43 protein-coding genes, 1 tRNA gene and 1 pseudogene (1 of these 45 running past the window's edge) are annotated in these 57,671 nt (G+C 74.0%); 31 read left to right on the top strand and 14 right to left on the bottom strand.

Annotation, left to right across the window (positions count from 1 at the left end; genetic code table 11):
- Both ABD774_RS18710 and ABD774_RS18705 read left to right on the top strand, forming a co-directional pair.
- Positions 1–321: the final stretch of a metal ABC transporter permease gene (locus ABD774_RS18710; protein ID WP_486327342.1), read on the top strand. Its footprint begins 492 nt before the window's first position; 321 of the gene's 813 nt are visible here — the last part of the coding sequence; its start codon lies beyond the left edge, outside the window; its stop codon occupies positions 319–321.
- On the top strand, positions 318–998 hold the full coding sequence (locus ABD774_RS18705) for a metal-dependent transcriptional regulator (RefSeq protein WP_486327343.1): 681 nt from the start codon (positions 318–320) through the stop codon (positions 996–998). Before ABD774_RS18710 ends, ABD774_RS18705 begins: the two co-directional genes overlap by 4 nt.
- Positions 999–1,086: 88 nt before the next feature.
- On the opposite strand, the gene ABD774_RS18700 is transcribed toward ABD774_RS18705, so the two are convergent.
- Together ABD774_RS18700 and ABD774_RS18695 are read right to left on the bottom strand one after the other, a co-directional pair.
- Entirely contained in the window at positions 1,087–1,914 is an 828-nt protein-coding gene (locus ABD774_RS18700; RefSeq protein ID WP_345044617.1) for an SDR family NAD(P)-dependent oxidoreductase, read from the bottom strand.
- Between the two features lie 28 nt (positions 1,915–1,942).
- Positions 1,943–4,036: a dolichyl-phosphate-mannose--protein mannosyltransferase gene (locus ABD774_RS18695; RefSeq protein ID WP_345044614.1), complete on the bottom strand. Its 2,094-nt coding sequence runs from the start codon at positions 4,034–4,036 to the stop codon at positions 1,943–1,945.
- Positions 4,037–4,236: 200 nt separating this feature from the next.
- Between ABD774_RS18695 and rsmI the strand changes: the two genes are divergently transcribed.
- Together rsmI and ABD774_RS18685 are read left to right on the top strand one after the other, a co-directional pair.
- Positions 4,237–5,070: a 16S rRNA (cytidine(1402)-2'-O)-methyltransferase gene (gene rsmI / locus ABD774_RS18690; protein ID WP_425554602.1), complete on the top strand. Its 834-nt coding sequence runs from the start codon at positions 4,237–4,239 to the stop codon at positions 5,068–5,070.
- Between the two features lie 332 nt (positions 5,071–5,402).
- Positions 5,403–6,965, top strand: coding sequence for an HNH endonuclease signature motif containing protein (locus ABD774_RS18685; RefSeq protein ID WP_345044612.1), 1,563 nt, complete (start codon positions 5,403–5,405; stop codon positions 6,963–6,965).
- Between the two features lie 145 nt (positions 6,966–7,110).
- On the opposite strand, the gene ABD774_RS18680 is transcribed toward ABD774_RS18685, so the two are convergent.
- On the bottom strand, positions 7,111–7,713 hold the full coding sequence (locus ABD774_RS18680) for an isochorismatase family protein (protein ID WP_345044609.1): 603 nt from the start codon (positions 7,711–7,713) through the stop codon (positions 7,111–7,113).
- 325 nt (positions 7,714–8,038) lie between these two features.
- On the opposite strand from ABD774_RS18680, the gene ABD774_RS18675 reads away from it, so the two are divergent.
- Both ABD774_RS18675 and ABD774_RS18670 read left to right on the top strand, forming a co-directional pair.
- Positions 8,039–9,532, top strand: coding sequence for a DHA2 family efflux MFS transporter permease subunit (locus ABD774_RS18675; RefSeq protein ID WP_345044607.1), 1,494 nt, complete (start codon positions 8,039–8,041; stop codon positions 9,530–9,532).
- 33 nt (positions 9,533–9,565) lie between these two features.
- Entirely contained in the window at positions 9,566–11,239 is a 1,674-nt protein-coding gene (locus tag ABD774_RS18670; protein ID WP_345044604.1) for an alpha/beta fold hydrolase, read from the top strand.
- Here the strand turns inward: ABD774_RS18670 and ABD774_RS18665 are convergent, their stop codons facing one another.
- On the bottom strand, positions 11,240–12,034 hold the full coding sequence (locus ABD774_RS18665; RefSeq protein WP_345044601.1) for a deoxyribonuclease IV: 795 nt from the start codon (positions 12,032–12,034) through the stop codon (positions 11,240–11,242).
- A gap of 144 nt (positions 12,035–12,178) precedes the next feature.
- On the opposite strand from ABD774_RS18665, the gene metG reads away from it, so the two are divergent.
- The 8 genes from metG (at position 12,179) to ABD774_RS18625 (ending at position 23,173) form a co-directional block, all read left to right on the top strand.
- A complete protein-coding gene (gene metG / locus ABD774_RS18660; protein WP_345044599.1) occupies positions 12,179–13,987 on the top strand; it encodes a methionine--tRNA ligase in 1,809 nt (602 codons plus the stop codon).
- Between the two features lie 23 nt (positions 13,988–14,010).
- A complete protein-coding gene (locus tag ABD774_RS18655; RefSeq protein WP_345044596.1) occupies positions 14,011–14,958 on the top strand; it encodes a TatD family hydrolase in 948 nt (315 codons plus the stop codon).
- Positions 14,959–15,231: 273 nt separating this feature from the next.
- Positions 15,232–16,350, top strand: a complete 1,119-nt coding sequence (locus ABD774_RS18650; RefSeq protein ID WP_345044594.1) for a resuscitation-promoting factor — start codon at positions 15,232–15,234, stop codon at positions 16,348–16,350.
- Between the two features lie 299 nt (positions 16,351–16,649).
- On the top strand, positions 16,650–17,891 hold the full coding sequence (locus ABD774_RS18645; RefSeq protein WP_345044591.1) for a resuscitation-promoting factor: 1,242 nt from the start codon (positions 16,650–16,652) through the stop codon (positions 17,889–17,891).
- A gap of 193 nt (positions 17,892–18,084) precedes the next feature.
- The gene (gene rsmA / locus ABD774_RS18640) at positions 18,085–19,041 is read left to right on the top strand and encodes a 16S rRNA (adenine(1518)-N(6)/adenine(1519)-N(6))-dimethyltransferase RsmA (RefSeq protein ID WP_345044588.1); all 957 of its coding nucleotides are present in this window, start codon (positions 18,085–18,087) and stop codon (positions 19,039–19,041) included.
- Positions 19,038–20,081, top strand: coding sequence for a 4-(cytidine 5'-diphospho)-2-C-methyl-D-erythritol kinase (gene ispE, locus ABD774_RS18635; RefSeq protein WP_345044586.1), 1,044 nt, complete (start codon positions 19,038–19,040; stop codon positions 20,079–20,081). Before rsmA ends, ispE begins: the two co-directional genes overlap by 4 nt.
- A gap of 135 nt (positions 20,082–20,216) precedes the next feature.
- Complete coding sequence (locus ABD774_RS18630; protein ID WP_345044583.1) at positions 20,217–22,136, top strand: ABC-F family ATP-binding cassette domain-containing protein; 1,920 nt, start codon at positions 20,217–20,219, stop codon at positions 22,134–22,136.
- Positions 22,137–22,225: 89 nt separating this feature from the next.
- Positions 22,226–23,173 (top strand): alpha/beta hydrolase, encoded by a 948-nt coding sequence (locus tag ABD774_RS18625; RefSeq protein ID WP_345044580.1) that lies wholly within the window; start codon positions 22,226–22,228, stop codon positions 23,171–23,173.
- Positions 23,174–23,200: 27 nt separating this feature from the next.
- On the opposite strand, the gene ABD774_RS18620 is transcribed toward ABD774_RS18625, so the two are convergent.
- Entirely contained in the window at positions 23,201–23,740 is a 540-nt protein-coding gene (locus ABD774_RS18620) for a MarR family winged helix-turn-helix transcriptional regulator (RefSeq protein WP_345044577.1), read from the bottom strand.
- Between the two features lie 177 nt (positions 23,741–23,917).
- Between ABD774_RS18620 and ABD774_RS18615 the strand changes: the two genes are divergently transcribed.
- Positions 23,918–24,265 (top strand): hypothetical protein, encoded by a 348-nt coding sequence (locus ABD774_RS18615; protein WP_345044575.1) that lies wholly within the window; start codon positions 23,918–23,920, stop codon positions 24,263–24,265.
- A 2-nt stretch (positions 24,266–24,267) separates the two neighbouring features.
- Here ABD774_RS18615 and ABD774_RS18610 read toward each other — a convergent pair whose 3' ends face one another.
- Positions 24,268–24,873 carry a TetR/AcrR family transcriptional regulator gene (locus tag ABD774_RS18610; RefSeq protein ID WP_345044627.1) on the bottom strand — a complete coding sequence of 202 codons (606 nt, stop codon included), beginning with the start codon at positions 24,871–24,873 and terminating at the stop codon, positions 24,268–24,270.
- Positions 24,874–25,014: 141 nt separating this feature from the next.
- Here ABD774_RS18610 and ABD774_RS18605 point away from each other — a divergent pair.
- From ABD774_RS18605 to ABD774_RS21750, 4 genes and pseudogenes are all read left to right on the top strand, one after another.
- Positions 25,015–25,086, top strand: a tRNA-Gln gene (locus tag ABD774_RS18605).
- A gap of 144 nt (positions 25,087–25,230) precedes the next feature.
- On the top strand, positions 25,231–26,844 hold the full coding sequence (gene glmU, locus ABD774_RS18600) for a bifunctional UDP-N-acetylglucosamine diphosphorylase/glucosamine-1-phosphate N-acetyltransferase GlmU (protein ID WP_345044572.1): 1,614 nt from the start codon (positions 25,231–25,233) through the stop codon (positions 26,842–26,844).
- Positions 26,841–27,821: a ribose-phosphate diphosphokinase gene (locus ABD774_RS18595; RefSeq protein ID WP_345044569.1), complete on the top strand. Its 981-nt coding sequence runs from the start codon at positions 26,841–26,843 to the stop codon at positions 27,819–27,821. Before glmU ends, ABD774_RS18595 begins: the two co-directional genes overlap by 4 nt.
- 320 nt (positions 27,822–28,141) lie before the next feature.
- Positions 28,142–28,219, top strand: a pseudogene (locus ABD774_RS21750) (hypothetical protein); the annotation flags it as partial.
- Positions 28,220–28,263: 44 nt separating this feature from the next.
- On the opposite strand, the gene ABD774_RS18590 reads toward ABD774_RS21750, so the two are convergent.
- Positions 28,264–28,386 (bottom strand): hypothetical protein, encoded by a 123-nt coding sequence (locus tag ABD774_RS18590; protein WP_345044567.1) that lies wholly within the window; start codon positions 28,384–28,386, stop codon positions 28,264–28,266.
- Positions 28,387–28,495: 109 nt separating this feature from the next.
- Here ABD774_RS18590 and ABD774_RS18585 point away from each other — a divergent pair, with 109 nt between their 5' ends.
- Positions 28,496–29,068, top strand: a complete 573-nt coding sequence (locus tag ABD774_RS18585) for a hypothetical protein (RefSeq protein WP_345044564.1) — start codon at positions 28,496–28,498, stop codon at positions 29,066–29,068.
- 243 nt (positions 29,069–29,311) lie between these two features.
- Here the strand turns inward: ABD774_RS18585 and ABD774_RS18580 are convergent, their stop codons facing one another.
- The 3 genes from ABD774_RS18580 to ABD774_RS18570 all read right to left on the bottom strand — a co-directional run bounded on the left by ABD774_RS18580 (position 29,312) and on the right by ABD774_RS18570 (position 32,389).
- Positions 29,312–30,013, bottom strand: a complete 702-nt coding sequence (locus ABD774_RS18580; protein WP_345044562.1) for a dienelactone hydrolase family protein — start codon at positions 30,011–30,013, stop codon at positions 29,312–29,314.
- Between the two features lie 161 nt (positions 30,014–30,174).
- A complete protein-coding gene (locus ABD774_RS18575; protein ID WP_345044560.1) occupies positions 30,175–31,563 on the bottom strand; it encodes an O-antigen ligase family protein in 1,389 nt (462 codons plus the stop codon).
- Positions 31,541–32,389: a hypothetical protein gene (locus tag ABD774_RS18570; RefSeq protein WP_345044557.1), complete on the bottom strand. Its 849-nt coding sequence runs from the start codon at positions 32,387–32,389 to the stop codon at positions 31,541–31,543. Before ABD774_RS18570 ends, ABD774_RS18575 begins: the two co-directional genes overlap by 23 nt.
- A gap of 177 nt (positions 32,390–32,566) precedes the next feature.
- Here ABD774_RS18570 and ABD774_RS18565 point away from each other — a divergent pair, with 177 nt between their 5' ends.
- On the top strand, positions 32,567–33,412 hold the full coding sequence (locus ABD774_RS18565) for a glycosyltransferase family A protein (protein ID WP_345044554.1): 846 nt from the start codon (positions 32,567–32,569) through the stop codon (positions 33,410–33,412).
- 47 nt (positions 33,413–33,459) lie between these two features.
- Here ABD774_RS18565 and ABD774_RS18560 read toward each other — a convergent pair whose 3' ends face one another.
- Positions 33,460–35,280, bottom strand: a complete 1,821-nt coding sequence (locus ABD774_RS18560) for an ABC transporter ATP-binding protein (RefSeq protein WP_345044551.1) — start codon at positions 35,278–35,280, stop codon at positions 33,460–33,462.
- Positions 35,281–35,488: 208 nt separating this feature from the next.
- On the opposite strand from ABD774_RS18560, the gene ABD774_RS18555 reads away from it, so the two are divergent.
- Together ABD774_RS18555 and ABD774_RS18550 are read left to right on the top strand one after the other, a co-directional pair.
- A complete protein-coding gene (locus ABD774_RS18555; protein ID WP_345044549.1) occupies positions 35,489–37,765 on the top strand; it encodes a BUD32 family EKC/KEOPS complex subunit in 2,277 nt (758 codons plus the stop codon).
- Positions 37,762–39,621 carry a glycosyltransferase family 2 protein gene (locus tag ABD774_RS18550; protein WP_345044546.1) on the top strand — a complete coding sequence of 620 codons (1,860 nt, stop codon included), beginning with the start codon at positions 37,762–37,764 and terminating at the stop codon, positions 39,619–39,621. The genes ABD774_RS18555 and ABD774_RS18550 overlap by 4 nt, the downstream gene beginning before the upstream one ends.
- A 12-nt stretch (positions 39,622–39,633) precedes the next feature.
- Here the strand turns inward: ABD774_RS18550 and ABD774_RS18545 are convergent, their stop codons facing one another.
- Complete coding sequence (locus ABD774_RS18545) at positions 39,634–40,497, bottom strand: glycosyltransferase family 2 protein (protein WP_345044543.1); 864 nt, start codon at positions 40,495–40,497, stop codon at positions 39,634–39,636.
- Between the two features lie 157 nt (positions 40,498–40,654).
- Here ABD774_RS18545 and ABD774_RS18540 point away from each other — a divergent pair, with 157 nt between their 5' ends.
- Entirely contained in the window at positions 40,655–41,578 is a 924-nt protein-coding gene (locus ABD774_RS18540; protein WP_345044541.1) for a right-handed parallel beta-helix repeat-containing protein, read from the top strand.
- Positions 41,579–41,667: 89 nt separating this feature from the next.
- A complete protein-coding gene (locus ABD774_RS18535; RefSeq protein WP_345044539.1) occupies positions 41,668–43,512 on the top strand; it encodes a methyltransferase domain-containing protein in 1,845 nt (614 codons plus the stop codon).
- Positions 43,513–43,516: 4 nt separating this feature from the next.
- On the opposite strand, the gene ABD774_RS18530 is transcribed toward ABD774_RS18535, so the two are convergent.
- Both ABD774_RS18530 and ABD774_RS18525 read right to left on the bottom strand, forming a co-directional pair.
- Complete coding sequence (locus ABD774_RS18530) at positions 43,517–44,809, bottom strand: glycosyltransferase family 4 protein (protein WP_345044536.1); 1,293 nt, start codon at positions 44,807–44,809, stop codon at positions 43,517–43,519.
- A gap of 89 nt (positions 44,810–44,898) precedes the next feature.
- The gene (locus ABD774_RS18525; RefSeq protein WP_345044533.1) at positions 44,899–46,212 is read right to left on the bottom strand and encodes a nucleotide sugar dehydrogenase; all 1,314 of its coding nucleotides are present in this window, start codon (positions 46,210–46,212) and stop codon (positions 44,899–44,901) included.
- 461 nt (positions 46,213–46,673) lie between these two features.
- On the opposite strand from ABD774_RS18525, the gene ABD774_RS18520 reads away from it, so the two are divergent.
- The 6 genes from ABD774_RS18520 to mfd all read left to right on the top strand — a co-directional run bounded on the left by ABD774_RS18520 (position 46,674) and on the right by mfd (position 57,580).
- Positions 46,674–47,318 carry a 50S ribosomal protein L25/general stress protein Ctc gene (locus ABD774_RS18520; RefSeq protein ID WP_345044531.1) on the top strand — a complete coding sequence of 215 codons (645 nt, stop codon included), beginning with the start codon at positions 46,674–46,676 and terminating at the stop codon, positions 47,316–47,318.
- Between the two features lie 104 nt (positions 47,319–47,422).
- Positions 47,423–48,016 carry an aminoacyl-tRNA hydrolase gene (pth, locus tag ABD774_RS18515; protein WP_345044528.1) on the top strand — a complete coding sequence of 198 codons (594 nt, stop codon included), beginning with the start codon at positions 47,423–47,425 and terminating at the stop codon, positions 48,014–48,016.
- 258 nt (positions 48,017–48,274) lie between these two features.
- Positions 48,275–50,854: a LamG-like jellyroll fold domain-containing protein gene (locus ABD774_RS18510; protein WP_345044525.1), complete on the top strand. Its 2,580-nt coding sequence runs from the start codon at positions 48,275–48,277 to the stop codon at positions 50,852–50,854.
- Positions 50,855–50,962: 108 nt separating this feature from the next.
- On the top strand, positions 50,963–53,047 hold the full coding sequence (locus ABD774_RS18505; protein ID WP_345044523.1) for an ABC transporter ATP-binding protein: 2,085 nt from the start codon (positions 50,963–50,965) through the stop codon (positions 53,045–53,047).
- A 64-nt stretch (positions 53,048–53,111) separates the two neighbouring features.
- The gene (locus ABD774_RS18500; protein ID WP_345044520.1) at positions 53,112–53,669 is read left to right on the top strand and encodes a DUF2231 domain-containing protein; all 558 of its coding nucleotides are present in this window, start codon (positions 53,112–53,114) and stop codon (positions 53,667–53,669) included.
- A gap of 227 nt (positions 53,670–53,896) precedes the next feature.
- Positions 53,897–57,580 carry a transcription-repair coupling factor gene (mfd, locus tag ABD774_RS18495; protein WP_345044517.1) on the top strand — a complete coding sequence of 1,228 codons (3,684 nt, stop codon included), beginning with the start codon at positions 53,897–53,899 and terminating at the stop codon, positions 57,578–57,580.
- The last annotated feature ends 91 nt before the right edge of the window (positions 57,581–57,671 follow it).

Here is a 57,671-nt window from a genome sequence, read left to right as displayed (position 1 = left end):
GCGATGCTCCTGGCCCTGCTCGCCCTGACCGTCGTCGTCGCCCTGCAGGCCGTCGGCGTGGTGCTCGTGGTGGCGATGCTCATCGTCCCCGGCGCCACTGCTCGCCTGCTGACCGACCGGATCTCGCGCATGCTCGTGATCGCCCCGGCGCTCGCGGCGGCGTGCGCCGTCGCCGGCATCTACGCCAGCTACTACCTCGACACCGCCTCCGGGCCGATGGTTGTGCTGGCGCAGGGGACGGCGTTCGCCGTGGCCTACCTCCTCGCCCCGCGCGCCGGCCTGCTCCGCAGACGGCCGCCCGCCCCGGCTCGCGTAGCCTGAGCGCCGTGATCGAGGAGCTGACCGCCGCCAACCAGGACTATCTCAAGGTCATCTGGTCGGTGCAGGAGTGGTCGGACGACCCGGTCACCACCACGCTGCTCGCCCGGCGGATGGGGTTCTCGCCGTCGACCGTCTCCGAGGCGGTCAAGAAGCTCACGGCGCAGGGCCTGCTCCGGCACGCCCGCTACGGCGCGATCGAGCTCACCGAGCAGGGGCGGCGCGCGGCGCTCGCCGTCGTCCGCCGGCACCGGATCCTCGAGACGTTCCTCGTGGCCGAGCTGGGCTACGGCTGGGACGAGGTCCACGACGAGGCCGAGGTGCTCGAGCACGCCGTGTCCGACCGGCTGGTCGACGCCCTGGACGCCCGGCTGGGGCACCCGGACCGGGACCCGCACGGTGACCCGATCCCGGGCCCCGACGGCGCGGTGCCCAGCCCGCCGGCCGGCCAGCTCCACCTCGTGCCGGGGGGCGCGCGGGTGCGCGTCGCCCGGATCTCGGACAACGACCCGCAGGTGCTGCGCTACTTCGACGACCTGGGTGTCGCCCTGGACACCGAGCTGCACGTGGTGGACCGGCGGGACTTCGCCGGCACGCTGACCCTCCGGATCGCCGGACGCCCGGGCCCCGTCGAGGTGGGGCTGACGGCGGCCGAGTCGGTGTGGGTCGTGCGGGACTGAGCCCCGGCGCTCGACACCGGGCCGCCGCCCGGCTCCCCGGGGTCGCCGCCCGGCTCCCCGGGGTCGCGCACGGCGCCCGGGAGGGCGCTCAGCTCTCGCGGCCGTTGAAGGTCTCCATCGAGCGGTGGACCCCGAACGCCGAGGCCATCGCGTCCCAGGCGCGCGAGGGGAGCAGGCCGCGGGCCGCGCGGGCGACGAGGACCGTGGGCGGGGTGATGATGTGCGCGCGTCCGGCGAGCATGGCCCGCCACGCCTGGTCCACGGCCCGCTCCGGGGTGAGCACGGGCGTCAGCGCCACCGCCCGGGTGCCCGTGAACATCTCGGTCGCCACGTAGGACGGGCTGAACGTGGTGACCGCCACGTGGTGGTGACCTGCCTGGGCGAGCTCGAGGCGGAGGGTGTCGGACCAGCTGAGCAGCGCCGCCTTCGACGCGGCGTAGACGGACATGCGCGGGTTCGGCACGATACCGGCGGCCGAGGCGACGTTGAGGACCCGCTTGGGGCGCCCGCCGTCGGCGATCATCGCCGGCAGCAGGTGGCCGACCAGGCGCATCGGCGCGAGGGTGTTGACCCGCAGCGTGCGGACGGTGTCGTCGGGCGTGAGCTCCCAGAAGAAGGCGTTGCCGGTGATCACACCGGCGTTGTTGACGAGCACGTCCGGCACGACGCCGTCCGCGAGGAGCCCTGCGGCGGCGTCGTCGACCTGCGTCGGTTCGGTGAGGTCGACGACGTCGGTGCGGATCCGCAGGCCCGGCCGGGCGAGGGCCTCCGACGTCCGCGCGAGGGCGTCCGGGTCCCTGCCCCACAGGATCAGCTCGGCGGCGCCCTCGTCGGCGGCGCGCTCGGCGAAGAGACGGCCCATGCCGCGGGTGGCGCCGGTGATCAGGACTCGGGCGTGACGGACGGAACGGCTCACTGATGCTCCTCGAGGTCGGGCGGGAAAGTCAGATCCAGCTCGGCAGCCACATGTGCCAGCGCCAGAAGTCGTAGGAGACCGTCGCGCCGGTCCAGATCGGCCACCAGAAGACCGCAGCTGCCACCGCCAGGCCGACGACGACGCCCAGCACCGCCCAGGAGCGTGCGGTCAGCCGGACGGTGCCGTCGTCGGTGAGCAGCAGCGCGAGGCGCGAGGGCCGGGCCGGCGGCTCCGCCGTCGTCGCGGGGCCCGCGTCGGCCGTCGTTCCGGGGAGCGCGTCGGCCGTCGTTCCGGGGAGCGCGTCGGCCGTCGTTCCGGGGACCGCGTTCGCCGTCGTGCCGGGGAGCGCGTCCGCCGTCGTGCTGACCCCTGGGTCGCGGCGGGGCGGGCGAAGGAGGCCCGTGACCCAGCCGAGCACGAAGGTTAGGCACAGCACCACGTAGGGCACGAAGGCCACGGCGTAGAACGTGAAGATCGTGCGGTGCGCGTAGGCGAACCACGGCAGGTACATGGCCGCGTAGCCGGCGAGGATCGCCCAGGCGCGCCAGTCGCGGCGCCGCACGGCCGCGTGGACGAGGACCACCAGCGCGAGCGCGCCGAGCCACCACACCACGGGGTTGCCGAGCGAGGTGATCGCCTGCACGCACCGCTCCGCGCCGCAGGCCTCCGGCGGCGGAGCGGGGTCGGGCCAGAAGAACGAGGTCGGCCGCCACTGGATGATCCAGCCCGCCGGGTGCGCGGCGTAGGAGTGCTCGGGGGTGAGGTTGTTGTGGAAGTCCCACATCACGAGGTGGTACTCCCACCAGGAGTTGAGCGTGTCCGGCAGCCAGGAGCGGGGCACCGGCTCGCCGCCGGCGCGCAGGTCCGCGGCCCACTGCCGGCGGTAGGAGTCGGCGTGCGTGAACCAGGAGAACCAGGTCGCCACGTAGGTCAGCGCCGCCGTCGGGACGAGGGCGAGGAAGGCCGGGACGCCCCCGCGCAGCACACCCCCGGCCAGCCAGGAGCGGGCCCCGACGGCCCGGCGTGCGCACGTGTCCCAGACGAACACCATGACACCGAACACCGCGACGGCGTAGATGCCGGACCACTTGACCCCGCAGGCCAGGCCGAGCGCGACGCCGGCCCCCACGAGCCACCACCGCGGCCCCACCCGCGGGGCGAACCGCTCCGGCAGCGCCGCCCGGCCGCCGGCCCTTTCCTCCTCGACGGCGAGCACCGCCGCGGTCCGGCGGGCGAGGACCGCGCGGGTGGCCTCTCGGTCCTTCAGGACGAACCAGAATCCGACAAGTACCCAGAACATGAGGAAGATGTCGAGCAGGGAGGTGCGCGACTCCGTCAGGTGCATCCCGTCGATCGCGAGCAGCAGCCCGGCGACCGTCCCGAGCAGCGCCGAGCCGAACATCCGGGTGGCGAGGCGGGCGAGGAGCAGCACCGAGACCGTTCCGACGACCGCGGCCCCGAAGCGCCAGCCCGCCCCGTTGTCGGCGCCGAAGAGCCGCAGGCCGACGGCGATCATCCACTTCCCGACCGACGGATGGACGACGTAGTCGGCCTTGGTGGACAGGTCGGAGAAGTCCCCCTGGACGAAGCGGTCGTTGGCGTCGTCGGCGGGCCAGTCACCCTCGTAGCCGAGGGTCAGCATCGAGTACGCCTGCTTGACGTAGTACGTCTCGTCGAAGATCAGGCGCGTCGGATGGTTGAGGTTGACCAGGCGCATCACCGCGGCCAGGGCTGTGACCACGAGAGGGCCGAGCCAGCCCCAGAGGCGGGCGGTGGGGTCGAGCCGGTCACCCAGCGATCGCAGTCCCAGGCGACCCCGGAGGTCGTCCTCGATCTCGACGGCGGACCTGGGGTGTGCGGCGACGGCGGGCTCCGCGGTGCCCGAGCGGCGCTCGCGGAAGCCGCGGCGCATGACCGTGCGGGCGAGGCGCTGGCGGTCGTCGTCGGTGAGGTGCTCGCCCTCGCGCCGGGAGGGGAACGGTGCCGGCCCGGCGAAGATCGGGGGGTGCGGCGCTGGTTCGCCGCGGTCGTGCGCCGCATCGGGGCTGCCCAGCGCCACGCGCGTCGACTCGTCCGACTCGGTGCTCCCGCCCAGGTGGGGCGTCCGGTCAGGCGTGGTCACCCGGCGAGTGTAGGGCGATGGGGGAGACTGGGAGCGTGAGTGAAGCCGCCGTCCCCGACCGCGCCGCGGCGACCCCCGACGAGGCGCGCGGGGCGACGCCCGCCGTGGAGCCGGGCGCGATGTCCGCCGTCGAGCAGGGTCAGGCGTCCGCCCTGGAGCCTTGGGCGGTGTCCGCCATGGACTCCGGCACGGCGTCCGCCATGGAGCCGGGCGTCATCGTTCTCGCCGCCACGCCCATCGGTGACGCGGCGGACGCCCCTCCCCGGCTCCGGCGTGCCCTGTCCGAGGCTGACGTCGTCGCCGCGGAGGACACGCGACGGCTGCGTGCGCTTGCGGGCCGGCTCGGGGTGCAGGTGACGGGGCGCGTGCTGAGCTACCAGGAGCACAACGAGAGCCAGCGGGCCCCGGAGCTCGTCCGTGCGGCGCAGGAGGGTGCGCGCGTGCTCGTCGTCTCCGACGCCGGGATGCCCTCCGTCTCCGACCCCGGTTACCGGCTCGTGAAGGTCGCCGCGGACGCCGGGGTGCGGGTCCGCGTCGCGCCCGGGCCGTCCGCGGTCCTGACGGCGCTCGCGATCTCCGGGTTGGCGACGGACCGGTTCTGCTTCGAGGGCTTCGTGCCGCGCAAGGCGGGGGATCGATCCCGGGCGCTGCGTGCGCTCGCGACGGAGCCGCGCACGATGGTGTTCTTCGAGTCCCCGCACCGCCTCGCCGGCACGCTCGCGGACATGGCGGCGATCTTCGGCGCCGACCGGCCGGCCGCGGTGTGCCGGGAGCTGACGAAGACCTATGAAGAGGTCCGCCGGGAGCCACTGGGCAGCCTCGCCACCTGGGCAGAGGGCGGTGTCCGGGGGGAGATCACCCTCGTGGTGGCAGGGGCGGAGCCCGCTGTACCCGAGGTGGCCGACCACGTCGGACGTGTCCTGGCGCTCAGCGACGCCGGAGCGCGGCTCAAGGACGCCGCGGCGACCGTGGCGCAGGAGACCGGGCTCGGCAAGCGCGAGCTGTACGAGGCCGCCCTGGAGGCGCGGCGCTGAGGAGGTCCGACGCTGGCCCGGCCGAGGCTCTCTCGCCGCATCGGCCTCGCCGAGGCTGTCTCTCCCGCGCCGACCTCACTGTGACCAGCCTGTATCCACAGACGTGCGCTGTGTCGGTCTCTCCCCAGTCCGCGCCACGCCGCAGGTCGATGTCGGCGCCGTGTCCTACGTTCGAACACATGGACGAAGATGTCGGAGGGTTCGATGACGAGTTCGAGGATCCAGGAGCGGAGGGGGTGGCCGTCGGACCGCCGCCCGACCGATGCCTGTGGTGCCGCCTGGGTGCGGGCTGTGCCCGGCATGGCCGCGTCGCCGCAATGCCGGAGGGGCCGGTGGGTGCAGCGCTGAGCCGGGAGGAGGAGACTGCCGGGCTGCTCGCAGAAGCGATGCCGGACGGGGAGCTGCTCGACCTGCTGCTGGCCGTGGAACCCGACGAGGTCGACGACTATGCGGCGGTGGAGGTCGTCGCCGCGTTCAAGCGGCTCGAGGCCGCCGCCGCGGCAGGTGCCGCTCGAGCAGCCGCGGCACTGGCGGGGCGGGACTCGATGCACGGGCAGCTGCCGACGCGTCGGGCCGTGCGCGAGCTTGACTTCGCCGCGGACGAGCTGGCGATGCGGCTGGGAATGACCCGGAGCGAGGCGCGCAAGGTGGTGGACCTGGGCGAGGCGTTCACGGGGGTGCTGGCGGAGACTGGAGAGGCGTTGGCGCGCGGAGAGATCGACGCGCGCAAGGCAGGCATCATCGTCTCCGCGCTCTCCGGCCGGGCGGGTCCGGTCGCGTGGGGCGTGCAGGCCGCGGTGCTGCCCGGGGCCGGTCGCCGGACCCATCCCCAGCTCCAGCGTGACATCAACAAGGCGCTGGTCCAGTCCGGACCCGAGGACGCCCACGACCGTGGGCAGCGGGCTGCGAGGGAGCGGCACGTCACGCACCTGGAGCCCGGGCTGGACGGAATGGCGTCGCTGCGGGTTGTGGCCCCTGCGCACGAGCTGGTCGTGGTCGACGCCGCCCTGCAGGCCGCGGCGATCGGGGCACGGGCGGCGGGGGATGCCCGGTCCACGGACCAGCTGCGCGCGGACGCGCTGGTCGCCATGTCAGCCGCTGCCCTGGCCGCCGGGCGCATCGGCCCCGCCCCGGGGCCCTCGGGCCCCACCGGCGCGTTCGACCTGTCTGACCGGATCAAGATCACGGTGACCGTGCCGCTGTCGGTGGCCCTGCCCGCGGACCTCGACCACACCGGGCTCAAGACCACCTGTTGCGGCGCCACCACGGGCGCCATGGCTCTCGCGGGCGCCACCACGCAGGCCCGCGCCGTCGGTGACGAGACCCGGGGAGCTGGTGCGGAACCGAGCGGGTCAGGAGCGGGTCCGGGAGCGGGGCCCTCCCGGGCGCGGGTGCCGAGCCCGATGGACACCTACGGGGACGAGCCGGACGGGCCAGTCGCCATGATGGACGGTGTTGGCGCGATCACCCCGGAGGTCGCGCGCGCTCTGGCGGCGGGCGGCACCTGGCGGCGGGTCGTGCTCGATCCGTTCTCCGGGACCGTCCTGGATGTCGGTCGCACCTCGTACCGTCCACCGGCGGACCTGGCTCGCCTGGTCCGCGAGCGCGACGGCACCTGCGTCGCCCCGGGCTGCGCCGTCCCGGCCACGTCCTGCCAGCTCGACCACACGCTGTCCTGGGCCAACGGCGGACCGACCGCCGAGTGGAACCTCGGACCGCTGTGCGAGCGCGACCACCCGCTGAAGTCGTGCGGCGCCTTCGCAGTCGAGCAACCCGTGCCCGGGGAGTTCCTCTGGACCACACCCAGTGGTCACCGGTACCGCCGCACCCCCGACGGGCGCGTCACCACCCTGCCGCGCGAAGGATGGGAGGCAGACCCCGAACCACCGTTCTGAAGGGGAACGGACTGCCGCGGACGGGACTGTCGGCCAGAGGATTGTCCCGGACCGGACCGTCGGCCAAAGGATTGTCCCGGACCGGACCGTCGGTGACAGGGATACGGCGGAGGCCCACGGCGAGCCGTGGATCCAGGAGCACTGGTCAGGATCCGGGAGCGAGCCCTGACTTCTCCAGGGCGACGCCCGCGGCGGCCAGCTGCTGCCGCGCGAGCGCGCCGAGCTCGGGACTGACCGGGACCGTGAGGTCCGTGAGGACGCGGGTCTGCAGGCCCAGCTTCTTGGCGTCCAGCGCCGTCTCCTTGACGCAGTGCGACTCCACGAGCCCCACGACGTCCACCGAGGTGATGTCGGCGTCGCGGAGGATCTGCGCGAGCGTGCGGCCCTGCTCGTCCGTGCCCTCGAACCCGGAGTACGCGGCGGCGTACTGCCCCTTCCTGACCGAGGCGTCGAACGTCAGGCCCGCCAGCGCGGGGTGGAGCTCGGCCTCCGGCGTCCCGGCGACGCCGTGGGGCGGCCACGTGTCCACGAAGTCGGGCTCGTCGGAGAAGTGCCCTCCCGGATCGATGTGCCAGTCCTGCGTCGTGACCACCACGGCGTACTCGTCGCGGTGCTCCGCGGTGTAGCGCGCGACCCGCTCGGAGACGGCGTTCGCCCCCGGGGAGGGGAGTGCGCCGCCTTCGCAGAACGTGGGCTGGACGTCCACGAGGATGAGGGCACGCCCACCCTGACCGACGTTCTGGCTCACGGCGACCTCCGGATCCCGGCCCGCCCCGTCGGCGGACCTTGTGGTTCCCATTCTCTCCCGACGCACGCGACGACCTCAAAGCGCGACGCTGCCCGCAGCCGTGGCGAGGCTGAGAAGCGAGCACGTCCGCGCACAGATCCGGCGAAGCGGGATATTCGCTTCACCGCGAGCTGTTGCGGCCACCACAATGGCGAGGCCGCCGCTGCCAGCGCACGAACTGTCGACGCCCCGGTGACTTCCGCACGTACCGACTCGTGCTCGCGCACACGTCGGCTGAACCGCTACCGAACCTGCAGCCGTCCGCCGTGGGCGGACCGGAGGAAACATGACTGACGAGCGCCTCACCACCGAGGTCGTCAACCGCGAGACCGCCGGCGGTCAGGGCTCCGGGGGCCAGACCGACCGGCTCGAACCGTCGGCCCGGCTGGTCATCTCCCTGCTTCTCGTCTCCTCCTTCGTGGTCATCCTCAACGAGACGGTCATGGGCGTGGCGCTGCCGCGGATCATGGACGGCCTCGGCGTCCCGGCGACCTCGGCGCAGTGGCTCACCACCGCGTTCATGCTGACGATGGCGGTGGTCATCCCGATCTCCGGCTTCCTGCTGCAGCGGTTCAACACACGACCGGTGTTCCTCGCCGCCATGACCCTGTTCAGCCTCGGCACGCTGCTGTGCGCGATCTCGCCCAGCTTCGGCGCGCTGGTCGTCGGGCGCGTGGTCCAGGCCAGCGGCACGGCGATCATGATGCCGCTGCTGATGACGACGATCATGACGCTGGTCCCGCCGCACCTGCGGGGGCGCACGATGGGCAACATCTCGATCGTGATGTCGGTGGCGCCGGCTCTCGGCCCCACCCTCTCCGGGCTCGTCCTGAGCGCGCTGGACTGGCGCTGGCTCTTCTGGCTCGTCCTGCCGATCGCCCTGTTCGCCCTCGGTCTCGGCGCCGCCCGGGTCCAGAACGTCTCCACCACGCGACCCGGCTCGATCGACGTGCTGTCCGTGCTGCTCTCGGCGCTCGCGTTCGGCGGGCTCATCTACGGTCTGAGCGCCGTGGGCTCCGCCGCGCACGGCGTCTCGACGGTCCCGCCCTGGATCCCCGTGGCCACCGGCGTGATCGCGCTCGCCGCCTTCGTGCTCCGTCAGCTGGCCCTGCAGCGCTCCGACCGCGCGCTCCTCGACCTGCGCACCTTCGTCGCCCCGATGTTCACGATCGGCGTCGCGCTGATGTTCGTCCTCATGGCGGCCCTGTTCGGCACGATCATCCTGCTCCCGATCTACACCCAGGACGTGCTGGGTCTGGACCCTCTCGCCACCGGGCTGCTACTGCTGCCGGGCGGCCTGCTGATGGGCCTCCTCGGCCCCGTTGTCGGGCGCATCTACGACCGGCGCGGGCCGCGGGTCCTGGTCGTCCCCGGCGCCGTGCTCGTCAGCATCTCGCTGTGGTCGTTGACGCTCCTCGGCGAGACCACTCCGGCGATCTTCGTGCTCGGCGTCCATGTCGTCCTCAGCGCGGGCCTGGGGCTGATGTTCACCCCGCTGTTCACCACCTCCCTCGGCTCGGTCCGGCCCGAGCTCTACTCCCACGGGAGCGCGCTGGTGGGCACAGCCCAGCAGCTGGCGGGCGCCGCCGGCACCGCAGTGTTCGTCGTCGTCATGGTGACGCGGGCAGCGGGCCTGTCCGGGGACGGACTGGCCCCGGAGGCCCCCCTCGCGGGCGGGATCCGCACCGCCTTCCTCTGCGGTGCCGTGCTCTCCCTCCTGGCCGTCGTCGCGGCGTTCTTCGTCCGGCGGCCCGAGGAGATCGGGTCCTCGACCCATTGACCCCGCCCCGCGGCCGGGGCTACGACGGGACACATGCTCAAGGTCGGCGTTGACCTGAGACGACGGCTCGCCGTCGTCATCTCCTCGGCACTCATGCTCGTCGTCGGTACGGCCACGGCGGGAGCCGTGCCCCACGACGTCGATCCACCGCAGCCGGGCCTCCCGCCCCTCGTCTGGCAGAGCTGCGGGGAGCGGCTCGAGGCGTTCCAGTGCGCGACGGCGCAGGTGCCCACCGACCACGACGATCCGGCCGCCGGGACGACCACGATCGCGCTGACCCGGCTCCCGGCCACGGCGCCCGACCAGCGCATCGGCAGCCTCTTCCTCAACTTCGGCGGCCCCGGCGGGCCGGGGGTGGACCTCCTCCACCTGCTCGGCGGCGAGCTCCTCCACCCCTCGGTGCGGGCACGGTTCGACGTCGTCGCGTTCGACCCCCGCGCGGTCGGCCGGTCCGACCCCGCCACCTGTTTCCGCGACGCCGAGCAGGAGCGGGCCTTCATCCGGACGCTCCCCGCCTTCCCCGTCGAGCCGGCGGAGGAGGCGCGCTTCACCGCGTCCGCCGCCGTGCTCGGAACCGCCTGCACCGTGCTCTCCGGGAGCCGCATCGCCGCCGCCTCCACCGCCAACGTCGCGCGCGACCTCGACCTGCTCCGCGAGGCCGTCGGCGACGAGGCGCTCACCTACCTCGGCTACTCCTACGGCACGTTCCTCGGTGCCACCTACGCGGCGCTCTTCCCCGACCGGGTGCGCGCCCTGGTGCTCGACGGCACCGTGCTGCCGCAGGACTGGGTCGGCGAGGGTGACGACCGTGTGCTCGGGTGGCGGCTCGGCCAGCACGTCGCCGCCGAGCAGGCCTACGGCGAGTTCCTCCGGCTGTGCGAGCTGGCCGGCCCTGAGGGCTGTGCGCTCGCCGCGCTCGGCGACCCCGGCGAGGTGGTGGAGGGCCTCCTGGCCCGCCTGCGTGCAGAGCCCGCGGTGTTCCCGATCGGGGACGGGACGACGAACGAGCTCGGCTACGACGACGCCGTCTCCCTCATCTTCCTGTCGATGTACGCCCCGCAGGCCTGGGGCGCGCTCGCCGCGACCCTCGCCTCGCTCGCACCGCAGCCGGCAACACCGAAGCCGCCGACACCGCAGGCGGGGGAGCCCGGCCCGGACCCTCGGGCGATCGGTGATCTGCTGCGCCGGCTGGGCCTCATCGAGGACTACCCCTCGGCCGGCGGCTCGCTCGCCAGCCTCTGCGTCGACACCGAGGACCCGGTCGGACCCCTCGGCTTCCCCGCCCAGGCCGACGCCGCGGACCGGGAGGTGCGGCACTTCGGCAGGATGCGCGCCTGGGCGACCCTGCCCTGCGCGTTCGTCCCGGTCGTCGACGAGGACGCCTACACCGGCCCGTGGGAACAGTCCGTGGACGAGCCCGTGCTGGTGATCGGCACGCGGTTCGACCCCGCCACCCCGTACGCGGCCACGGCGCCCTACGCGGACCTCTGGCCGGACGCGCGGGTGCTCACCGTCGAGGGGTACGGGCACACCACCTTTGTCCCGAGCACCTGCGCGAACCTGGCGATCGCCACCTACCTCGTGGACCTGCAGGCGCGTGACGGGGCCATCTGCCGGCAGGACGTCACGCCGTTCGCGCCCCTGCCGCAGGAGCTGGACCCGGAGCGGGCGGTCCCGCAGCTGCTGCCGGTCGGCCCGCTGGGCTGATCAGGACAGGCGCTCGCGCAGCCAGGCGATGTCGGCACCCTGCTCGAGGGCGCCGCCCGGCGTCTCCACGACCACCGGCGCGCCCGCGGCGCGCACCACCTCGGCGAGCTCACCGGCGTCGAGGCTGCCCTGCCCGAGATTGGCGTGCCGGTCGGCGCCGGAGTCGAACGCGTCCCGGCTGTCGTTGGCGTGAACCAGGTCGATCCGGCCGGTGATCGCCCGCGCCCGCTCGACGATGCCGGCGAGGGGCTCGCCGCCGGCGAAGGCGTGGCACGTGTCGAGGCAGAAGCCGACGGTGTCGCCGCCGTCCGCCTCGAGCACCGCGCCCCACAGCTGCTCCAGTCGCTCGAGCCCGCGGGCCATGGCGCGGTTGCCACCGGCGGTGTTCTCGATCAGCAGGGGCACGGGCATCTCCAGGCCGTCGATGCACTTACGCCAGTTGTCGAAGCCCTTGGCCGGGTCGTCGTCCTTGAGCACGTGCCCGCCGTGCACCACGAGCCCGGCAGCACCCACCTCGGCGGCGACGTCGAGGTGCTGCTGCAGCAGCTTCCGGCTCGGGATGCGGATCCGGTTGTTCGTCGTCGCGACGTTGATCACGTACGGCGAGTGCACGTACAGCGTGATCCCGGCCTCCTGGGCGGCGCTCCGCAGCGCCTCCGCGCCCCCGGGGTAGCGCACCTCCGGGCCCTTCCAGCCCTGGGGGTCGCCGAGGAAGAACTGCGCGAGGTCCGCACCGCGGGCCAGCGCCTCCGCGACGGGGTCTGCCTGGTCGACGTGCGCTCCGATCGGACTCATGGGCAACGACGATAGCCCGGCCCGCTGACGGGCGGGCCAGGGGCCCCGGGCCCGACCCCGGGCCGGGCCCGGCGCGGGCGACGACGGCGGAGGGTGCGCCGTCGGCCGGGGGGGGGGCTCGCCGTGCCAACTAGGCTGGCCACCATGACGCGCATCCTCTCCGCCGTGGCCTGGCCCTACGCCAACGGGCCGCGCCACATCGGTCACGTCGCCGGCTTCGGCGTGCCCTCCGACGTCTTCTCCCGCTACATGCGCATGGCGGGCCACGACGTCCTGATGGTCTCGGGCACGGACGAGCACGGCACGCCGATCCTGGTCGCCGCCGACGCCGCCGGGGTCAGCGCCAAGGAGTTCGCCGACCGCAACAACCGCGTCATCGTCGAGGACCTCGTCGCCCTGGGCCTGAGCTACGACCTGTTCACCCGCACCACCACCCGCAACCACTACGCCGTGGTGCAGGAGATGTTCCGCACCGTCCGGGACAACGGGTACATGGTCGAGCAGGTCACCCAGTCCGCCATCAGCCCCTCCACCGGCCGCACGCTGCCGGACCGCTACATCGAGGGCACGTGCCCCATCTGCGGCTACCAGGACGCGCGCGGGGACCAGTGCGACAACTGCGGCAACCAGCTCGACCCCACGGACCTCATCGACCCGCGCAGCAAGATCAACGGCGAGACGCCGGAGTTCGTCGAGACCACGCACTACTTCCTCGACCTTCCCGCGCTCGCGGACGCCCTCGGCAAGTGGCTCGACGACCGGGCCGCGTCCGGCACGTGGCGCCCCAACGTCATCAAGTTCTCCCAGCACATCCTCGAGGAGATCAAGCCCCGGGCGATGACGCGGGACATCGACTGGGGCATCCCGGTGCCCGGCTGGGAGGACCAGCCCACCAAGCGCCTCTACGTGTGGTTCGACGCGGTCGTCGGCTACCTCTCCGCCTCCATCGAGTGGGCGCGCCGCACCGGCGACCCGGACGCCTGGCGCGGGTGGTGGAACGACCCGGAGTCTCTGTCCTACTACTTCATGGGCAAGGACAACATCGTCTTCCACTCCCAGATCTGGCCGGCCGAGCTGCTCGCGAACAACGGGGAGGGCGACCGCGGCGGGGCGCCCGGCACGTACGGCACCCTGAACCTGCCCACCGAGGTGGTCTCCAGCGAGTTCCTCACGATGGAGGGCAAGCAGTTCTCCTCCTCGCGCGGCGTCGTCATCTACGTCCGCGACGTCCTCGAGCGCTACCAGCCCGACGCGCTGCGCTACTTCATCTCCGCCGCCGGCCCCGAGACGCAGGACGCCGACTTCACCTGGGCCGAGTTCGTCCGCCGGACCAACGGCGAGCTCGTCGCCGGCTGGGGCAACCTCGTCAACCGCACCGCCACGATGATCGCGAAGAACTTCGGCGAGATCCCGGCGCCGGCCGAGCTCGAGGCGATCGACACCGAGCTGCTCGAGCAGATCCGCGCCGGCTTCACCACCGTCGGTGACCTCATAGGCCAGCACCGCCAGCGGGCCGCCCTCGCGGAGGCGATGCGCCTCGTCGGGGAGGCCAACACCTACGTCACCCGCACGGAGCCGTTCAAGCTCAAGGCGCCCGAGCAGCGCGCCCGCCTGGCCACCGTGCTGCACACCCTCGCCCAGGCCGTCGCCGACCTCAACGTCATGCTCAGCCCGTTCCTGCCGCACTCCGCCAACGACGTCGACCGCGTCCTCGGCGGCACCGGCGACGTCGCCCCCATGCCGCGGCTCGACGAGGTCGAGGACCTCGACGGCGGCGACCCCTACCCCGTCATCACCGGCGACTACCGCCGCGGCGAGAACATGGCGCCCTGGGAGTCCCGGCCCGTCGTGCCCGGCACGCCGGTGGCGAAGCCGACCCCGGTCTTCACCAAGCTCGACGAGGAGATCGTCGAGTCCGAGCTCGCCCGGCTGCGCGGCCGGCCCACGCCGTGAGCGCCGGCGCGAGCCAGACGGTCGTGAGCAAGAAGCAGCAGAAGAAGCGTCGCGGCTGGCCCGAGGAGCCCGAGGTCCTGCCCTCACCGGTGGTCGACAACCACGCGCACCTGCCGGTCCTGGACGACGACGGCGCACCCGTGGACGAGTTCGACGTCGCCCTCCCGCCGGGCGAGGAGCCGCTGACGACGGCGCAGCAGATCGCCCGCGCCGCCCGCACCGGGGTGGCGCGCATCCTCACCGTGGGCTGCGACGTCCCGTCGCTCGCGGGGTCGGTGGCCCTCGCCCACGCGCACCCGGAGATCGCCGCGGCGCTCGCCATCCACCCCAACGAGGCGCCCCTGCACGCCGGCGTCCGCGAGATCGCCCCCGACGGTCTCGACCCGGCGGTCCGCGAGCACCACGCGCTCGCTCTCGACGACGCCATCGCGCGGGTCGCCGAGCTCGCGCGCGACGAGCGGGTGGTGGCGGTGGGGGAGACCGGCCTGGACTTCTTCCGCACGGGCGACGAGGGCCGCGCCCACCAGGTCCGTGCGTTCCGCGAGCACATCGCCCTGGCCAAGGAGCTGGGCAAGGCGCTGCAGATCCACGACCGCGAGGCCCACGCCGAGGTGGTCGAGACGCTGCTCGCCGACGGCGCCCCCGACCGCGTCGTCTTCCACTGCTTCTCCGGCGACGTCGACCTCGCCCGCACGTGCGCCGAGCACGGCTGGTACGCCTCCTTCGCGGGCCCCGTGACGTTCCGGAGCAACGACGCGCTGCGTGCCGCCCTGCGCGAGCTCCCGCCCGAGCTCGTCCTCGTCGAGACCGACGCGCCGTACCTCACGCCCGCGCCGTACCGGGGTCACCCGAACGCCTCGTACGTCATGCCGATCACGGTGCGCACCGTCGCCGAGCAGCTCGGGCTCGAGCTCGGCGAGGCCTGCCAGCGCCTCACCGCCAACACGGACGCGGTCTACGGCCCCTGGTGATCCCGCTCCCGGCGAGACGTCACGAACTCGCCGAGACGTCACGAACGCGGCGAGATGTCACGAGCTTGCCGCTGCCCACCCTCCTCGCTGAGGCGTCACGAACTCCCCGGTTCGTGGGCGCACTCGTGGGATCTCACGGGCCGGGCGGGGGACGTTTCCGGGAGCTGTGTGGGGCATCGCACGTCCAGAGCCGAATCGGCCGACTTTGCATCAGATAACAAATCGGTTACGGTCGCTCTCGGCCCGTCTCCCCTCCAGACAGGACAACACTTCGTGGCTCGACACACCGCGGAGCGTGGCACCGCTGCGCTCGTCACCGACACGACGCCCGTCATCGGCGTCCCCCAGCCCGGGACCCGTCGGGCGGCACGGCTCGCCGAGAGCGAGCAGCAGGCCTCGAAAGGCTCCGGCGCGCTCGGGATCCCCGGCGTCGCGGTCAAGGCGCTGCGCGGTGGCGTCCTGGGTGCCGTCGTCCTGGGCACCGGCGCGTTCACCGTCTCGCAGGTCTCGGCCGAGCCGGGCGTGACCGAGGGCGCCGACCTGGCCGCGGTCGAGGCCGGCACGCTCGCGCTGCGCGACGTCGATGCCGCCTCCCGCTCCCAGATCGCCGGCCGCCTGGCCCTCGAGGCCGACGGCGCCCGCAGCTTCTCCCTGGTTGTCGACGGCGAGACCCGGGAGATCACCACGACCGCCGCCACGCTCGGCGAGGCGCTGGCCGAGGCCGGGATCGTCGTCGGAGGGGACGACGTCGTGACGGCCAGCCTCAACGCCGCCGTGCCGGCCGGTGAGACGGTCGAGGTCCTGCGCGCCACGTCCGAGCACGTCACCGAGGAGACGGTGGACAAGCACGGCGTCGTCGAGAAGGAGGACGACTCCCTCCCCGAGGGCGAGCGCAAGGTCGAGACCGAGGGCGTCGACGGCGTCACGACGGAGACCTACCGCGTCGTCACCGCCGGGGGAGAGGAGGTCAGCCGCGAGCTCGTCGCGACCGTCGTCTCCAGCACCAAGGTGGACGAGGTCGTGCTCGTCGGCACCAAGAAGGCCGTCGAGGCCGCCCCGGCAGAGGCTGCAGCCCCCGTCGCCAGCTACTCCGGCGACCCCCGCGCCATCGGCCGGCAGCTCGCCGCCGCCCGCGGCTGGGGTGCCGACCAGTTCTCCTGCCTGGACAGCCTGTGGACCAGGGAGTCCAACTGGAGCGTGACCGCCGACAACCCGACGTCGAGCGCGTATGGCATCCCGCAGGCGCTGCCCGGGTCCAAGATGGCCTCCGCCGGCGCCGACTGGGCGACCAACCCGGCCACGCAGATCACCTGGGGCCTGGACTACATCGCCGGGCGCTACGGCACCCCGTGCGGGGCGTGGGGCCACTCGCAGAGCGTCGGCTGGTACTGAGCCCCGCTCGCCACGAGCGGATCAACGTTCGCCTCCACGGCGGACGTCGACCGCCTCGCCCGCGCACAGGCCGGCGTCCTGTGGTGAACGACACGTGGACGCCAAGATAACAATTCGATTACATTCGTTCCGGTCCGGTCTTCCGGGCTGCTGCAGCGGGTGCTCCTGACCCGCACCTGACCGCCGGATCAGACCGACGTCGGGCCGTGCCCCGCCCGGGGCATGACGAACGCTCGCCACGCGAGCTCACGTCACGCCCGCCACGCTCTGTGCCCGGGCCGCGCGACAAAGGATCCAACGTGAGCGCGCCGAACTCCCTCCAGCCCACCACCTCCCCCCACGCCGCGGACTCCGCCCCCAGCGTCGAGACCGCCGCCCCGGCCAAGAAGCGCCGCCGCCTCCTTCCCCTGATGGCCCTCGGCCTGGCCCCCGTGCTCGTCGCCGGCGGCGCCGTCGCGGCCCACGCCCACAAGAGCGTCGACCTCGAGATCAACGGCCAGACCCACACGCTCTCCACCTTCGCCGGTTCCGTCGAGGGCCTCCTCGCGGAGCAGAACATCACGCTCGGCGAGCACGACCTCCTCGCGCCCGGCCCGGACTCCGCGCTGAGCGACGGCGCCGACGTCGTGGTGCGCACCGCGCGCCAGGTCACCGTCGACGTCAACGGCGAGCCCCAGGTCGTCTGGACCACCGCGCTGACGCAAGGCGACCTGGTCAGCAGCATGTTCGAGTCCGGCCGCGAGGTCACCCTGGCGGCCTCCCGCTCCCTCGACCGGACCTCGCTGAGCCTGCCGCTGGTGGTCGACGGTTCCGTCGACGTCGTCGCCGACGGCGAGACCAAGCGGGTGGAGCTCGAGGGCGAGGCCTACGTGGCCGACGCGCTCGAGGCCGCCGGCGTCGAGGTCTCCCGCACCGACCGCGTGGAGATCGGCTCCGCCGACGACGGCACGGTCGAGGTGACCGTCACCCGCGTGGTCGCCGGCGAGCGGACCGAGACCGAGCCCGTGGACTTCAGGACCGTCGAGCGCGAGGACGACTCGCTCTACGTCGGCCAGAAGAAGGTCGTGGAGGAGGGGAGCGCCGGCGAGCGCACGCGCACCTTCGCCACCATCACCGTGGGCGGCAAGGAGGTCACCTCCGCGCTGCGCAGCGACGAGGTGACCACCGAGCCGGTGGACCGCGTCATCGCGATCGGCACCAAGGAGCGCCCCGCCCCCGAGCCGGAGCCTGCACCCGCCCCGGCCCCCGCCCCCACCACGAGCGCGCCGTCCTCCAGCACCTCCGGCGGCGCGGCGCCGACCAGCGGCGTGTGGGCGCAGCTCGCGCAGTGCGAGTCCGGCGGGGACCCGACCGCCGTCAGCGCCAACGGCCTGTACTACGGCCTGTACCAGTTCTCGATCGGCACCTGGCAGGCGATGGGCGGCAGCGGCCTCCCCTCGCAGGCCTCGCCCGCCGAGCAGACCCAGCGCGCCCAGGCGCTCCAGGCCCAGTCCGGCTGGGGCCAGTGGCCCGCCTGCGCCTCCAAGCTGGGCCTCATCTGACGCAGAGGTTGCTGCCCGGCCGTCGCGTACCGCTCGAACAAGTGGTTCCGTGTCGAGCAAGCCGTCTCAAATGTTCTTGCTCGGCATACGAGCTCTTGCTCGAGCATCCGGAGGCGGCGGCCCACGGCAGGCACGGCGCCCCACCCGTTCGCGGGTGGGGCGCCGCTGTCGTTCCCGCCGATAGGCTCGCGCAGTGACCGCCGAGCCTCCCACCGCCCCCACCGGACCCGCCGGCCTGCTCGGCCCGGCCGACGTGCGCCGGCTCTCCGAGGCGCTCGGGGTGCGGCCCACCAAGACCCTCGGCCAGAACTTCGTGCACGACGCCGGGACCGTGCGCCGCATCGTCCGGTCGGCCGCCGTCGGGCCCGAGGACCTCGTCCTCGAGGTCGGCCCGGGCCTCGGGTCGCTCACGCTCGCGCTGCTCGAGACCGGGGCGCGCGTGGTCGCCGTCGAGATCGACCCCGCGCTCGCTGCGGCGCTGCCGGGCACCGTCGCGGCCAGGATGCCCGACGCCGCGGACCGCCTGGCCGTCCTGCGCGCGGACGCCATGACGGTCACCGGCCCGGAGGACCTCCCGTCGCCCGGGGGAGTGCCGGCCCCCGAGGGAGTGCCGGCCCCCACCAAGCTGGTGGCGAACCTGCCCTACAACGTCGCGGTGCCCGTCCTGCTCACCCTGCTGGAGAACCTGCCTAGCCTGTGCGAGGTGCTCGTCATGGTCCAGGCCGAGGTGGCCGACCGGATCGCCGCGCCGCCCGGCTCGCGCACCTACGGCGTGCCCTCGGCGAAGGCCGCCTGGTACGCCGAGGCCGCGCGCGCCGGCACGATCTCGCGCAGCGTGTTCTGGCCGGTGCCCAACGTGGACTCCGCGCTGGTGCGCCTCACCCGGCGCGAGCCCCCCGGGACGACGGCGAGCCGCGAGGAGGTCTTCGCCGTCGTCGACAGCGCCTTCGCCCAGCGCCGCAAGACGCTGCGGGCGGCGCTGGCCGGCTGGGCGGGCTCCCCGGCGGCCGCCGAGGAGGCGCTGCGGGCCGCCGGGATCGACCCGAGCCTCCGCGGCGAGCGGCTGGGCATCGCCGAGTTCGCCCGGATCGCCCAGCAGGCCGGGCCAGCAGGTGCGGCCGGCGCCAGGTCTGGCACGCTGGGCGCGTGAGCGCCGTCCACGTCCGGGCCCCGGGCAAGATCAACCTCGCGCTGCGCGTCGGCCCGCCCCGTCCGGACGGCTACCACCCGCTCGCGACGCTCTTCCAGGCGGTCTCGCTGTACGAGGACGTCGTCGCCAGCCCCGCCGACGACGTCACCCTCGAGATCCGCGGCCGCGGCGCCGACCTGCCCACCGACGGCCGCAACCTCGCGGTGCGCGCCGCCAAGCTGCTCCGCGAGACGTCAGGCACGGAGGCCGGGGTGCACCTGACCCTCACCAAGCAGGTGCCGGTCGCCGGGGGCATGGCCGGCGGGTCGGCCGACGCCGCCGCCACCCTCCTCGCATGCGACCAGCTGTGGGGGACCGGCCTGGGCCGGGAGGAGCTGGGCGAGCTGGCCGCCGAGCTCGGCGCCGACGTGCCGTTCGCGCTGACCGGCCTCTCCGCCATGGGCACCGGCCGGGGGGATCTGCTCGCACCGGTCATGAGCCGGGGTCAGTACCACTGGGTCCTCGCCGTGCAGGCCGAGGGGCTGTCCACCCCCGCCGTCTTCCGGGCCTTCGACGACCTGCACGGGTACGCCCCCGCCCGGGTTCAGGCGGCGGGCCCCGCCGCCGGCCGGGACGGGGCGGACGACGGCGCAGCCAGGCTGGCCGCCGCGGACGCCCCGCACCCGCGGGACGCGCCGGACGCCCACGCGCCGGACGCCGCCGAGGGGGACGCACCCCGGCTCGACGACGGCATCGTCTCCGCGCTCCTGAGCGCGGACCCGCTCGTGCTCTCCCGGTCGCTGCGCAACGACCTGCAGGAGGCGGCGCTGGCGCTGCGCCCGGAGCTGGGCGACGTTCTCGCCGCCGCCGACCGCGCCGGTGCGCTGGGGGCCGTCGTCTCGGGGTCCGGCCCGACGGTCGCCGCCCTCGCGCTCGACGCCCCGCACGCCGCCAGCGTGGCGGGGGTGATGCGCGGCGCCGACGTCGCCGCCGAGATCCTCACCGTCACCGGGCCGGTGCCGGGCGCCCGGGTGCTCGAGCACGTCGGGCGCCGGGTCTAGCGGCCGGCCGCCACGGCGGCCCGCACGTGACGGCGCCGGGCAGGGGCGCGGTACCGTCCCGGCCCCACGGTTTGCGACACTGGACGACGTGCTCGTGAACCCCCGCCTCCCGCTCACCACCGAACGGGGCCGTCAGTGGCCCACCTGATCGGCATGGAGGGCATGGGCGTCACCCTCGGGGCCCGCCCGATCTTCGCCGACGTCACCCTCGGCCTCGACGACGGCATGCGCGTCGGCGTGCTCGGCCGCAACGGCGCCGGCAAGTCCACGCTCCTGAAGATCCTCGCCGGCACCGCCACCGCGGACGCCGGCCGGGTCACCCGCGCCGGCGGCACCCGGGTCGCGGTCCTGGACCAGGCCGACGCGCTCCCCGCTGGCACCACCGTCCGCGACGTCGTCCACCCCGGCGTCGACGAGCACGTGTGGGCCTCGCAGGCCGGCGTGCGTGACATCCACGCAGGCCTCCTCGCCGACGTCTCCCTCGACGCCGACGTCGCCACGCTCTCGGGCGGGCAGCGCCGCCGCGTCGCGCTCGCCCGCGTGCTGACCGAGGAGGCTGAGGTCCTGATCCTCGACGAGCCCACCAACCACCTCGACGTCGAGGGCGTGGACTGGCTGGCCCACCACGTCCAGGAGCGCTACCGCCGCGGCGTGGGCGCGCTGGTCGTGGTCACCCACGACCGGTGGTTCCTCGACGCCGTGTGCACCCGCGTGTGGGAGGTCGTCCCGGGCCACGACGGCCCCGGCGGCCGCGCGCCCGTCCCGGGCCGGGTGGAGACCTACGACGGCGGGTACGCCGCCTACGTCCTCGCGCGCGCCGAGCGCGCCCGCACCGCCGCCGTCGCCGAGGAGAAGCGCAGCAACCTGCTCCGCAAGGAGCTCGCGTGGCTCCGCCGCGGCGCGCCCGCCCGTACCTCCAAGCCGAAGTTCCGCCTCGACGCCGCCGCCGAGCTCATCGCCGACGAGCCGCCGCCCCGCGACCCGCTGGAGCTGACCCGGCTCGCCACCACCCGGCTCGGCAAGGACGTCCTCGACCTCGAGGGCGTCACGGTCACCTACCCGCTGCGCCCGGGCGAGGCCGCCGACCGCGCGGCCGCCCGTCCAGGGACGGCCTTCGGCGGGACCCGCACCGTCCTCGACGACGTCACGTGGCGCCTGGCACCGGGGGAGCGGGTCGGGCTCGTGGGCGTCAACGGCGCCGGCAAGTCCACCCTGCTGCGCCTGCTGGCGGGGACCCAGCAGCCCACCGCCGGCCGGGTGAGGCGGGGCAAGACGGTGCAGGTGCGCACCCTGTCCCAGGAGACCCGCGAGCTCGACGAGGTCGCCCACCTGCGGGTGATCGAGGCCGTCGAGGAGGTGCGCGGGCGCGTGGAGGTCGGCGGCAAGGAGCTCACCGCCGGCCAGCTGGTCGAGCGGCTCGGCTTCACCCGCGAGCGCGCGTGGACGCCGGTGCGCGACCTCTCCGGCGGGGAGCGGCGGCGCCTGCAGCTGCTGCGCCTGCTCGTCGCCGAGCCGAACGTGCTGCTGCTGGACGAGCCCACCAACGACCTGGACACCGACACGCTTGCCGCGGTCGAGGACCTGCTGGACGGCTGGCCCGGCACCCTCGTCGTCGTCTCGCACGACCGCTACCTCCTCGAGCGGGTCACCGACCACCAGGTCGCCCTGCTCGGCGACGGCCGGCTGCGGGACCTGCCCGGCGGCATCGACCAGTACCTGCGGCTGCGCCACCAGCTGGAGGCCGCGGCGGACGAGTCGATGGCCCGGACGGCCGCGACGTCGGGCAGCACCGGCACGGCGGCGACGGCGGACGACGCGGCCGGGACGAGCCCCGCGGAGCAGCGAGCCGCGCGCAAGGAGATGGCCCGGCTGGAACGCCAGCTCGCGAAGGCGTCCGCGCGGATCGAGAAGCTCCACGCGCAGCTGGCCGAGGCCTCCGCCGGCGGCGACGTCGAGAGGCTGACCCGGCTGGCCGCCGAGTCCCGGGAGGCCGAGGCGGAGCACGCGACGCTGGAGGAGGAGTGGCTGGTCGCGGCCGAGGTCGCGGAGCAGTAGCCGCGCGACTTTTCGTCTCCGAAGTACGGGACAGGAGCGGTCGGTTTCCGGCAGGGTAGGTCCACCCGTCCGCCGTCGAAGGAGACGACATGGCCCTGCCCTGGAACACCGAGGTGCTCGACGCCCTTCAGCCCATCCTCGAGGCGGGCGCGGGCGCGCCCGCGCCCGCGGTGGGGGACGTCGCGACCCGGCGGGCGAACTCCGAGGCGCTGTTCGGGGCGATCAGCGCCACCGTGCCGGAGACCGGGGTCAGCGTGCACGAGTTCCGGACCACCTCGGCGGACGGCGCCGTCGTGCCGCTCCGCCTGTACCGGCCGGTCGGGCCGCCCACCGGCTCGCTGGTGGTGTACTTCCACGGCGGCGGCATGATCCTGGGCAGCCTCGACAGCTACGACGCGATCATCAAGGCGAACGTGGCCGCCGCAGGGGTCCCGTTCCTGGCCCCGGAGTACCGTCTGGCTCCCGAGCACCCGTACCCGACGCCGGTCGAGGACTGCTACGCCGCGCTCCTCTGGGCGGCGGAGAACGCCGACGACATCGGGGTCGACGGCGACCGGATCGCCGTCGCGGGCGACAGCGCGGGCGGCGGGCTGGCCGCCGGCGTGGCGCTGCTCGCGCGGGACCGGCAGGGCCCCGCGCTGGCGCGGCAGATCCTCGTCTACCCGATGCTCGACGACCGCACCACCAGCCCCGACCCCGCCCTCGGGGACGTGCTCACCTGGTCGTTCGAGGACAACGTCACGGGCTGGTCCGCCTACCTCGGCGCGCTCGCCGGCGGCGAGGAGGTGCCGGCCTACGCCGCGCCCGCCCGGGCCCAGGACCTCGCCGGGCTGCCGCGGACGTACATCGACGTCGGCGGTCTCGACATCTTCCGCGACGAGGACCTCGCCTACGCCCAGCGGCTGTGGCGGGCAGGGGTGGAGACGGAGATCCACGTTCACCCCGGCGTGCCGCACGCCTTCGAGGTGCTCGCCGGCCAGGCGGACGTCTCGCGCCGCGTCCTCGCGGACCGGGCACGGTATATCGCACAGATCTGAGCGACGGCGCCGGGCCGGCGCCGCCTGTCAGGCCTCGAACGGGATGAGCAGCGAGCGCAGGGAGTCGCTCAGGTGCCGGCGGTCCGGCTCCGGCAGGACGCTCAGCAGCGACCGCTCGGACTCGAGGAGCTGGGACATGGCGGCGTCCACGCGCCGCTTGCCCTCCGGGGTGAGCCGGACCTTGACCACCCGGCGGTCCGACGCGTCGGCCGCGCGGACCACCAGGCCGTGGGCGACCATCCGGTCGATCCGGTTCGTCATGGTGCCGGAGGAGACCAGGGTCTCGGCGATCAGGCGGCCGGGCGTGAGCTCGTACGGCTCGCCGGCCCGCCGCAGCGCCGAGAGCACGTCGAACTCCCACGCCTCGACCCCGTGCTCCGCGAACGCCGAGCGGCGCGTCAGGTCCAGGTGCCGGGCGAGGCGGCTGACCCGGGAGAAGACGTGCAGCGGCATCGGCTGGAGGTCGGGACGCTCGCGCTGCCACGCGTCGACGATGCGGTCCACCTCGTCCCGGGGGCCGTCGGACCCGCGGACGGTGTTGCCCCCGGTCGGCTCCGCTGCGTGCATCCTCCGAGATTACTCGACATCGAGATAAATCTCCGGGAAGCCCGTCGCGGCGGCCGCGTCACGCCTCCGCACGGGTGCGGGACCTTGAGCGCATCTTGAGGTCGTGCGCGTGAACTCTTGGCCGAATCTTGAGCGCAACGCCCCGCGGAGTTGAGGGGCCGGCGACAGGATGACGCCATGCCGCCCCTCGCCGTCTACGTCGCCGCCGTGGCCCTCACCGGCCTCAGCTGCTTCCTCGGCGACCGCACGCTCTTCCGGCGCCTGCGGGTGTCCGAGGCCGGCGTCATCGGCTTCGCCTCGGTCACCCTCGGCGTCGTGGCGCAGCTGCTCGCCGCGCCCGGCTGGGCGCTGGCCACCGTGCCGGTGGGTGTGTCCCTGCTGCTGCTCCTCGCGCTGATGGGGACGAAGATCCTCGAGGGCCTGCTGACCTACCTCGCCGCGGGGGTCTACTACGTGGGCCTGCACGTGGTGGCGAGCAGGTTCTTCGGGCTGGACGTCCTCATCCCCGGGTGGCCGCTGGGCTGAGGTCAGCCCGTCCGGACCGTCGTCAGGCGCGGCGAGCGTTCCAGGCCCGAGAGGCCGTTCCACGCCAGGTTGACGATGTGCGCCGCGACCTCACGCTTGTCGGGGTGTCGCGCCTCCAGCCACCACTGACCCGTCAGGGCGATGAGCCCCACCAGCATCTGGGCGTACATCGGGGCCGCGCCGGGGTCCAGGCGCCGGGCCCGGAACTGCTCGGCGAGCAGGTGCTCCACCTGGCTGGCGACGTCGCCGATGAGGGAGGAGAAGGTGCCCGTGGCCTGCGCGACGGGGGAGTCGCGCACCAGGATGCGGAAGCCGTCCGTGTTCTCCTCGATGTAGTCGAGCAGCGCGAGCGCCGCACGCTCCACCACCGCCTTCGGGTGCCCGCCGGCGCTGAGCTCGTTCGTGAGCATCCCGAGCAGGCGCTGCACCTCGCGGTCCACCACGACGGCGTAGATGCCCTCCTTGCCGCCGAAGTGCTCGTACACCACCGGCTTGGACACCTTCGCCCGCGCCGCGATCTCCTCCACGCTCGTGCCCTCGAACCCCTTGGACGCGAACAGCGCCCGCGAGACGGTCACCAGCTGCTCCCGGCGCTCGCTGCCGGTCATGCGCACGCGTGGCGAGGTCTTCGTCTTGGGCGTCACCCGGCCCATCATGCCCTGCCGGTCGGCGGCGTGGGTCCGAGGCGCAGCCCGGCGGTTTCGGCCGCCGGCCCGGCTGCTGGCACACTGGTCGCGCGCGTCGCGCGGTCCGCCCTGGTGTAACGGCAGCACGCAGGCCTTTGGTGCCTTGCGGTCCGGGTTCGAATCCTGGGGGCGGAGCCCGGCGCCGAGCCTCATCTGCAGGGCCGCCCGGACCCGCGTGGGACGGACGGCCGGGGCGGGGCCGGCGCTCGCGACGCTAGAGTGACCCCTGCACGACGCCCGGGGCGACTCCGGGCGGTGATCCACTCAAAGGGAGCTGGCGTGAGCCTGACCCGTCCTGCTGCTGTCGTCGTCCTCGCCGCGGGTGAGGGCACCCGGATGAAGTCCCGCACCCCCAAGGTGCTCCACGGCATCGGCGGACGGAGCCTCCTCGGGCACGCCCTCACCGCCGCTCGCGGGGTGGACCCGCAGCGGCTCGCCGTCGTCGTCCGCCACGAGCGCGACGCCGTCGCCGCCCACGCCGTCGAGCTCGACGGCGACGTCCTCGTCGTCGACCAGGACGAGATCCCCGGCACGGGCCGCGCCGTGCAGTGCGCCCTCGGCGCGCTGGACGCCGCCGCGCACGCCGCGTCGCTGGTCCACGCCGAGCCCGGGCACGCCGGGGAGTCCGCCGCCCCGGTGCTCGAGGGCGCCGTCGTCGTCATGGCGGGCGACACCCCGCTGCTCGACGCCGGCACGCTCACCGAGCTGCTGCGCGCCCACGCCGAGGACGGCAACGCCGTCACCGTGCTGACCACCACCGTGGAGAACCCCTTCGGGTACGGCCGCATCCTGCGCGAGGGCGGCGCCGTCGTCGGCGTCGTCGAGGAGCGCGACGCCACCCCCGAGCAGCGCGAGATCCGCGAGATCAACACCTCCACCTACGTCTTCGACGCGGCCGTGCTGCGGGAGGCGCTCGGCGCCGTCGGGCAGGACAACGACCAGGGCGAGGTCTACCTCACCGACGTAGTGGCCCTCGCCCACCGCCGGGGCCTGAGCGTGCGCGCCATCTCCGTGGAGGACTCCTGGCTCGTCGAGGGCGTCAACGACCGCGCCCAGCTCGCGGCGCTCGGCGCCGAGCTCAACCGTCGCACCGTCGAGACCTGGATGCGCGAGGGCGTCACCGTGGTCGACCCGGCCACCACCTGGATCGACGTCGACGTCGAGCTCGCCCGGGACGTCACCGTGCTGCCCGGCACCCAGCTCCACGGCACCACCCGCGTGGGCGAGGGATCGACCGTCGGCCCGGACACCACGCTCACCGACGTCACCGTCGGTGCGGGCGTGAGCGTGGTCCGCACGCACGGCTCCCAGGCGGTCCTCGACGACGGCGCCACCGTCGGCCCGTTCGCCTACCTGCGCCCCGGCACCCACCTCGGCCCGAAGGGCAAGATCGGCACCTTCGTCGAGACGAAGAACGCCCAGATCGGCGCCGGCTCCAAGGTGCCGCACCTGACCTACGTTGGCGACGCCGAGATCGGGGAGGGCACGAACATCGGTGCCTCCTCCGTCTTCGTGAACTACGACGGCGTCGAGAAGCACCGCACCGTCATCGGCTCCCACGCCCGCACCGGCTCGGACAACATGTTCGTCGCCCCCGTCACCGTCGGGGACGGCGCCTACACCGGCGCCGGCACCACCATCCGCGAGGACGTCCCCCCGGGCGCCCTGTCCGTCACCGGCGCCTCCCAGCGCATCATCGAGGGGTGGGTGCTGCGCCGTCGTCCCGGCACGGCCGCCGCCCTCGCCGCCGAGAAGGCCCTGGCCGACGGCGGATCCGGGCTCTCCCCGCAGGCGCGCGCCGAGCGCGCGCGCACGGCGGGGGGCGCGGGCACCACCACACCCCGGGACCAGCAGGCACCCGGCACCACCGACGAAGGGGACACCCAGCGATGACGGGGATCACCACCCACGGCGAGAAGCGGCTCGTCCTGGTCAGCGGACGGGCACACCCGCAGCTGGCCAAGGACGTCGCGCGCGAGCTCGACATCGAGCTGCTGCCGACCACGGCCTACGACTTCGCCAACGGTGAGATCTACGTCCGGTTCAACGAGTCGGTGCGCGGGTCGGACGTGTTCGTCCTGCAGTCCCACACCTCGCCGATCAACCAGTGGCTCATGGAGCAGCTGATCATGGTGGACGCGCTCAAGCGTGCGTCGGCCAAGCGGATCACCGTGGTGGCACCGTTCTACCCCTACGCCCGTCAGGACAAGAAGCACCGCGGGCGCGAGCCGATCTCCGCCCGCCTGGTGGCCGACCTGTTCAAGACGGCCGGTGCCGACCGGCTCATGAGCGTGGACCTGCACGCCGCGCAGTCCCAGGGCTTCTTCGACGGACCCGTGGACCACCTGTGGGCCCAGCCGATCCTCACCGACTACGTCCGCTCCCGCATCGACCCGGCCCGCACGTCCGTCGTCTCCCCGGACGCCGGCCGCATCCGCGTGGCCGAGATGTGGGCCGCCAAGTTCGGCGGCGTCCCGCTGGCCTTCGTGCACAAGACCCGTGACATCAGCAAGCCGAACCAGGCCGTTGCGAACCGCGTGGTCGGCGAGGTCGAGGGCCGCACGGCCGTCCTCGTGGACGACCTCATCGACACGGGCGGCACCATCGCCGAGGCGGTCAAGGTGGTCCTGGCGGCGGGTGCGTCCGACGTCATCGTCGCCGCCACGCACGGTGTGCTCTCCGACCCGGCGGCCCAGCGCCTCTCCGAGTCCGGCGCCCGCGAGGTCATCGTGACCGACACGCTCCCGATCACGGCCGACAAGCGGTTCCCGCAGCTGACGGTCCTGCCGATCGCCCCGCTGCTCGCGCGCGCCATCCGTGAGGTCTTCGACGACGGCTCGGTCACCTCGCTCTTCGACGGCGTGGCCTAGCCGCACGCACGCCGCCCCGCCCTACCGGGGTCTCGGCTCCGCTCGCCTGCTGACCGTTCCGGTGTGCGTTTCGGTGCGCGGTCCGCATATCGGTGCTCGATCCACGATCCGGTGCCCGGTCCGCGTTTCGGTGCCCTATCCGCGTTTCGGTGCCCGCAGCAGCGTGCACCCGAAGACGGAACGGGCACCGAATCGCGGTGCTGCACCGAGTCCTTCCTGAGAGCAGCCCGCGGGCCGACAGCTGTCCACATGCTCGGCGCCGCTCCCATCATCCACAGCGCCGCGCGTGTGCCGGCTGACCACGGGGCACCGTACGGCCCATGGAGTCGACCCGAGCATCCGGCCTGGTCCTCAGCGGCGACATGGCTGCACAGGGGATCGGTCCCGGTGAGATCCGTCGAGCGGTACGGGACAACGTCCTGGCCAGGGTTCGCAGGGGCGCCTACCTTCCGGCATCGGCCTGGAGCGGCGCGCGGCCAGCGTCCAGGTACCGCTTCTTCGTCCAGGCCACGGCCGCCGCGATGCGGACCCCGGCCGTGCTCTCCCACGAGTCGGCAGCCGTCATGCACGGAATCCCACGGATCGGCCCGTGGCCGGAGGTGGTCCACGCTGTCCGGGAGCGCACCACAGGCGGCCGGTCCAGCGCCAAGATCGTGCGCCACGGTGTTCCGCAGATGCCTGACGTTGTGGTCGTCGACGGCGTCGCCGTCACCGGCGTCGCCCGTACGGTGATCGATCTCGCCCGAAGCTCCAGCTTTCTCACCGGTGTCGTCGGGGCGGACCACGTCCTTGCCAGCGGCATGTCGACGAGGGAGGAGCTCGAGCACGCCCTGCACGAGGTCAGGAGGATGCACGGCTACCGCAAGGCTCGACAGGTCCTTGACTTCGCCGACGGGCGGTCACAGTCCGTGGGGGAGTCGCTGAGCCGGGTACGCATGCACGAGATCGGCCTCCCGGCGCCCGACCTGCAGGTGGAGTTCCGGGACGACGACGGGTTCGTCGCCCGGGTCGACTTCTGGTGGGAGTCGCTGCGCCTGGTCGGGGAGTTCGACGGTCGCGGGAAGTACGTGCCGGCCGACGCCGACGAACGCCTCAGCACGTCCGAGGTCGTGTACCGGGAAAAGCAGCGGGAGGACAGGCTCCGACCGCTCGTCTCGTCGCTGGTGCGGTGGGGATGGCGGGAGGCCTGGAACCGGACCGTGCTCGAGACGGTGCTGGCGCGCGTCGGTCTGCGGCGCTCTCACTAGAACTGCCTTCGCACACCCGGCCCGTCCGCACGTGAGTGTGGGTAGCGCCCGTTCCGGTGCGTCTTCCTTCCTCCGGTGCCTGCAGGAGCAGGCGCCAGAGAATCGAAGACGCACCGGAACGACTGTCTGCCGCGGGGCGGCGGGCGCTTCCTTGTGCGCGGCGGAGGCAGGGAGCTTCGGGGGTCAGGCGGCGGGAGCTCCAGGTGTCAGGTGGCGCCGATCAGGTGGCGCGGAGGATCGCCCTCACTCCACGGGCAGCCGCCGCTCGAGGAACTCGGTGGTCCGGCGCCACGCGTCCAGCCGTGCCGGCTCGTGGAGGAACATCGGGTGCGGGTTGTCGAAGGCGTGGCCGGCGCCGTCGTGGAGGTAGAACTCCACCTCGGGTCCCTCCACGGCAGAGCGGATCTCCTCGACGGTCTCCAGCGGGATGTACTCGTCCGCGGTGCCGAAGTGGTGCAGGCTCGGCACGTCGACCCGGTCCGCCAGAGGCAGCAGGCGGGGCAGCGCCGAGCCGTAGTAGGCGACCAGGACGTCGACGTCCGCGACGGCGGCCACGTTGAACGCCAGGCCACCGCCGAAGCAGAAGCCCATGACGCCCGCGCCGCCGGAGACCTCGGGGCGGGCGCGGAGCGTGTCGAGGGCAGCGACCGAGTCCGACACGGCCAGCTCCCAGTCCACCTGCTGCAGCAGCGCCATGGCCTGCTCCATGAAGTCCGGGCGTGACTCGTCGACCGAGCCGTCCAGCCGCCAGTAGATCTCCGGGGCGAGCACGACGTAACCGAGCTCGGCGAGGTCCGCGCCGCGGCTCCTGATGTAGTCCGAGACGCCGAAGATCTCCTGCAGCAGCAGGATCCCGGGGCCGGTTCCCGACGGCGGGAGCCACAGGTGCGCCGGCATGTCGCCGTCCCGGGTGGGAACGGTGACGAGAGAGGTGGTGACGGTCATGGCGGGTACGTCCTCCTGACGGGTCGGGCCCCGGACGCCGGTGCCTCGGTAGGAGTGTGCCGGAGGACGTCCGGCACCGCAGGGGCGCGCGCCGCGGGGCCGTCACGCGCGGCGGCTCGGCGCACGCCGGTCCCTGCCGGTGGGCGCGGGGGACGCGAGCCCTACCGGTGAGCGAGACGGGCGGCGCGGCCTCGCTCGGCGGGCGGGGTGCGGAACCGCTCGATGGGGTCCGGGATGGTCAGCCCGTTCTCGCGCCCGTGGTGCCACAGCACGCCGGCGATGCCCACGAGCACGAACAGCACCACCGTGACCTGGGCGAAGCTGAACAGGTCGAACAGCAGACCGGACACGGCGATGGCGGCGATCGAGGCGGTGACCGCCTGGGCGCGGGAGGCGTCGGCGCGCGAGGCGGCCCGCAGTACCCCGCCCCGGGCGCTCGCGAGGGCCAGCGCGAAGAAGGCGATGACCGCCCCCACGAGAACGAGCCCGCCCTCCATGAGCGACATCAGGTACTGGTTGTCCAGCAGGGCGTACTCGTCCGGCAGGAACGTCCCCAGCCCCCGCCCGACCCACGGCGACTCCGCGAAGAACCTGTCGACGACCGGGTAGTCGGCGATCCGTGCGGTGACGCTGTCGTCCTCGGCCGCGCCGAGGAAGAAGCCGGTGATGGTGCCGAGGAGACCCGGCAGCATGGCACGGACAAGGACGAGCCCGCCGAGTGCGACCACCAGGAGGTTGAGCCGCTCGCGCACCGACAGGTTCACGGCGTAGACGACCATTCCCACCACGAGGGTCAGCACGGCGGAGCGCGTCACCGAGAGCAGCAGCCCCATGCCCAGGACGCCGGTGACCAGGAGCGCGAGCCAGCGGCGGTGAGCCGTGGCGGCGAAGCGCGCGAAGTGCAGCGCGATCGGTGCCATCGCACCGGAGATGACCCCGAACTCGATGGGATGGGTGGACGTGCCCTTGACGCGCACAAAGCCGCCGCGGTCGCCCATCCCGCCGACCTCCCGGGCGACGAAGCCCGGCGGACGGATCAGCTCGGCCAGGTCGAACGGCACGACGAACTGCGCCATGGCGATGAGGGTGCTGAGCACGGCGCCCGCCAGGAGGTACGTCAGCAGCATGTCCGCCTTCACCGCGTCGCCCAGGCTCGCGATGCCCAGCGCCACGACGATGAGCGGGAACATCACGAGCGCGACGCGGATCGACCCCGCGAACTCGACGCCCGTGAGCGGGCGCAGCTGCGCGGCGGCGAAGGAGACCGTCACCCCCAGCAGCAGGACCCAGCAGGCAGCCTCGGCCGGCGAGGTCAGGCGCCCGGGTGCCGGACGTCGGAGCCACCCCAGCAGGACCGCTGCGGCGATCGCGAAGATCAGCAGGCGCGGGGGCCAGCCGTTGGACTCCAGGGGGCCGGCCAGCACGAGCGCCGACGGGATCGCCAGCGTCACCAGCGGGACGAAGGACAGCGCGAGCCACGGGCCGGGGCGGTCGCCCCACGCTCCCGGGCCGGGCGCGCGGGTCAGCTCACCGAGCTCTTGACGACTCATGGCTCCGTGCCACGACCGGGTCGCTGCTCGTGCCCGGACCCGGTGTGAGCCGGCCGGTCATGCTCAGCCTGGGTGCCGGTGACGCGACGGCCGGGTGGCCGGCGGGCGCCGTCGCGGGGCCGGCGGTCGCCGTCGCCGGCTCGTCACCGGGCCCGGGAGCGGGTGCCGGACCGGGTTCCGGCGCGCCGCGGCGCCGTGCGCCGCGACGGTGCTCCAGGCCCATGTCGAGCAGCGTGGCCAGGGCGGCGGCGACGCCGAAGCCGATGACGACGATGGCACCCGCCGTGCGGAAACGGCTCGGCGTGACGTCCTCGATGGCGTCCGTGGGAACCGCCGGTGCGAGGTTGTACCGGGCTCCCTCGGTGGCGCCCGCCTCGGCCTGGAACTGGTCGAGGATCGTGGCCGCCTTGACCGTCACCTCGCCGAGGATGGCGTTCACGGTCGCCGGCGACTCCGCCGTCGCGATGATCTGGATGATGGGGTCGTCCCGCGCGGGGTCCGCCTCGATCGTCTGGTTCCGGTCCGGGTCGAGACCCAGACCGTCCTCGAAGGAGGCGCTGTTGAGGTTGCGAGCGAGGACGGCGGCGGCGAGGTTGGGCCCGCTGTACGGGTTCGCCTCGTACGGCTCGACGATCTCTCCGGTGACGGGGTCCGGCGGCGGGGGCGGTGGCTCCACCGGCGCCAGCACCGTCACCGACACCGACGACGAGTACACCGAAGGGACCGACTGATAGGCCTGGTAGGCGAGGATCCCGGCGAGCAGCATGACGGGGAGCGTCACGTACCAGCGGCGGAAGGTCGCACCCAGAATCGTGAAGAGATCCATGAAGTCCTCCAGGGGTCGTGCTGGAAGGCTAGGTGTTCTTTTTCCGTCGCACCGGCGTTTCGGCCGGGGAACAGTCCCGGGCTTCTGGTAGGGGGCGCAATCGGCGGATCTGCCGGGCCGGGTCCGGTACGTTCCCACGCATGCGAGGGCCGTCGCCCCGTCGAGGAAGGACCCGTCATGGCTGCTCTGACCGACGTTCTGATGATCACCTACAACAGCCCGCAGCACGTCCGGGTCTCGTTGCCGCACCTGCTGTCCACGTGCGACGAGTGGACCCGGGTCTGGCTCTGGCACAACGGCGACGACGAGGAGACGCTCGCCGTCACCTCTGAGCTCGCCGAGGACCCGCGCGTGCACAGGTTCCACCACAGCCGCGAGAACGTCCGGCTCACGGCCCCGACGAACTGGCTGTGGACCGAGTCCGACGCGACCTACGTCTCCAAGGTGGACGACGACTGCCTGCCCGCGCACGGGTGGATCGAACGGTTGCGCGACGCCCACGACGCCAACCCGCAGTTCGGCGCGGTCGGCTGCTGGCGCTTCATGGAGGAGGACTTCCTGCCCGACGTCGCCGGGAAGAAGATCGCCACGTACGACGGCGGACACCAGCTGCTGCGGAACCACTGGGTCCAGGGCAGCGGCTACCTCCTGCCGCGGGAGATGGTGACCCGGCAGGGCCCGCTGCGGCAGGGCCAGTCGTTCACGCAGTACTGCCTCGACCTCGCGCGCCGCGGCGCCGTCAACGGCTGGGCGTACCCGTTCATCCGGGAGGACAACCTCGACGACCCGCGCTCGCCCAACACCCTGTTCAAGGACGACGAGGACTTCCGGCGGCGCATGCCGCTCACGGCGCAGGCCCTCGGGATCACCTCGGTGGCCGACTGGGCGCGCCAGGAGCACGAGTCGGCCGTCGCCGTGCAGAGGGCGTCGCTGGACCTGCGCGAGTACTCGGGCTGGCGCGCGAAGCGCCGGGGTGCTCGCAGGCGGCTGGAGAAGCTCGTCCGGGGTCGCGGGAGCTGGTAGCGGCCGGCCGGCGTCAGCCGTAGGCGGACCGGCGACGCTCTGCCCGCTCAGCTCCCGCTCTGCTGGCGGGTGAGCTCGGTGACCTCGCGGTAGAAGCTGTTCGTCGCCTGCAGCTCGGACGGCGGCGCGAACGCCTCGAGCCGGCCGTCGGCGACCACCATGATCCGGTCGCAGAAGGACAGCGTCGAGAGTCGGTGCCCCACCATGAACAGCGTGATGGAGCCCTTGAGCTCGTGCAGCGAGTTCTTCACGAGGGACTCCGAGCGCACGTCGAGGGCGCTCGTGGGCTCGTCGAGGACGAGGATCTCGGGCCGGTCGGCGAGGGCGCGCGCCAGGCAGATCCGCTGCCGCTGGCCGCCCGAGACCGCGGCGGCGCGCTGGCCGACCACCGTCTCGTAACCGTTCTCCCAGCTCATGATCTCGTCGTGGATCTGCGCGCGCCGGGCGGCCGCCTCGATGTCCTGCTGCGTGAGGTGGGAGCGGTAGAACCGGATGTTGTCGGCCACGGTGCCCCAGACGAGCTGCGGGGTCTGCGGCACGTACGCGACGCGTCGCTGCCACTCGTCGCGACGGAACTCCCGCGCGTCGGTGCCGTTGACCTCCAGGGCGCCGGCGGTGGGGATGCGCAGCCGCAGCAGCAGCTGGACGAGCGAGGACTTGCCGGCGCCGGAGGGGCCGGCGATGCCGATGGCCTCCCCGCGCCCCACCGAGAACGTCAGGCCCTTGAGGACCTCGGTGTCGGGGCCGTAGCCGAAGCGCACCCCCCGCATCCCGATCCGCTCGACGACGTCGGGCAGGTGGCGGTCGCCGTCCTGGCGGGGGTTGGCGGTGTAGCGCTCCACGGCGTCGGCGAGGTGGTGCATGAAGGGCACGCGCTCGTCCAGGCCGGTGACCGCCGTCTGCACCTGCTGCCCGTAGGTCAGGGCCCGCAGAAGGATCAGCACGACGGCGGCGAGGCTGGCGATCTCGCTCATCCCCACCAGGGCGATGACCCCCAGGGCGAGAACCAGCAGCAGCAGCGCGACGCTCTGGTAGAGCGCCGGCACGCCCTGGGCGAGGAAGCGGGTGCGCAGCATCGGCCGGCGGATGCCGTCGATCTGGCGGTGGAAGGAGTCCAGGTACTCCGGTGAGGCGCCGAACACCTCGGTCTCCTCCGCCATGAGGACGACCTCCTGGACGCCCTTGGAGTACTCGATGTTCTCGGAGCTGAGCGCGGCGGCGTGCCGGCGCAGGCGCCTGGACACCGGTCGCAGCATCAGGAAGATCCCGGTGGAGACGACGCTGAGCATCACGGCGGCAGGCAGGCTCAGCACGAAGGCGGAGACCAGCAGCGTGACGAACACGAGGGCGGCGGAGATCCCGGTGCCGAGGGTGATGATGGCGTAGCTCGTGGCGTTGACGTGCGTGGTCATCAGGGACTGGAACTGCCCGTCGCGCTCCGACGCCTTGACGGGCCAGGCCGCCCCGGTGAAGGAGTCGAACAGGAGCCGCCGCAGGTTCGCCACGGCGTGGGCGGACATGCTCGCCGGCAGGTACGCCAGCATCAGCTGCAGCGCCCCCCGCACGATCGCCATGCCGACGCCGACGGCGAACATCACGTCGAGCGGCTCGCTCAGGCCGACCGGCCCGAGCTTCAGCGTCACCTCGGTCGCACCGTTGCTGAGCGCGCCGGCGATGGCGCCGACGATGGCAAGCAGCGCCGCCTCGGCCACACCGGCGACCACGGAGCCGGCCACCAGCAGGACCATCTTCAGCCGGGAGGTCTGGAAGAACGGCGCGAGGCGTCGCCAGGCCGCGCGCGCCTTGCGGGCGACGGCGAACGGGTTGGAGCGCCCTCTGGGCGGGGGCGCATCTGCTTTCGCCGGCACAGTGCTCCCTTCGCTCCGTACGGCCGGGCTGCGGGCCCGCGCTCGGCACACGCTAGCCGCGGCGAAGTTCCGGCGGAGGCGAATGCGGCCGCTTTCGCAGCGGTCGGCGCACGGCGGTCCGGGTGGTCCTCCGGTGGGTGGCGTCGTCGCCGGAAACCGACCGGTGAATCCGGACACCGCGCGCAGAGCGCGCCCTACAGTGCGTCTCGTGGAGCTCGCCACACTGCTGGAGCCCGGCAGCCGGGTCATCGACGTCGGAGCCGACGGCTCCGAGATCGCCGCTGCGCTGGCGGCCGCGGGCCGGGAGCGGTACCTCGGGCTCGTCCCCCCGCCGAGGCTCGACGCCGTCCGGGCCGGGGCCGGGGCGCTCGCGGGCCGCTTCGTCGCCCTGGAGCCCACCCTCGTGGCCCGGAGCAGCGCGGACGCGGTCATCCTGCGCGCCGAGCTCGCGCCCTATCTCTGGACCTTCCGGGACCTGAGCCACGCCCGGCTCGTCGCCGTGGAGCGCCGCGGCGGTCTCCGCGCCCTCGAGACACGGATGGCGGAGCTGCTGCCGCGGCTGCGTGGCCGCGCCACCCCGCGGGGCCGGTACACGTGCGGCGGGCGGGAGTTCGACGTCCTCGAGCTCGCCGGCACCCGGCGGCGCCGGGCGCGCCGCTACCTCTCCCCGTACTGGGGCGTGACGGGGCTCGTCGAGCGCCTCCAGGAGCACGGGGTGCGGTACGCCGCGCTGCGGTGGTTCGAGACCCTGCCGGAGCTGGAGCCGGGGGAGGACCTGGACCTGCTGGTCGCGGACGAGGACCTCGCCACTGTGGAGGCCCTCCTCGACGAGGAGCCGGGGACCATCCCGGTGGATCTGTACAGCGAGTCCGGCCAGACCGGCACCGACTACCACGGCATGTCGTACTACCCGCCCGCGCTCGCTCGCCAGCTCCTGGACCGGGCGGTCGTGCACCGGAGCGGGTGCCGGGTGCCCGCACCGCTCGACCACCTGCACTCGCTCGCCTACCACGCCGTCTACCACAAGGGCCCGAGCTCGGGCCTGGCCTCACGCGCCTCGTCGTGGCGGGAGCCGGACCCCGAGCACGACTACACCGCGGTGCTCGGCGACCTCGCCGGCCGCCTGGGCGTGCCGCTGGAGCTGACCCTCGAGGGCGTCGACGAGCACCTCGCGGCCGTGGGCTGGCAGCCGCCGCCCGACACGCTGCGCCGCCTGGCCGCGACCAACCCGTGGATCCGTCCGCCCGACCTGGACGACGCCGAGGTCCCGGAGCCGGCGGTGTTCCTCGTGCGCGAACGGACCCTGGACGTCCTGGCCATGGAGGACGTCCGCCGGGTGGTGGGCACCCTCGGCTTCGAGATCGTGCTCGAGCGCGCGCTCGACGACGTCGCGCGCCGGCGGTGCGCCGAGGCGATGCGCGGCGGGAACTGGAGCCGCGGCCCGTTCCCGCGCTCGGGAGGCGGCCCCGCCGTCGCCGTCGTCACGCTGCACCACGGGCCCCGGCGGCCGGGCGCCGCGCTGCGGGAGCGGTACCCGTGGCTGTCCAACACCGACATCTACCTGGCGAAGACGCGCATCCGCGACCTCGTCGCCGCCCGGCTGCCCGAGGGCGAGCGCTTCAACCCCGTGCACTCCTCCGACAACGAGCCGGAGGCGTGGGAGTACGTCGAGCTGGCGGTTCCGGACGAGGCGGAGTCGCTGGGGGCGGAGGTCCGCCGCCGGCGTGAGGAGTACGCCACGGACGTCCCGGTCGTCGCCGTGCTGAGCCGCGGCCGCCGCGCCAAGGTGGAGGTCGTCGAGCACGACGGCCGCCTCGCCGTCCGCAAGACGTTCGCCCGCCCGGCCCGGGCGCACCTGGAGCGCGAGCTGCGCGGGCTCCGCGAGCTCGCCCCCGACGTGCCCGTCCCCGACCTGCTCGGGACCGGGCCGAACTGGTTGCTCACGAGCTTCCACCCGGACCGGCTGCGCATCGCGGACCGGCCGGGCGGCCGGCTGGTCCCGCTCCGGGCCGCGCGCGGGATGGTCGACGTCCTGCGGCGGGTCCACGCCCAGGGGTACGACCTCATCGACGCCAAGCCGCAGAACTTCCTCCTCGGCCCCGACGGGCTGCGGCTCATCGACCTGGAGTTCCTCCACCGCTACGACGGCGAGCCGCCGGAGTTTGAGCACCTGTACGGCTTCGTGGGGGTCCCGGACGACTTCGACGGCGACCTGCCTTTCGTCGACGACCTCTCCTACGACCTGCGCTGGCGCCCGTACGTCGGCCTGTCGATGGAGTCCCTGCTCCACGACCCCGCCTGGGTGCAGCACCTGCGACGGACCGCGTTCCGGCTGACCCGGGTGGTGACCGGCTCCAGCGAGCCCGTCCGCCGGGTCGGGCGCGCCGGGCGCCGGGCGGCCCGCGGGGGCCGGCGCAGCGCGGCCACGGCGTACCGGGCCTGGGCGCGCAGCCGCGTCCCCAGCCTCGTCGGCGGCGCCCGATGAACGGCCGGCCGCCGGCGCCGGCGGTGATCGTCCCGGCGCACAACGAGGAGTCGGTCATCGCGGACGGGCTCCGCGCCCTGCTCGCCGACGCGCGCCCGGGCGAGCTCGACGTCGTCGTCGCCTGCAACGGGTGCACGGACGCCACGGCGGACCGCGCCCGGGAGGCGGCGGCCGCGCTCGGGCACGACGTCACCGTGCTCTCCCTGGCGGAGCCCTCGAAGGTCGCCGCCATCCGCGCCGCGGAGGAGATCGCCACCGGCTTCCCGCGCATCTACCTCGACGCCGACGTCCGCTGCCCGACGGTGACCGCCCGGGCCATGATCGCGGCCGTCCGGGACGGGGCGGCCGTGGCGGTGCCGCGCCGGGTGCTCGACACCGCGTCCGCCGGCCCGGTGGCCCGCGCGTACTACGAGGGGTGGGCCTCCCTGCCCTGGGTGCAGGAGCAGCTCGCCGGCCGGGGCGCCTACACGCTCGGCCGGGAGGCGCGGGCCGCGTTCGGCACCTTCCCGGACGGCATCGCGGACGACCGCTTCGCCACCACCCGGGTGCGCCGCGAGGAGGCGGTGATCGTGCCGGAACCGGTCGTGGTCCGCCCGCCCGGCCGGCTGCGCGAGGTGCTCACGGTGCGCCGCCGCGTCTACGCCGCCAACCAGCTGGTGGACGGCCCGGCGCACGACGCCGCCCGCTCCGAGCGGTTCGCGGGGCTCGGCCGTGCGGTCCTGGCCCGTCCCGCGCTCCTGCCCGCCCTCCTCACCTTCAGCGCGGTGACCGCAGTCGCCAAGGTCTCCGCGGGCATCGCGGTCCGCCGCGGCACGGTCGCCTGGGGCCGTGACGACCGGCGCGGCGGTGCCGCGGGCCCCTCGGCACCGGCCGCGTCACGCCCCGCGGTGCGCGCCGGCGGGGCCGCCGGGACCACGGCCCCGGTCGACGTCGTGGTGCTGACCTACCGCAGCGCGGGCTACGTGCGCGAGTGCCTCGAGGCCGTGGACGCCGCGCTGGCCCGCGTCCCGGGAGCGCGCATCATCGTGGTCGACAACGGCTCCGGCGACGATCTCGCAGCGGCGGTGGACGGCGTGTCCGACCGTCTCGAGCTCGTGCTGCGGGACGTCAACGACGGGTTTGCCGGCGGCTGCCACGCCGGCGCCGCCCGCTCGGACGCCGCCCGGCTGCTCTTCGTCAACCCCGACGCCGTCGTCGACGCCGGCGCCGTCGAGGCGCTGCTCGCCTGCGCGGAGCGGCACCCGGAGGCGGGCATCGTCGGCGGCCGTTCGGTGACCGACGGGGGCGGCACGGACCCGCGGTCCTGGTTCGGCAGGCCGACGCTGTGGTCCGCCGTCTGCTTCGCCACCGGCCTCTCGAGCGCCTTCCCCGGCTCGCGGCTGCTCGACCCCGAGTCCTCGGACCGGTGGCGTGGCGAGGCCCGCGAGGTCGGCGTGGTCAGCGGCGGGCTGATGCTGGTGGAGCGGCGCGCGTGGGACGCCCTGGGCGGCTTCGATCGCGACTTCTTCCTCTACGGCGAGGACGCCGACCTGAGCCTGCGCGCCCGCCGCGCGGGCTGGTCGCCGCGCGTGTGCCCGGAGGCCCGATTCCGCCACCGGGTCGGGGCGTCGTCGGCCGGGTCCAACCGGCTGCCGCTGGTGCTGCGCGGGCGCGTGACGACGTACCGCAAGAACCTGCCGGCGCCGTGGGGCCGGGTCGCCGGCGAGCTGCTCGTGGTCGGCACCGGGCTGCGGGCTCTCGCCGCCGGGCTGCGCCGACCCGGCGGACGTCCGGCCATGGGGGTGGACGCGTGGCGGGACGCCTGGCGCCGTCGGGCGCAGTGGCGCCGCGGCTGGCGCGCGGGAGAGCGTCCCTAGCCGGGCCTGCGCTCAGAGGTACAGCACCCGGAAGCGCCAGCTGCCCCGCACCCGGCCGGCCGCGCCGGCCGCCTGCTCGACCCAGCGCCAGCGGCGGGCCGGGGACACCGCGGCGGCGGGCGCGGAGAGGAGGAGCCCGGCCCAGCGCGCGGCCACGCCCGCCAGCCGGGGCCGCGGCATCCCGCGGGGGCCGTAGTCGCGGTAGAGCCGCCCGCGCGAGATCCCGGTGCGGAAGGCCTTGACGGCGACCGAGCGCAGGGTGTGCCGGTGGCGGTAGTGCACCACCGCGTCCGGCGCGTACGTCAGCCGGTGGCCGGCCAGCTGGAGCCGCCAGCAGAACTCCGTGTCCGGCCCGCCGTAGTCGTAGTCCGCGGCGAACCCGCCGACGTCGTCGAAGACCTCGCGGCGCACGCCCAGGTTCGCGGTGATCGCCCGCGGCAGGAAGCCGGCCACCACCGGCAGGTGGTCCGGGTGCCGCGGCATGTAGGGCGTCCGGACGGTGGTGAGCTTGTCGTTCTCGATCGCGCCGCCCACGGCGTCGGAGGTGCGCAGGGCGGCCACCATCGCGCTCACCCAGCCCGGCGCCACCTCGTCGTCCGCGTCGCAGAAGAGGAGGAGCTCGGACGACGACGACGCCGCCCCCGCGTTGCGGGCCGCGCTGGTCCCGGGGCGGGCGCAGGAGATCGCGCGCAGCCCGGGCACCCGGCCCTCGAAGGAGCGGCAGACGTCGAGCGTGCCGTCCGTCGAGCCGTTGTCGATGACGACGACCTCCCAGGGCACGTCGACGTCCTGGCGGGCGAGCGCCTCCAGCTGCGCCGGGAGCGTCCCGGCGGCGTTGAGCGCGGGGATCACGACGCTCACGACGGTGTGGCTCATCCTCCGAAGGGTAGCCACGCGGGACGGCGCGGACAGGCGATCCACGGCCCGGAGGTGACCGGCGCAGCCGGCCGGTCGGGGAGCGCCCGAACCCAGGTCAGGACGCGCCGCCCGACCCTACGCTGGGCGATCAGGAACAACGTCCGAGTGGAGCCTCATGTCCGCACCGTCGAGCGTCCCGCCCCGCAGACGACCGCGCGCGTGGGTGACCCTCCTGGCCGTCCTCGCGGCCGTCCTCTCCCTGGTCGCCGGGTGCTCCGACGAGGCCCCCGGACCGACGCCCACGGAACCGCCCACGTCCGGCGCGCCGTCGCCGACGCCGTCCCCGACGCCCCCGCCCCCGCAGGTGAGCGACTTCCCCGACGAGACGAGCACCGGCGTGCCCGCGGGCACGCGCCTGGAGAGGAGCGAGAAGCTCAAGATCACGGAGGACGGGACGGTGATCGACGGCCTCGAGATCTTCGGCAACGTGGTCGTGGAGGCCGACGACGTCGTCATCCGCAACTCTCGCGTGGTGATGACCTCGGGCAAGATCGCGATCCGCGTGGAGGGCGAGAACTTCCTCATGGAGGACAGCGAGATCGACGGGCAGGGCCGGGCCAACCCGGCCGTCGCCTTCAACGACTACACGCTGCGCCGGGTGCGGATCTACAACGTCGCCGAGGGGCCGCGGATCGCCGGCGACGACGTCACGATCGAGGACTCCTACATCCACGACGTCGTCCAGCGGGGCGACAACCACACCGACGTCATCCAGGTCATGAAGGGCGAGAACATCGTCATCCGTGGCAACAACCTGCAGGCGTACAACCCGGAGACCGGCAACTTCGGCAACGCCGCCTTCATGTTCGGCGAGGACTCCGGGCCGGTGTCCGGCTGCCTCGTCGAGGGCAACCTGATGAACGGCGGCAACTACACCGTCAACGGCGGCGGCAGCGGGACGGACGGTGCGGCGTGCGAGTTCCGCGACAACGCCTTCCAGGGCGACAGCCGCTACGGCGCCTCCGCGAACCTGGGGCCGAACGTGGTCTGGGACGACTCCAACGTCGAGGTGGGCAGCTGGCGGCCGGTGCGGGGCTGAGGGCCGGGCACCACGGCCGAGCGCCGAGGGCGTCGAGGCGGCTCCGATCCGGTCCGGGCCCGCGGGCGTCCTGGGTACTGTGGGCCGCCATGGCCCACAAGGAAGCGCCCGAGCTGCGCTGCCGGTGCGGCGCCCCGTGGAGCCCGGCGGCCCGGGATCCTGCGTGCCCGGCGTGCGGGCGCCGGTGGGGCGACGAGGTGGGGATCCTGCGTCTCGCCGAGGGGGACGAGCCCTGGGAAGACGTCCCCGAGCAGGTGCGGGCGGCCGCGCTGCGCGCCACCAGCGCGGACGCCCTCGTCGAGCAGATGGTCGACGGCGACCAGCCGTGGCCGGGCGACGTCCGGCGCCGTCTCCTCCACCCGGCCGGCGGGGCCGCCGCGACGCTGGTGCCGCTCACGCCCGGCGCGGCCGTGCTCGACCTCGGCACCGGGTGGAGCACCCTCGCGCGGGCCCTGAGCACCTTCGGCGCGGAGGTGACGAGCGCCGACTGGGTCTACGCGCGCCTGCGTCTCGAGACGCTCCTGAACGACGCACCCGCGGGCCGCGCGGTGCACCTGGACCTCGGCCGCGCGCTGCCGTGGCCCGACAGGACCTTCGACGCCGTCTTCGTCGACACCGCAGAGATCCGCCGGCTCCTCGGGAACCGTGCGGACGCGGACGCGGTCCTCTCCCGCGTGCTGGCGGAGGTGCGCCGCGTGCTGGGCGACGACGGCGTCGCGGTGGTCGGCACGCACAACCGCCTGTCGGACCTGCCCGGTGAGATCCGTCCCGCCGGCCGCCGGCGGGCGGGCGCCCGGGAGGTCCGGGCCGCCCTCCGGTCGCCGTGGGACGACGGGCCCCTGCGCGCGGCGGGGCTGCGCCCGGCGCGGGTGATCGCAGCCCTGCCCCGCCGGGATGCGTGGCGGTGGATGGTGCCCCAGGAGCGCCTGAGGGAGCACCTGCGGGCGCAGCTTCCGCCGTCGTCCCTGAGGCGACGTGCGGTGCGGGCGGCGGCGGCCGCGGGAGGGGCCCGCTGGCTGGCGCGGGACTACTACGTGCTCGCCCGCACGGCGCACGACGGCGCCACGCCGCGGACCCTCGGTGAGGTGCTGGCGGGCACGAGCGAGCAGCCCGCCCCGGTGACGATGGCGCTGAGCGACGCGCGGGTGGCCGTGCTGGGGTCGCGGGACTTCGTCAAGGTGCCGCTCTCCGCGGAGCAGCAGGAGCAGGTCGTCGCGGAGGTGCGCAAGACGCACGAGGCGGCCGGCACGGCGCTCGGGGCCTTCACCCTGGAGGGCGCGCGCGTGGAGCACTGGGGAGCGGTCCCGTACGCCGTGTACCCGCTGGTGAGGTCCCGCGGGTCCTCGGACCTGCACGCCGCACGGGCGGCGCTGCAGGGAGTCCTTGGCGAGGTCGGTGGCGGCGAGATGGCGCTCCTGCGCGAGACGGCGTTCTGGGCGCGGCTCGTGTCCCCGCGAGGGCAGGCCGACGCCGCCGGCGCCCACGCTCACGCCGTGCGCGACCACGTGCTGGCCACGTGCGCCGACGCCAGGGTCCCGGTCGGGGCCACCCACGGCGACCTCCACGCGGGCAACGTCCTGCTGCCGGCCACGGGCGGGCCGCAGCTCGTCGACTGGAACCGGTTCGAGACGAACAACCCGCTGCTGCTGGACGGCGTGTTCGCCGCGGCCGAGGAGTTCCGGGCCGCGCACCGTGCGACGTTCGCCGAGGCGCTGCTCGCGTTCGTCGACGGCACCATGGGCGGCCGCACCGCGGAGCGCGCCCGCGCGCTGCTCGGCGATCTCCGCCCCCTCGAGGCGGCCGCCGTCGTCTTCCTCGACCGCGCCATGACCTACGGGCAGCCGCGCCCTCGGTACCGCCCCTGGACCCTCCCGCCGCTCCGGCGGACGGGCGAGGCCCTCGCGGCGCGGCTCGCCCAGCCGCAGGAGCGGTAGGCGATCAGGCGCTCCGCTCCTCGACGACCCCCGCCAGCGGGCGCCGGTGGTGCACGGGCTGCGGGCGCCGCCGGGCGGCGCGCAACGGGGTCGCCACCGGCACCGTGACCGGGGCACGGACGGCCGCGGGGGCACGGCCCAGGACCCGGTCGTACGCGGCGAGCAGGTGGGGGACGGAGTGCTCCCACGAGAGGCGGGTCATGAAGCGGGCCCGGCCGGTCTCGCCCATGCGCGCGCGCCGCCAGGGGGAGTCGAGCAGCTCCGCGATGCAGTCCGCCAGGGAGGCGGCGTCGTTGGGCCGGGCGTACACGCTCGCGTCCCCGGCGGAGACCCGGCCCTCGGTGAGGTCGAACTGCACGACCGCCTTGCCGAGCGCCATGTACTCCATGATCTTGTTCATCGTCGAGATGTCGTTCATCTCGTTGGCCTCGTCGGGGTTGACGCACACGTCCGCCGTGGCCAGGAGGGTGGCGAGCTCCTCGTCGCTGATGCGCCCCAGGAACGTCACGTTCTCCTGCAGGCCGAGCTCCTCCGCCCGGGCCACGAGGCGGGTGAACTCCGGGCCCGAGCCGGCCAGCGAGAACTGGATGTCCCGCCGTCCCCGCCGGTTGACCAGGAGGTCGGCGGCGTCGAGGAGGTAGTCGATTCCCTCCTGGATCCCCATCACGCCGACGTAGGCGACGAGGTGGCGCTTGCCGCGGCGCACCGCCGGGTCCTCGCGGGCGTGGGCGAACCGGCTGACGGTCGGGGCCGACCGCACCACGAAGACGTCCTCGGGCGCCATGCCGCCGCGCTCGACCGCGATCCGCCGGTAGCTCTCGTTGGTGGCGATCGACACGTCGGCCGTCGCGAACGTCCACCGCTCGAGGCGCTCCATGAGCCGGACCAGCAGGCTGCCCCGGTGCCGGCCCTTGGCCATCATGAGTTCGGGGCACGCGTCGTGGTGGTCGAAGACGAACCGGGTGCCGGAGAGCAGCCGGAAGGGCTGAGCCACGAGGAACAGCAGGTCCGGCGGGTTGCACGCCTGGATGACGTCCAGGCGCCCCGCCCGGTGCACCTTGAGCGCGAGGGCGAGCTGCGCGGCCAGCGCGAGCGGGTACTCGAGCAGGTACCCCGCCGCGCGCCGAGCCTCGAAGGGGCTCGCGTACCGGTAGATGTTCACGCCCTCGAGCACCTCGTGGGCCTGCGGGTGCTGGCTCGAGCGCGGGCAGATCACGTTGACGTCGTAGCCGGCGTCACGCAGCGTGCGCGCCTCCTGCCACACCCGCTTGTCGAACGGCACCGCCAGGTTCTCCACGAGGATCAGCACACGCGGGCGGCGTCCGGCGTCCCGCGGCCTCCGGCGGGACCGGAACAGCCCCGGCGCCGCCACGCGGTGGCGCGGGCTCACCACGTCAGCCCCACGTAGTTGGTCGCCCCGTTGTGCGGCCGGGCGACGCCGCACAGGTCCAGCACGGTCTGCTCGGCCCGGGACTCGTCCGCCACCCGCGAGTAGGCGGGGTTGTTCTGCGTCACCACGATCACGTCGGCCTCGCCGGTCACCCGGCCGAAGTCGTCGTCGAGGTGCTCAGCGATGTGGGGCAGGACGCTCAGCACGTAGGCCCGGTTCGCGCCGATGAGCTTGCGGAGGTTGACGTGCTCGTCGTGGATCCGCACGTCGTAGCCCTTGCCGAGCAGGCGCTCGGCGAGCTCGAGCGAGGGGCTCTCCCGCAGGTCGTCGGTGCCTGCCTTGAAGGCGAGCCCCAGGATGGCCACCCGCTTGGCACCGACCGCCTCGATCTTTCCCAGCGCGAGGTCGAGGTGCGCCCGGTTGCTCGGCAGGATCGACTCGAGGACGGGCACGCTGGCCCCGTTGCGGCGGGCGCGGTAGGTGAGCGTGCGCAGGTCCTTGGGCAGGCACGAGCCGCCGAAGGCGAAACCGGGGGTGAGGTAGCGGCTGGAGATGTTCAGCCGGGTGTCGGACTTGAAGATCGACATGACCGCGTGGCTGTCGACCCCGTGGGCCTCCGCGACGCGCCCGATCTCGTTGGCGAAGGCGACCTTGAGCGCGTGCCAGGCGTTGTCGGAGAACTTCACCATCTCGGCGACGGCGATCGACGTCCGGGTGACCTCGCCGGCGAACGGCCGGTACAGGGACGCCGCCACCTTCGCCGAGCGCTCGTCGTCGGCCCCGATGACCGTCTTGGGCGGCGAGAGGAAGTCGGCGACCGCGGTGCCCTCCCGCAGGAACTCGGGGGAGAACGCCACCCCGAAGTCGTGCCCGGCGCGCTTGCCGGAGGTCCGCTCGAGCAGCGGCACGAGGTCGCGCTCGACCGTGCCGGGCGGGACGGTCGAGGTGATGAGGACGAGGCGCCAGGTGTCGTCGTCGGCGATCGCGGCACCGATGTTGCCGATGACCTTGAACACGTCGTCGAGGTGGACGTCGCCGTTGCGGCCCGACGGCGTGCCGACCGTGACGAGAACGACGTCCGAGGACGCCACCGTCCCCGGGCCGTCGGTGGTGGCGCGGAGCCTGCCGCGGTCGACGTTGTTCTCGACGAGCTCGCTCAGCCCGAGCTCGCTGACCGGGCTGACGCCGCTGTTGATCTGCTCGACCTTGATGGTGCTGACGTCCACACCGACGACCGTGTGACCGCTCTCGGCGAGGCAGGCGGCCGTGACCGTGCCGACATAGCCGAGACCGACGATTGCGACTCTCATGGCGTTCTCTCCCCCTGGTACCCGGCTGCTGCCGGGCCTCCTCGGTGGTGACCTGTACCCGTGGCGTTCATCAGACCCGTCAGGCGTCGGTCGACGGAGGCGGGCGGCAGGCGAACACGAGGTGAACGCCAGGGGTGGCCCCCGGGGTGAGGGCCCGTGCGAGGGGAGTGAGGGGGGTCCGCACCGCGCTGGGAGGGGGCGGTGCGCGACGTGCGCCGGCGTCGGCGGGGGGCACCCGCGCTGTCGCCGGGCCGGAGTTGTGGCTAAGATGTCCAGGTTGCCTCGGCGAGGGACGCCGGACGGGCCCTGGTGGGTCCGGCAAGGGTGGCGCACGTGTCCGACGCGTGCGAGGCCCCCGGTTTCCGTGATCGACGCGGTGGTGCCCAGTCGCGCCGTCCGTACGACGTCCCACGCTGAGGCCCACCGCCCACTGAGAAGCACAGTCCCCCAAGGAGAACCCCGTGGCCGACACCGCCAAGCTGACCGCAACCCCGCGCACCGAGTTCGGCAAGGGTGCTGCCCGCCGCACCCGCCGCGCCGGCCTGATCCCCGCCGTCCTGTACGGGCACGGCGCCGAGCCGCAGCACCTCGCGCTGCCCTCGCACGACACGTTCCTCGCGGTGAAGAACCACGCGAACGCGCTGGTGACCCTCGACATCGAGGGCAAGGAGCAGACCGCTCTCGTCAAGGACATCCAGCGCGACCCGGTCAAGCGCCACATCGAGCACCTGGACCTGGTCATCGTCCGCGCCGGCGAGAAGGTCACCGTCGAGGTGCCCGTCCACGTCGAGGGCGAGTCGGCCCCCGGCACCATCCACCAGATCGAGCTCCAGACCCTCACGGTCACGGTCCCGGCCACGCGCATCCCCGAGGTCGTCACCATCACGATCGACGGGCTGGAGGACGGCTCGATCGTGCGCGTCGCCGACATCCCGCGCCCGGCCGACGCCTCCATCGAGGACGACGCCGAGTCCGTCGTCGTCGTGATCTCGGTCCCGCGCGCCTCCGCCGAGGACATCGAGGCGGACGAGGCGGCCGCCGAGGCCGGTGCCGCCGCCGGTGCCGAGGGCGGCTCCGCCCCGGCCGAGGAGTCCGAGGAGGCCTGACCTCCCGCAGCACCCCGTCGCGCCCAGGCCCCCGTGGCCTGGGCGCGACGCGCATGTCGGGGCCCGGTGCGATCATGGGCCGGAAGTGAAGCAGAAGGAGCAGCATGAGTCCGTGGCTCGTCGTCGGGCTGGGCAACCCCGGTCCGCAGTACGCCGGCAACCGGCACAACGTCGGCCACATGGTGCTCGACGTGCTGGCCGCCCGGATGAGCGGCTCCTTCACCAGCCACAAGGCGCGCGCGGCGGTCCTCGACGGCCGGCTGGGCATGCTGCCCGGCGGGGCCCCGGGGCCGCGGGTCATCCTGGCCAAGCCCGCCTCGTTCATGAACGTCTCCGGCGGCCCGGTCGGCGCACTGGTGAAGTTCTACGACGTCGACCCCGCGAACCTGCTCGTCGTGCACGACGAGCTGGACCTGCCGCCCGACACGCTGCGCCTCAAGCTCGGCGGGGGAGAGGGCGGCCACAACGGGCTGCGCTCGATCAGCCAGGCGCTCGGGACCAGGAACTACGTGCGGCTGCGCGTGGGCATCGGCCGTCCCCCCGGGCGGATGGACGCCGCCGACTACGTGCTGCGCGACTTCGCCTCCGCCGAGCGGGCGGACCTCGCCGTGACCCTGGAGGAGGCGGCCGACGCGGTGGAGGAGGTCGTGACCCTGGGCCTGGAGAAGGCGCAGCTGCGGCTGCACACGGCCGTCTGACCACGCCGGGGCGCCGTGCCCCGCGTCACCCGTGGCTCACCCCGGGCCCGAGCCCGGCTTCACCCCGCCGACGACCCGCACGGGGCTCCCTGCCGCCCCGAAACTTCGGACCAGGTCCCGCCCTGCCCGTCCGCCTCCTGCGGAGCGCGCCGGCGTGGACCGGTCGTGCGGTCGAGCGAGAGGTTCAGGGCCATGGTCGGTGCCGGGAGGCGGCGTGGAGCTCGGGCGCAGAGGAGCGCCGGGAGGTTCGGTGCGGTCGTGGTGGCGGCGCTCGCCCTCGCCCTGGGCATCGTCCAGCCGGCCGGTGCCGGGGAGGCGCCGACGGCGGAGGTGGCGCCCGGCGGCGTGGCAGCAGCCCCCGATGCGGCCGGTGCCGTCCCCGGCTCGGACGTCACGTCGCCGGCGGAGATTTCCGGGGCGTCCGGCACCGTCGTCGCGCCCAACTTCTCCCCGACGGCAGGCCCCGAGGCACCTGACGTGGTCGCCACCAGCCTGTGGTGGCGCTGGACCGCGCCGTCCACCGGCACCTACCGCCTCCACACCCACGGCAGCGAGCTGGACACGGTTCTCACCGTCAGCACCGGTACGGCCGGGGCACTGAGAGAGGTCCGCACCAACGACGACGCGGGCAGCGTGGTCACCTCTGAGCTCACACTCCCGGCGAAGGCCGGCACGTCATACCTGATCGAGGTCGAGACCAGGCACGGGCCGGGGCTCGTCACCCTCGCCTGGTCCGGCCAGGGCGCCGCCGCCTCGCAAGGGCGCGGCGGCGCACCGGACAGTGGCAGCGACCGGACGAGCGACCCCGGGGCCATCCTCCCCGGCCCGACCGCGACGGCGCTCGCGGTCGACGACGGCGTCCCGGTCTCCGTGAACACGGGCGAGAAGCCCCAGTCCAAGCTGTGGCGTCACGACGGCACCTGGTGGGCGGTGCTCGCGTCGACGGACGTGTCCCCGGCCGGCACCTGGCTCTGGCGCTACGACGGCGGCCGCTGGACCAACGTGCTTCGCCTCAGCGCCGACGCGACCCTACGGGCCGACACCAAGCGCGTCGGGAACGTCACGCACATCCTCCTGCACGGGCCCTCGCCGGTCCTCGTCTCCGTCGAGTACGTCCCCGGCACGCGGACGTACCAGCCGTGGGCGGCCCGACCGACCGCCACCCCCGTCTCGCTCTCCGGCAGCGAGACCGCCACCATCGACATCGACTCGACGGGGCGGATGTGGCTCGCCTCGGACAGCGCGACCAGCGTCGAGGTGCGCTACGCCGACGCGCCCTACCGGTCCTTCTCCTCCAGGACCGTGCTGGCGTCCAACATCACCGAGGACGACATCGCCGTGGTCACCGCCATGCCGGGCGGGAAGATCGGCGTGCTGTGGTCCAACCAGTCCACCCGCCGGTTCGGGTTCCGTACCCACACCGACGGCGCGAGCCCGTCGACGTGGGGCAGCGACGAGGTGCCCGCCAGCCAGTCGGCGCTCAACGTCGGCGGCGGGATGGCCGACGACCACCTCAACGTCGCCGTGGCCTCGGACGGGACGCTGTACGCCGCCGTCAAGACGTCCTACAACCGCTCGGACCGGCCCGTGATCGGCCTGCTCGTGCGCCGACCGAGCGGGTCGTGGGACAACCTCCGCGAGGTCGACAACATCGGCACCCGCGGCATCGTGCAGCTCGACGAGACCGCCGGGACCCTGCGGGTGATCTACACCGAGAGCACCAACTTCGACGACATCCTCATGAAGACCGCCTCCACCCGTGACCTGGTGTTCTCGGACTCGCCCACGACGGCGATGGACGGCAACTTCAACAACGTCACCGGGACGAAGGAGAACGTCGCCGGCGCCCGCATGATCATGGCGTCCTCGGTGGACGAGGCGTACTCCACGCTGATCGGGACCGGCCCGACGCCGGAGCCCGACCCCGAGCCGAGCGCGCCGGTGGTGGCGGACGGGTCGGTGAGCACGACACAGGACACGGCCGTCTCGGGGACGCTCAGGGTCGTGTCGAGCTCAGGCGGGCCGCTGGTGTTCGAGGTGGTGACCGCGCCGCGGCTGGGCACGGTGACCCTGACGGATGCCGCGACCGGGGCGTTCCGGTACGTGCCGGCGGCCGGAGCGCTGGGGCAGGACTCCTTCACGTTCCGGGTCCGGGACGGGGCGCTGTGGTCGGAGCCGGGGACCATGAGCGTGACGATCACGGCACCGGCGCCCGCGCCCACCGGGGTGCGCGGCCAGTGGCTGATGGAGGAGGGTGCGGGCACCACCGTCGGCGACTCCTCAGGGTGGGGCAACCACGGTACGGTGCAGGGCTCGGTCGCCTGGGGGCCGGGACGGGCGGGCTCGGGCCTCGTGCTGGACGGGACGGGCGGGTACGTGCGAGTCCCGGACTCTGCATCGCTGGACCTCTCCGGCCCGATGACGGTGGCGGCGTGGGTGCGTCCGCAGGTGCTGGCGACCCAGTACGTGGTGAAGAAGGCGACGAACGGGACCCGAGACGGTTTCGAGCTGTCCCTGTCGAGCACGGGGCGGGGGTTCTTCCGCGTGAACGAGGCGACCTCGGACGACCGGTACCGCGTCAACGCCACATCGGTCCACCCGCTGGGCACCTGGGTGCACCTGGCCGGGACGTATGACGGGACGACGATGCGGTTCTACGTCGACGGGGTCCTCCAGGGGTCGGTGGCGGGACCGTCCGCGGTGGCGACGAACGGGCTCGCGCTGGGCATCGGCGCCGAGCCGGGCGGGTACCGCAAGTTCCGCGGCGGGCTGGACGAGGTCCGGGTGTACGACCGGGCGTTGACCGCGCAGGAGATCGGCGGGCTGGCGGGACGCTGACCCGCGGGACGCGGAGCAGTCGTGACGCGACGTCGCTGACCCGCGTCGCCGTCGTCCGGTCCGACGCGGTGGAGCGGCGGCCCACGCGCAGGTGCGAGGATCGGTGCCATGTCGATGGGCGGGATGCACGGGGGGATGGGCGGGCCCGGCGGGTACGGGCGCTCGCTCCGGCAGGACTCCTCCGTGAAGGACCACCGCCTCACGCCGGGCACCACCCGGCGGGTCCTCGACTACGCCCGGCCGTACCGGTACCAGATCTTCTGGTTCCTCCTCCTCGTGGTCGCCGGCGCCCTGCTCGTGGTGGCGACCCCGTTGCTGCTGCAGCGGATCATCGACGACGGCGTGGCCGCCGGGGACCGCAGGCTCGTCGTGGTGCTCGCCTCCCTGGTGGCGCTGGTCGCGGTCGGTGAGGCGGTGCTGGCGCTGGTCCAGCGGTGGTTCTCCACCCGCATCGGCGAGGGCCTGATCTACGACCTTCGCACCGACGTCTTCTCCCACGTCCAGCAGCAGTCCATCGCCTTCTTCACCCGCAGCCAGACGGGCTCGCTCGTCACGCGCCTGAACTCCGACGTCATCGGCGCCCAGCGGGCCTTCACCTCCACGCTGTCGGGCGTGGTCTCGAACGTCATCTCGGTCGTTGTCGTCCTGGCCACGATGCTCGCGCTGTCCTGGCAGATCACCGTCCTGGCGCTCCTCGTGGTGCCGTTCCTGCTGCTGCCCGCCCGCCGCGTGGGGCGGCGCCTCGCGGGGCTGAACCGGCGGGGCATGGAGCTCAACGCCGAGCTGGGAAACCGGATGACCGAGCGGTTCAACGTGGGCGGCGCGCTGCTCGTCAAGCTCTTCGGCACCCCCGCGCGCGAGGACGCCGAGTTCGCGCAGAAGGCCGCCGCCGTGCGGGACATCGGCATCCGCACGGCGATGAGCAGCCGCGTCTTCTTCGCGGCGCTCGGGGCCATGGCCTCGCTCGCCACCGCGCTGGTCTACGGGGTGGGCGGTGTGCTGGCCATCGACGGGACGGTCACGGTCGGGACGCTCGTCGCGTTCGCCGGCCTGCTCGGCCGGCTCTACGGGCCGGTCACCGGCCTGAGCAACGTCCAGGTGGACGTCATGAGCGCGCTGGTCAGCTTCGAGCGCGTCTTCGAGGTGCTCGACCTGCGGCCCCTCATCACCGACGCCCCCGACGCCGTCGACCTGCCCGGCGGCCCGCTCTCGGTGGAGCTCGACGACGTCCGCTTCTCCTACCCCCGGCCGGAGCGCGTCTCGCTGGCCTCCCTCGAGGGCCTGCCTCCCGCGAAGCAGGCGGAGCCCGCGGGCCGGGCCGGCGGCCGCGTGGACGCCGGTGGCCGGGTGAACGCCGACGGTCAGGGGGAGGGCGACGGTCGGGTGGAGGGCCGCGGTCAGGCGGACGTCGACGGGCAGGTGGGCAGCCGCGGTCAGGCGGAGGTCGACGGGCAGGACGCGGCGGCCGACGGCCGGGCGGCGCCGGCCCTGCGCAGCCCGGACGAGGAGGTGCTCAAGGGCATCTCGCTGCGGGTCGAGCCGGGCTCGATGCTGGCGCTCGTCGGGCCGTCCGGCGCCGGCAAGACGACCCTGTCGACCATGGTGGCGCGGCTCTACGACCCCACGTCCGGCACCGTCCGCGTCGGCGGCGTCGACGTGCGGCGGGTCCGGCAGGCGAGCCTCCACGCCGCCGTCGGCGTGGTGACGCAGGACGCCCACCTCTTCCACGACACCGTGCGCGCGAACCTGCTCTACGCCAAGCCGGACGCCACGGACGACGAGCTCTTCGCCGCCCTGCGGGCAGCGCACGTCGAGCCGCTGGTGCGCCGGCTGCCGGACGGGCTCGAGACCGTGGTCGGCGACCGCGGGCACCGCCTCTCCGGCGGCGAGAAGCAGCGTGTCGCGATCGCGCGCCTGCTGCTGCGCTCGCCCCGCGTCGTCGTGCTCGACGAGGCGACGGCGCACCTGGACTCCGAGTCCGAGGCAGCCGTCCAGCTCGCCCTCGACACGGCCATGGAGGGGCGGACCTCCATCGTCATCGCGCACCGCCTCTCCACCGTGCGCAAGGCCGACTCGATCGCCGTCGTCGACGGCGGCCGGGTGGTGGAGCAGGGCACGCACGCCGAGCTCCTCGCCGTCCGCGGGCTCTACGCCGAGCTCTACGAGACGCAGTTCGCCCAGCAGGGCGTCTGAGGGCGCAATCCCCGACGCCGGTTCCGCCGTATCTCTGTCACGACGACGGACGAAGGAGCCAGACATGTTCGACCTCATCGCCGGGCTGCCGCTGCACCCGCTTGTCGTTCACGCGGTCGTCGTGCTCCTCCCGCTCGCGGCGGCGGGGACCCTGGCCCTCGCGGTGGTGCCCGCGTGGCGGCGGTTCGGCGTGCCCGTGGCGCTCCTGGCGACGGCGTCGACAGCGCTGGTGCCGGTGGCCACGCGCAGCGGCGAGGCGCTCGCGGGCCGGGTGGGCCAGCCGGCGGGTGACCACGCGACCCTCGGCGGCCAGCTCCTGTGGTTCGCGCTGCCCCTTGCGGTCCTCGTGTGGCTGCTCGTGCTCGCCGACGCCCGCGCGCGGGCACCGGCACGAGCCTCGCTCTCCCGCGGGCCCGGCGCCGCGGCCCGGGGCCTCCGTGCGCCGGACGCCCCCGGGTTCCGGGCCGACGCGGCGCCCGCCCGACCCGGCCGGGCGCTGGTCACGGTGCTCGCCGTCCTCGCGGCCCTCGCCGCCCTGGCGGCGCTCCTCCAGGTCTACCGGGTGGGGGAGAGCGGCGCCCGCTCGGTGTGGGGCGACGTCGCGGCGGCGCAGGTCCGCTGACCCGGCCGCGCCGCAACGGCGCGTCGAGGCCGCCGCCGCCCACGTCCCCCCGCGGCGGCGGCGGCCACCGGCCCGTAGACTGCCCGTGGACCCCGCCTCCTGCCGGATGCGGGGCTCGCGTGCTGCCCGCCCCGTCGGTCCGTGCCGTCCGGCCCGAGCCGGCGCCCGGCCCCGCCGGGTGACGACGGCGCAGCGTGCCCTCCGCCGTCGTCCCTCGCGAAGGACCCATGAAGCTCACCGGACTCCTCCCGCTGCTGCGCCACGACCCGGCGATCGCCGACGCCGTCAGGCTCGCCGGCGAACCCGTCCTGGCACCCCTGGTGCACGTCAACGTCCCCCTCGGCGTGCGTGCCCCGCTCGCCGCCGAGCTGACCGCCCAGGACCGCCCGCTCGTCGTCGTCACGGCCACGGGCCGGGAGGCCGACGAGGCGGCCGCCTCCCTGCGCCACTTCCTCGCCGACGACGACGTCGCCGTCTTCCCCGCCTGGGAGACGCTCCCGCACGAGCGCCTCTCGCCGCGCAGCGACACCGTCGCCCGGCGGCTCGCGGTGCTGCGCCGTCTCGCGCACCCGACCGACGCGGGCGGGCAGTCCGGCGAGATCAAGGTCCTCGTGGTGCCCGTGCGCGCCCTGCTGCAGCCGGTCGTCAAGGGTCTCGGCGAGCTCGAGCCCGTCTCGCTCGCGGTCGGGCAGGAGGCCGACCTCGAGCAGGTCGCCGCCGACCTGGCCGCCGCCGCGTACACGCGCGTGGACATGGTCGAGCGGCGCGGGGAGTTCGCCGTGCGCGGCGGGATCCTCGACGTCTTCCCGCCCACCGAGGACCACCCGATGCGCCTGGAGTTCTGGGGCGACGAGGTCGAGGAGATCCGCTGGTTCGCCGTCGCCGACCAGCGCTCGCTCGAGGTCGCCGAGCACGGCCTGTGGGCGCCGCCGTGCCGCGAGCTGCTGCTGGACGAGAAGGTCCGCGCGCGCGCGGCCGCCCTGGTCCAGGACCTCCCCGGCGCCGCCGACATGCTCGAACGGCTGAGCCACGGCATCGCGGTGGAGGGCATGGAGTCGCTCTCGCCGGTGCTCGTCGAGGGCATGCAGCCGCTGCTCGACCTCGTCCCCGACCGCTCGCTGGTCGTCCTGTCCGATCCCGAGCGGGTCCGCCGCCGCGCCCACGACCTCGTCGCCACCACCGAGGAGTTCCTCGCCGCGGCCTGGGCCTCCGCCGCCCAGGGCGGCAAGACCCCGCTCGACCTGCGCGCCGCCTCCTTCGCCGAGCTGGCCGAGGCACGCGCGCTCGCGCTGACCCGCGGGCTCGGCTGGTGGTCCTTCTCCGCGCTGCCCACCGACGCCGAGCTCGCCGCCCCGGAGCTGGCCGGCCCGGCCGGCGGGGGAGGGGACGACGCCGCAGCTCCCGCCGTGGCGGGCTCCACCGGCACGGGCTCCGCCGATGCCGACGGCGACCGTCCCGGGGCCGGCGGCGCGCTCGCCGTCGGCGCCCGCGACGTCGAGCGGTACAACGGCGACGTCGAGCGCGCGCTCAAGGACCTCGCCGACCTCGTCCACCAGGGCTGGCACCTCGTCCTGACCACGGAGGGCCCCGGGCCAGCCCGGCGCCTGAGCGAGCAGCTGGCCGCCGCCGACGTCCCCGCCCGGCTCGTCGAGGACGTCGCCGAGGAGCCGCCCGCGTCGGTGGTGCTGGTGACCACCGCCGCGTCGGGGCGCAGCTTCGTCGCGCCCGGGCTCAAGCTCGCCCTCGTCGCCGAGGCCGACATCACCGGCCGCGCGGGCACGTCCACGCGGGACATGCGGCGCATGCCGTCCAAGCGACGCAACGTCGTCGACCCCCTCGCGCTGCGGGCCGGGGACCACGTGGTCCACGAGCAGCACGGCGTCGGACGGTTCGTCGAGCTGGTCCAGCGCACGGTCGGGGCCGGCGCGGACGCCACCACCCGCGAGTACCTCGTCATCGAGTACGCCTCGTCCAAGCGCGGCCAGCCGGGGGACCGGCTGTTCGTCCCCACCGACTCCCTCGACCAGGTCACCAAGTACACCGGCGGGGAGGCGCCCGCCCTGAGCAAGATGGGCGGGTCGGACTGGGCGAAGACCAAGGCCTCGGCCAAGAAGGCCGTCAAGAAGATCGCCGCCGAGCTCATCCGGCTCTACGCGGCGCGCATGTCCACCAAGGGCCACGCGTTCGCCCCGGACACCCCCTGGCAGCGCGAGCTCGAGGACGCCTTCCCCTACATCGAGACCCCCGACCAGGTGGTCACGATCGAGGAGGTCAAGGCGGACATGGAGAAGCCGTACCCGATGGACCGCCTCATCAGCGGTGACGTGGGCTACGGCAAGACCGAGATCGCCGTGCGCGCGGCGTTCAAGGCGGTCCAGGACGGCAAGCAGGTGGCCGTCCTCGTGCCGACGACCCTGCTCGTCCAGCAGCACCTCGACACCTTCTCCGAGCGCTACGCCGGCTTCCCGGTCACCGTCCGGGCGCTCTCACGCTTCCAGTCCGACGCCGAGGCCGCCGAGGTCAAGGAGGGCGTGCGGTCGGGGAAGATCGACGTCGTCATCGGCACCCACCGCCTCCTCACCGGGGAGGTGCGGTTCAAGGACCTCGGCCTGGTGATCGTCGACGAGGAGCAGCGCTTCGGCGTCGAGCACAAGGAGACGCTCAAGCAGCTGCGCACCAACGTGGACGTCCTCGCGATGTCCGCCACCCCGATCCCGCGCACCCTGGAGATGGCGATCACCGGCATCCGGGAGATGTCCACGCTCGCCACCCCGCCGGAGGAGCGGCACCCGGTGCTGACCTTCGTGGGCGCGTTCGAGGAGAAGCAGGTCGCCGCGTCGATCCGCCGGGAGCTGCTGCGCGAGGGGCAGGTCTTCTACGTGCACAACCGCGTCTCCTCCATCAACAAGGCCGCGGCCCGCCTGGCCGAGCTCGTGCCGGAGGCCCGCATCGCCGTCGCCCACGGCAAGATGGGCGAGCACCAGCTCGAGAAGGTCATCCAGGACTTCTGGAACAAGGAGTTCGACGTCCTGGTCTGCACCACGATCGTCGAGACTGGCCTGGACATCTCCAACGCCAACACCCTCGTGGTCGAGCGCGCCGACCAGCTGGGCCTGTCCCAGCTCCACCAGCTGCGCGGGCGCGTGGGCCGCGGCCGGGAGCGTGCCTACGCGTACTTCTTCTACCCGCCCGAGAAGCCGCTGACCGAGACCGCGCACGACCGGCTCGCCACCATCGCCGCCCACACCGACCTCGGCGCGGGCATCCAGGTGGCCATGAAGGACCTCGAGATCCGCGGCGCCGGCAACCTCCTCGGCGGGGAGCAGTCCGGGCACATCGCCGGGGTGGGCTTCGACCTGTACGTGCGCATGGTCTCCGACGCCGTCGCGGAGTACCGCGGCGAGAAGGAGACCGAGAAGGCGGACGTCAAGGTCGAGCTGCCGATCGACGCCCACGTCCCGCACGACTACATCGCCCACGAGCGCCTGCGGCTCGAGGCCTACGCCAAGATCGCGGCGGCCGGGGACGAGGCGTCGATCCAGGCGGTGCGCGAGGAGCTGGTCGACCGCTACGGGCCCGTGCCCGAGCCGGTCGAGCGGCTGTTCGCCGTCTCCGCGCTGCGGGAGAAGGCCCGCGCGGTGGGGCTCGCCGACATCACCGCGCAGGGGAAGTACATGCGGTTTGCGCCGGTGGAGCTGCCGGAGTCGGCCGAGCTGCGCCTCAAGCGGCTCTACCCGGGCACCGTGCTCAAGCCGGCGGTGCGCGCGATCCTCGTGCCGTTCCCGATGACGGCGAAGCTCGGCGGGCGGCCGCTGCGTGACGCCGCCCTGCTGGAGTGGGTGGACGAGCTCATCGAGTCGGTCCTCAAGGCGTCGGTCGCCGCCGCGGCCAAGGTGGGGACGACGGCGTAGCGGCCCGGCGGGCCCGTACGCACGGGCCCGCCGCCGCCGTCCCGCCGTCCCGCCCGCCGCTCGCCGCCCCGCCGCCCGCCGCCCCGCCGCC

Source organism: Georgenia daeguensis, from assembly GCF_039537705.1.
Lineage (GTDB): Bacteria > Actinomycetota > Actinomycetes > Actinomycetales > Actinomycetaceae > Georgenia > Georgenia daeguensis.
This window is presented reverse-complemented; position numbering and strand designations above follow the sequence as displayed.

Bases quoted from the DNA above. Each gene is read 5' to 3' on its own strand.
- ABD774_RS18550 (WP_345044546.1), top strand. From the start codon at position 37,762: ATGAACGGCCGGCCGCCGGCGCCGGCGGTGATCGTCCCGGCGCACAAC.
- ABD774_RS18545 (WP_345044543.1), bottom strand. From the start codon at position 40,497: ATGAGCCACACCGTCGTGAGCGTCGTGATCCCCGCGCTCAACGCCGCC.
- ABD774_RS18590 (WP_345044567.1), bottom strand. From the start codon at position 28,386: ATGACGGCTGCCGACTCGTGGGAGAGCACGGCCGGGGTCCGCATCGCG.
- ABD774_RS18525 (WP_345044533.1), bottom strand. From the start codon at position 46,212: ATGAGAGTCGCAATCGTCGGTCTCGGCTATGTCGGCACGGTCACGGCC.
- rsmI (WP_425554602.1), top strand. From the start codon at position 4,237: ATGGAGCCGGGCGTCATCGTTCTCGCCGCCACGCCCATCGGTGACGCG.
- ABD774_RS18565 (WP_345044554.1), top strand. From the start codon at position 32,567: ATGGCTGCTCTGACCGACGTTCTGATGATCACCTACAACAGCCCGCAG.
- ABD774_RS18620 (WP_345044577.1), bottom strand. From the start codon at position 23,740: ATGCACGCAGCGGAGCCGACCGGGGGCAACACCGTCCGCGGGTCCGAC.
- ABD774_RS18580 (WP_345044562.1), bottom strand. From the start codon at position 30,013: ATGACCGTCACCACCTCTCTCGTCACCGTTCCCACCCGGGACGGCGAC.
- ABD774_RS18585 (WP_345044564.1), top strand. From the start codon at position 28,496: ATGCCTGACGTTGTGGTCGTCGACGGCGTCGCCGTCACCGGCGTCGCC.
- pth (WP_345044528.1), top strand. From the start codon at position 47,423: ATGAGTCCGTGGCTCGTCGTCGGGCTGGGCAACCCCGGTCCGCAGTAC.
- ABD774_RS18500 (WP_345044520.1), top strand. From the start codon at position 53,112: ATGTTCGACCTCATCGCCGGGCTGCCGCTGCACCCGCTTGTCGTTCAC.
- ABD774_RS18570 (WP_345044557.1), bottom strand. From the start codon at position 32,389: ATGGATCTCTTCACGATTCTGGGTGCGACCTTCCGCCGCTGGTACGTG.
- ABD774_RS18610 (WP_345044627.1), bottom strand. From the start codon at position 24,873: ATGACCGGCAGCGAGCGCCGGGAGCAGCTGGTGACCGTCTCGCGGGCG.
- ABD774_RS18540 (WP_345044541.1), top strand. From the start codon at position 40,655: ATGTCCGCACCGTCGAGCGTCCCGCCCCGCAGACGACCGCGCGCGTGG.
- ABD774_RS18535 (WP_345044539.1), top strand. From the start codon at position 41,668: ATGGCCCACAAGGAAGCGCCCGAGCTGCGCTGCCGGTGCGGCGCCCCG.
- ABD774_RS18505 (WP_345044523.1), top strand. From the start codon at position 50,963: ATGTCGATGGGCGGGATGCACGGGGGGATGGGCGGGCCCGGCGGGTAC.
- ABD774_RS18665 (WP_345044601.1), bottom strand. From the start codon at position 12,034: ATGAGTCCGATCGGAGCGCACGTCGACCAGGCAGACCCCGTCGCGGAG.
- ABD774_RS18670 (WP_345044604.1), top strand. From the start codon at position 9,566: ATGCTCAAGGTCGGCGTTGACCTGAGACGACGGCTCGCCGTCGTCATC.
- ABD774_RS18615 (WP_345044575.1), top strand. From the start codon at position 23,918: ATGCCGCCCCTCGCCGTCTACGTCGCCGCCGTGGCCCTCACCGGCCTC.
- ABD774_RS18595 (WP_345044569.1), top strand. From the start codon at position 26,841: ATGACGGGGATCACCACCCACGGCGAGAAGCGGCTCGTCCTGGTCAGC.
- mfd (WP_345044517.1), top strand. From the start codon at position 53,897: ATGAAGCTCACCGGACTCCTCCCGCTGCTGCGCCACGACCCGGCGATC.
- ABD774_RS18575 (WP_345044560.1), bottom strand. From the start codon at position 31,563: ATGAGTCGTCAAGAGCTCGGTGAGCTGACCCGCGCGCCCGGCCCGGGA.
- ABD774_RS18675 (WP_345044607.1), top strand. From the start codon at position 8,039: ATGACTGACGAGCGCCTCACCACCGAGGTCGTCAACCGCGAGACCGCC.
- metG (WP_345044599.1), top strand. From the start codon at position 12,179: ATGACGCGCATCCTCTCCGCCGTGGCCTGGCCCTACGCCAACGGGCCG.
- ABD774_RS18625 (WP_345044580.1), top strand. From the start codon at position 22,226: ATGGCCCTGCCCTGGAACACCGAGGTGCTCGACGCCCTTCAGCCCATC.